The sequence below is a fragment of the Pseudoalteromonas fuliginea genome, from assembly GCF_000690055.1.
Taxonomy (GTDB): domain Bacteria; phylum Pseudomonadota; class Gammaproteobacteria; order Enterobacterales; family Alteromonadaceae; genus Pseudoalteromonas; species Pseudoalteromonas fuliginea.
This window is the reverse complement of the sequence record NZ_JJNZ01000029.1, coordinates 1-57,658: the sequence shown is the minus strand read 5'-3', so window position 1 is coordinate 57,658 and position 57,658 is coordinate 1. Positions and strand designations below refer to the sequence as shown.

At 38.5% G+C, this 57,658-nt stretch carries 48 protein-coding genes; 28 read left to right on the top strand and 20 right to left on the bottom strand.

Going from position 1 to position 57,658, the window contains the following annotated elements:
• Positions 1 to 63: 63 nt before the first annotated feature.
• Positions 64 to 1,380 carry a hypothetical protein gene (locus tag DC53_RS10435; protein ID WP_050484138.1) on the bottom strand — a complete coding sequence of 439 codons (1,317 nt, stop codon included), beginning with the start codon at positions 1,378 to 1,380 and terminating at the stop codon, positions 64 to 66.
• Positions 1,381 to 1,733: 353 nt separating this feature from the next.
• Between DC53_RS10435 and DC53_RS10440 the strand changes: the two genes are divergently transcribed.
• Positions 1,734 to 3,005, top strand: a complete 1,272-nt coding sequence (locus DC53_RS10440; protein ID WP_033029709.1) for an O-acetylhomoserine aminocarboxypropyltransferase/cysteine synthase family protein — start codon at positions 1,734 to 1,736, stop codon at positions 3,003 to 3,005.
• Between the two features lie 34 nt (positions 3,006 to 3,039).
• Here DC53_RS10440 and DC53_RS10445 read toward each other — a convergent pair whose 3' ends face one another.
• From DC53_RS10445 to hisG, 10 genes are all read right to left on the bottom strand, one after another.
• Entirely contained in the window at positions 3,040 to 3,231 is a 192-nt protein-coding gene (locus DC53_RS10445; RefSeq protein WP_033029706.1) for a DUF1289 domain-containing protein, read from the bottom strand.
• A gap of 2 nt (positions 3,232 to 3,233) precedes the next feature.
• Positions 3,234 to 3,764, bottom strand: a complete 531-nt coding sequence (locus tag DC53_RS10450; protein ID WP_033029704.1) for a hypothetical protein — start codon at positions 3,762 to 3,764, stop codon at positions 3,234 to 3,236.
• Between the two features lie 108 nt (positions 3,765 to 3,872).
• Entirely contained in the window at positions 3,873 to 4,487 is a 615-nt protein-coding gene (gene hisIE / locus DC53_RS10455) for a bifunctional phosphoribosyl-AMP cyclohydrolase/phosphoribosyl-ATP diphosphatase HisIE (protein WP_033029702.1), read from the bottom strand.
• Positions 4,478 to 5,257 carry an imidazole glycerol phosphate synthase subunit HisF gene (gene hisF, locus DC53_RS10460; RefSeq protein ID WP_007376298.1) on the bottom strand — a complete coding sequence of 260 codons (780 nt, stop codon included), beginning with the start codon at positions 5,255 to 5,257 and terminating at the stop codon, positions 4,478 to 4,480. The genes hisIE and hisF overlap by 10 nt, the downstream gene beginning before the upstream one ends.
• The gene (locus DC53_RS10465; RefSeq protein WP_033029700.1) at positions 5,239 to 5,973 is read right to left on the bottom strand and encodes a 1-(5-phosphoribosyl)-5-[(5-phosphoribosylamino)methylideneamino] imidazole-4-carboxamide isomerase; all 735 of its coding nucleotides are present in this window, start codon (positions 5,971 to 5,973) and stop codon (positions 5,239 to 5,241) included. Before DC53_RS10465 ends, hisF begins: the two co-directional genes overlap by 19 nt.
• A 33-nt stretch (positions 5,974 to 6,006) precedes the next feature.
• Positions 6,007 to 6,597 (bottom strand): imidazole glycerol phosphate synthase subunit HisH, encoded by a 591-nt coding sequence (gene hisH, locus DC53_RS10470; RefSeq protein ID WP_002960265.1) that lies wholly within the window; start codon positions 6,595 to 6,597, stop codon positions 6,007 to 6,009.
• Complete coding sequence (gene hisB, locus DC53_RS10475) at positions 6,594 to 7,655, bottom strand: bifunctional histidinol-phosphatase/imidazoleglycerol-phosphate dehydratase HisB (protein ID WP_008138596.1); 1,062 nt, start codon at positions 7,653 to 7,655, stop codon at positions 6,594 to 6,596. Before hisB ends, hisH begins: the two co-directional genes overlap by 4 nt.
• Entirely contained in the window at positions 7,652 to 8,761 is a 1,110-nt protein-coding gene (gene hisC, locus DC53_RS10480; protein ID WP_033029698.1) for a histidinol-phosphate transaminase, read from the bottom strand. Before hisC ends, hisB begins: the two co-directional genes overlap by 4 nt.
• Complete coding sequence (hisD, locus tag DC53_RS10485; protein ID WP_033029696.1) at positions 8,751 to 10,052, bottom strand: histidinol dehydrogenase; 1,302 nt, start codon at positions 10,050 to 10,052, stop codon at positions 8,751 to 8,753. The genes hisC and hisD overlap by 11 nt, the downstream gene beginning before the upstream one ends.
• A gap of 5 nt (positions 10,053 to 10,057) precedes the next feature.
• Positions 10,058 to 10,957: an ATP phosphoribosyltransferase gene (gene hisG, locus DC53_RS10490; RefSeq protein WP_007376294.1), complete on the bottom strand. Its 900-nt coding sequence runs from the start codon at positions 10,955 to 10,957 to the stop codon at positions 10,058 to 10,060.
• Positions 10,958 to 11,376: 419 nt separating this feature from the next.
• Here hisG and DC53_RS10495 point away from each other — a divergent pair, with 419 nt between their 5' ends.
• Entirely contained in the window at positions 11,377 to 11,613 is a 237-nt protein-coding gene (locus tag DC53_RS10495; protein WP_033029694.1) for a hypothetical protein, read from the top strand.
• Between the two features lie 100 nt (positions 11,614 to 11,713).
• On the opposite strand, the gene DC53_RS10500 is transcribed toward DC53_RS10495, so the two are convergent.
• Both DC53_RS10500 and DC53_RS10505 read right to left on the bottom strand, forming a co-directional pair.
• A complete protein-coding gene (locus DC53_RS10500; RefSeq protein WP_081824561.1) occupies positions 11,714 to 13,570 on the bottom strand; it encodes a cytochrome c/FTR1 family iron permease in 1,857 nt (618 codons plus the stop codon).
• 283 nt (positions 13,571 to 13,853) lie between these two features.
• Positions 13,854 to 15,137 (bottom strand): cation:proton antiporter, encoded by a 1,284-nt coding sequence (locus DC53_RS10505; protein ID WP_033029692.1) that lies wholly within the window; start codon positions 15,135 to 15,137, stop codon positions 13,854 to 13,856.
• Positions 15,138 to 15,657: 520 nt separating this feature from the next.
• Between DC53_RS10505 and DC53_RS10510 the strand changes: the two genes are divergently transcribed.
• The 5 genes from DC53_RS10510 to DC53_RS10530 all read left to right on the top strand — a co-directional run bounded on the left by DC53_RS10510 (position 15,658) and on the right by DC53_RS10530 (position 22,934).
• Positions 15,658 to 17,850 carry a M4 family metallopeptidase gene (locus tag DC53_RS10510; RefSeq protein ID WP_008138583.1) on the top strand — a complete coding sequence of 731 codons (2,193 nt, stop codon included), beginning with the start codon at positions 15,658 to 15,660 and terminating at the stop codon, positions 17,848 to 17,850.
• Between the two features lie 89 nt (positions 17,851 to 17,939).
• Positions 17,940 to 19,802, top strand: a complete 1,863-nt coding sequence (locus DC53_RS10515; RefSeq protein WP_007376289.1) for a M28 family metallopeptidase — start codon at positions 17,940 to 17,942, stop codon at positions 19,800 to 19,802.
• Between the two features lie 106 nt (positions 19,803 to 19,908).
• Complete coding sequence (gene yoaA, locus DC53_RS10520; RefSeq protein WP_033029690.1) at positions 19,909 to 21,825, top strand: DNA repair helicase YoaA; 1,917 nt, start codon at positions 19,909 to 19,911, stop codon at positions 21,823 to 21,825.
• Between the two features lie 9 nt (positions 21,826 to 21,834).
• Positions 21,835 to 22,536, top strand: coding sequence for a tRNA (adenosine(37)-N6)-threonylcarbamoyltransferase complex dimerization subunit type 1 TsaB (gene tsaB / locus DC53_RS10525; RefSeq protein WP_033029688.1), 702 nt, complete (start codon positions 21,835 to 21,837; stop codon positions 22,534 to 22,536).
• A 68-nt stretch (positions 22,537 to 22,604) separates the two neighbouring features.
• Positions 22,605 to 22,934, top strand: coding sequence for a hypothetical protein (locus tag DC53_RS10530; RefSeq protein WP_033029686.1), 330 nt, complete (start codon positions 22,605 to 22,607; stop codon positions 22,932 to 22,934).
• 98 nt (positions 22,935 to 23,032) lie between these two features.
• Here DC53_RS10530 and DC53_RS10535 read toward each other — a convergent pair whose 3' ends face one another.
• Complete coding sequence (locus DC53_RS10535; RefSeq protein WP_033029684.1) at positions 23,033 to 24,322, bottom strand: alkaline phosphatase; 1,290 nt, start codon at positions 24,320 to 24,322, stop codon at positions 23,033 to 23,035.
• A 391-nt stretch (positions 24,323 to 24,713) separates the two neighbouring features.
• Between DC53_RS10535 and DC53_RS10540 the strand changes: the two genes are divergently transcribed.
• The 3 genes from DC53_RS10540 (at position 24,714) to rnd (ending at position 28,515) form a co-directional block, all read left to right on the top strand.
• Positions 24,714 to 25,565, top strand: a complete 852-nt coding sequence (locus tag DC53_RS10540; protein WP_033029682.1) for an alpha/beta hydrolase — start codon at positions 24,714 to 24,716, stop codon at positions 25,563 to 25,565.
• Positions 25,566 to 25,680: 115 nt separating this feature from the next.
• Positions 25,681 to 27,333: a long-chain-fatty-acid--CoA ligase FadD gene (fadD, locus tag DC53_RS10545; protein ID WP_033029679.1), complete on the top strand. Its 1,653-nt coding sequence runs from the start codon at positions 25,681 to 25,683 to the stop codon at positions 27,331 to 27,333.
• A gap of 51 nt (positions 27,334 to 27,384) precedes the next feature.
• The gene (gene rnd / locus DC53_RS10550) at positions 27,385 to 28,515 is read left to right on the top strand and encodes a ribonuclease D (RefSeq protein WP_033029677.1); all 1,131 of its coding nucleotides are present in this window, start codon (positions 27,385 to 27,387) and stop codon (positions 28,513 to 28,515) included.
• 155 nt (positions 28,516 to 28,670) lie between these two features.
• On the opposite strand, the gene minE is transcribed toward rnd, so the two are convergent.
• Genes minE through minC form a run of 3 tightly spaced genes read right to left on the bottom strand, consistent with a single transcriptional unit; the run spans position 28,671 to position 30,455 of the window.
• Positions 28,671 to 28,934, bottom strand: coding sequence for a cell division topological specificity factor MinE (gene minE / locus DC53_RS10555; RefSeq protein ID WP_007377619.1), 264 nt, complete (start codon positions 28,932 to 28,934; stop codon positions 28,671 to 28,673).
• A gap of 1 nt (position 28,935) precedes the next feature.
• Complete coding sequence (gene minD / locus DC53_RS10560; protein WP_007377618.1) at positions 28,936 to 29,745, bottom strand: septum site-determining protein MinD; 810 nt, start codon at positions 29,743 to 29,745, stop codon at positions 28,936 to 28,938.
• A 5-nt stretch (positions 29,746 to 29,750) separates the two neighbouring features.
• A complete protein-coding gene (minC, locus tag DC53_RS10565; RefSeq protein WP_007377617.1) occupies positions 29,751 to 30,455 on the bottom strand; it encodes a septum site-determining protein MinC in 705 nt (234 codons plus the stop codon).
• 155 nt (positions 30,456 to 30,610) lie between these two features.
• On the opposite strand from minC, the gene DC53_RS10570 reads away from it, so the two are divergent.
• Both DC53_RS10570 and DC53_RS10575 read left to right on the top strand, forming a co-directional pair.
• Entirely contained in the window at positions 30,611 to 30,898 is a 288-nt protein-coding gene (locus tag DC53_RS10570; RefSeq protein WP_008134235.1) for a YcgL domain-containing protein, read from the top strand.
• Positions 30,891 to 31,907 (top strand): lytic murein transglycosylase, encoded by a 1,017-nt coding sequence (locus DC53_RS10575; RefSeq protein WP_033029675.1) that lies wholly within the window; start codon positions 30,891 to 30,893, stop codon positions 31,905 to 31,907. The genes DC53_RS10570 and DC53_RS10575 overlap by 8 nt, the downstream gene beginning before the upstream one ends.
• Before the next feature lie 40 nt (positions 31,908 to 31,947).
• Here the strand turns inward: DC53_RS10575 and DC53_RS10580 are convergent, their stop codons facing one another.
• Entirely contained in the window at positions 31,948 to 32,493 is a 546-nt protein-coding gene (locus DC53_RS10580) for a GbsR/MarR family transcriptional regulator (protein WP_033015088.1), read from the bottom strand.
• Positions 32,494 to 32,700: 207 nt separating this feature from the next.
• Between DC53_RS10580 and adhP the strand changes: the two genes are divergently transcribed.
• Positions 32,701 to 33,711 carry an alcohol dehydrogenase AdhP gene (adhP, locus tag DC53_RS10585; protein WP_033029673.1) on the top strand — a complete coding sequence of 337 codons (1,011 nt, stop codon included), beginning with the start codon at positions 32,701 to 32,703 and terminating at the stop codon, positions 33,709 to 33,711.
• Between the two features lie 131 nt (positions 33,712 to 33,842).
• Here adhP and DC53_RS10590 read toward each other — a convergent pair whose 3' ends face one another.
• Both DC53_RS10590 and DC53_RS10595 read right to left on the bottom strand, forming a co-directional pair.
• Complete coding sequence (locus DC53_RS10590; protein ID WP_033029671.1) at positions 33,843 to 36,263, bottom strand: TonB-dependent receptor; 2,421 nt, start codon at positions 36,261 to 36,263, stop codon at positions 33,843 to 33,845.
• A gap of 319 nt (positions 36,264 to 36,582) precedes the next feature.
• Positions 36,583 to 37,860, bottom strand: a complete 1,278-nt coding sequence (locus DC53_RS10595; RefSeq protein ID WP_033029670.1) for a Xaa-Pro dipeptidase — start codon at positions 37,858 to 37,860, stop codon at positions 36,583 to 36,585.
• A 154-nt stretch (positions 37,861 to 38,014) separates the two neighbouring features.
• Between DC53_RS10595 and DC53_RS10600 the strand changes: the two genes are divergently transcribed.
• From DC53_RS10600 to DC53_RS10670, 15 genes are all read left to right on the top strand, one after another.
• A complete protein-coding gene (locus tag DC53_RS10600) occupies positions 38,015 to 39,856 on the top strand; it encodes a DUF885 domain-containing protein (RefSeq protein WP_033029667.1) in 1,842 nt (613 codons plus the stop codon).
• Positions 39,857 to 39,953: 97 nt separating this feature from the next.
• Entirely contained in the window at positions 39,954 to 40,466 is a 513-nt protein-coding gene (locus tag DC53_RS10605) for a YcgN family cysteine cluster protein (protein WP_033029665.1), read from the top strand.
• Positions 40,466 to 40,978: an RNA methyltransferase gene (locus DC53_RS10610; RefSeq protein WP_033029664.1), complete on the top strand. Its 513-nt coding sequence runs from the start codon at positions 40,466 to 40,468 to the stop codon at positions 40,976 to 40,978. The genes DC53_RS10605 and DC53_RS10610 overlap by 1 nt, the downstream gene beginning before the upstream one ends.
• 363 nt (positions 40,979 to 41,341) lie before the next feature.
• Positions 41,342 to 42,235 (top strand): substrate-binding periplasmic protein, encoded by an 894-nt coding sequence (locus DC53_RS10615; RefSeq protein ID WP_007377606.1) that lies wholly within the window; start codon positions 41,342 to 41,344, stop codon positions 42,233 to 42,235.
• A gap of 291 nt (positions 42,236 to 42,526) precedes the next feature.
• Positions 42,527 to 43,780 (top strand): sugar MFS transporter, encoded by a 1,254-nt coding sequence (locus tag DC53_RS10620; RefSeq protein ID WP_033029662.1) that lies wholly within the window; start codon positions 42,527 to 42,529, stop codon positions 43,778 to 43,780.
• A 930-nt stretch (positions 43,781 to 44,710) separates the two neighbouring features.
• Complete coding sequence (locus DC53_RS10625; RefSeq protein ID WP_033029660.1) at positions 44,711 to 45,799, top strand: GGDEF domain-containing protein; 1,089 nt, start codon at positions 44,711 to 44,713, stop codon at positions 45,797 to 45,799.
• Between the two features lie 8 nt (positions 45,800 to 45,807).
• Entirely contained in the window at positions 45,808 to 46,422 is a 615-nt protein-coding gene (locus DC53_RS10630; RefSeq protein WP_033029658.1) for a DsbA family protein, read from the top strand.
• A 231-nt stretch (positions 46,423 to 46,653) separates the two neighbouring features.
• Entirely contained in the window at positions 46,654 to 47,406 is a 753-nt protein-coding gene (locus DC53_RS10635) for a DUF3450 domain-containing protein (RefSeq protein ID WP_007377602.1), read from the top strand.
• Between the two features lie 10 nt (positions 47,407 to 47,416).
• Positions 47,417 to 48,784 carry a MotA/TolQ/ExbB proton channel family protein gene (locus DC53_RS10640; protein ID WP_008139039.1) on the top strand — a complete coding sequence of 456 codons (1,368 nt, stop codon included), beginning with the start codon at positions 47,417 to 47,419 and terminating at the stop codon, positions 48,782 to 48,784.
• 3 nt (positions 48,785 to 48,787) lie between these two features.
• Positions 48,788 to 49,315, top strand: a complete 528-nt coding sequence (locus DC53_RS10645) for a MotA/TolQ/ExbB proton channel family protein (RefSeq protein WP_007377600.1) — start codon at positions 48,788 to 48,790, stop codon at positions 49,313 to 49,315.
• A 51-nt stretch (positions 49,316 to 49,366) separates the two neighbouring features.
• Positions 49,367 to 49,777 (top strand): ExbD/TolR family protein, encoded by a 411-nt coding sequence (locus DC53_RS10650; protein WP_007377599.1) that lies wholly within the window; start codon positions 49,367 to 49,369, stop codon positions 49,775 to 49,777.
• A 9-nt stretch (positions 49,778 to 49,786) separates the two neighbouring features.
• The gene (locus DC53_RS10655) at positions 49,787 to 50,392 is read left to right on the top strand and encodes an energy transducer TonB (RefSeq protein ID WP_007377598.1); all 606 of its coding nucleotides are present in this window, start codon (positions 49,787 to 49,789) and stop codon (positions 50,390 to 50,392) included.
• Positions 50,393 to 50,443: 51 nt separating this feature from the next.
• Positions 50,444 to 51,784: a tetratricopeptide repeat protein gene (locus tag DC53_RS10660; RefSeq protein ID WP_033029656.1), complete on the top strand. Its 1,341-nt coding sequence runs from the start codon at positions 50,444 to 50,446 to the stop codon at positions 51,782 to 51,784.
• A 306-nt stretch (positions 51,785 to 52,090) separates the two neighbouring features.
• A complete protein-coding gene (locus DC53_RS10665; protein WP_033029654.1) occupies positions 52,091 to 54,886 on the top strand; it encodes a beta-helix domain-containing protein in 2,796 nt (931 codons plus the stop codon).
• Between the two features lie 74 nt (positions 54,887 to 54,960).
• Positions 54,961 to 57,594 (top strand): TonB-dependent receptor domain-containing protein, encoded by a 2,634-nt coding sequence (locus DC53_RS10670; protein WP_007377595.1) that lies wholly within the window; start codon positions 54,961 to 54,963, stop codon positions 57,592 to 57,594.
• The last annotated feature ends 64 nt before the right edge of the window (positions 57,595 to 57,658 follow it).

Sequence of the window (57,658 nt, the reverse complement as noted above, 5' to 3'; positions counted from 1 at the left end):
CGCGTTTTAATTTCGTCATTTTTTCACCCAAATTTGTATGCTTATTAGCATAACATTTCTTTCTTAATGGGTGGCCAAAATCACTGTACCACTACAACCAGTGATATTATTTCGTGTTGTGACTAACGATTCTTTAACTGTTGAAATACCTGATTCTTGCTCAATTTTATCCGTATTTAAAAACCGCTCTACTACTTTTAGTTGCTCACTTGATTCTTTGGCTATTTCATGAATTTCATTTTGACCAAAAATTTCAATATTAGGCAATAAATCTAAGGGGGAAAAAGTAGAGATGGATCCGCTTTCATCTTTTACTATTGGGGATTCACCGAAGCGTCTTGATATCTTATATAACTTTCCATGCTTTACTGCTGACTTAACAGTCAACTCAGCAAACCCTGAACCAAGATTTTGCTTTATAACTTTAAGATGCTGTGCTTTTGTTTCTTTACTAATAGGTTCTATTTTTAACACATAACGAATTGACTCTATTAAAGTCGATTTACCTGTTCCTCTGCCACCTATTAAGGTATTTAAATGCTCGGAATAGTTGATATTGATTCCATCGAGAAATCCACCAACAAACCTAACAGACTCTATTCTTGAGTAATATTTTTCTTTAATATCAGAATTAAGGCGAACGCGGGATTCAGAATCTGAAAATGCTAGTTTAAATGAGGAAAAGCAAGGTTTTGACATCTTTACTAAGCAAGTCGCATTTTCTTTTCTCAATGTTTCAGGATCTTCTATATCTTTAGCATTTATAATCGCAATATTTTTTTCACGTTTATAATCAGGATTTTTATTTTGAAGGATCTGATGATTTGCTTGGTCGCCTTGTTCTTTAAGTGCTTCTAATGAAGTTGGGATTTGAGCGGCATATAAATTCTGGTTTTTCCAAATATTGTTTAGCTTTTGTTTTAAAACACCGCTGTCATCTGTGCAATGTGCAGCATATACAAAGCCACCTTTTTCAATAACTGTAGATAGAATAAAGTCTGCACTTTTAGTTGATGGCTTTGTACCGTTAGATGTGTCTATATCAAACTCATATAAATAATTATTTAAAGTCTGAATACTTGTATCTTCTGGATATAAACAAACTAAATGTATTTTCTCGCTAGTTGCAATTTCAAAACCTGGGAAGACGATGACTCCCTGTGCATTAAAAGTTTCTCTAATTTTTGCAACTGAATCAACATTGCCGTGATCCGCTATCCCTACAACTTTTATTGATTCCTCAAGACAAACCTCTAATAATTTCTTATTATAGTCATCTTCTGAACAATCCTGATTCTGTCCCCGATACGTTATATAACTTGCCGGATTTACTTGTAGCGCGCACTTCCAGAATTTTGCTTTAGTGTGTTCAACAGTCATATTAATATATTCAATCCTTAAATTTTAAACCGAGGCTAGCAGGGCTTAATACCAGCTTTCTTAATGGCCTCATTTCCTATTTTTTCGCGAAAAATGTTCTTATTTTATGGACTTCTATTAATAGCAAATTGTGTAAGTTATTACCAATTATAAATATTATGCCGAGGTGGGTTATTATATTGTTAGTTAAAGGACTGATTAGTTGTTAAATATCATTTGAATGCCCATTAACCGTCGCCTTTAACTTAAATCAAACAGCCTCAACACTACCTCAACATCCTTTAGTATATTTCATGTGCATTTTATAACCAAGAAGTGCTAGGTTAGTGGTAAATTAATTGAAGGAAATAATTATGAAATTAGAGTCATTAGCACTGCACCACGGTTACGAATCTGAGGCTACGACCAAATCGGCAGCCGTGCCTATTTATCACACTTCTTCTTATACATTTGACAATACGCAGCATGGTGCTGATTTATTCGATTTAAAAGTACCTGGAAATATTTACACCCGCATAATGAACCCAACCAATGCTGTACTTGAACAACGTATTGCCGCGATGGAAGGGGGTATTGGTGGGCTGGCTGTTGCCTCTGGGATGGCTGCTATTACGTATGCTATTCAATGTTTGTGTGAAGTCGGTACTAACATTGTAAGCACCAGCCAAGTATATGGTGGCACATATAACTTATTTGCTCATACACTACCTAGGCAAGGTATTGAAGCACGCATGATTAAAGCCGATGACTTTACCGCGTTCGATAATGCAATTGACGACAACACTCGCGCTGTTTTTTGTGAATCTATTGGTAACCCGGCAGGTAATATTGTTGATATTGAACGTTTAGCACGTATTGCACACAGCAAAGGTGTGCCGCTTATTGTTGATAATACCGTGGCTACGCCGTATTTATGCCGCCCATTTGAGCTGGGCGCCGACATAGTGGTTCACTCACTTACAAAGTATATAAACGGGCACGGTACTGCCATTGGCGGCATGATTGTCGACTCAGGTAAATTTGATTGGAAAGCGAATGCCACGCGCTTTACAATGATGAACGAGCCCGATCCGTCGTATCACAATGTGGTTTATACCGAAGCTTTTGCTGAAGCTGCATTTATTGGACGTTGTAGAGTAGTGCCACTTAGAAATACCGGCGCAGCGCTTGCCCCTAAAAACGCATCTGACATTTTAATCGGCCTTGAAACCTTAGGCTTAAGAATGGATCGCCACTGCGAAAATGCACAGCACCTGGCTGAGTATTTAGAAAATCATCCAAAAGTGCTTTGGGTTAATTACGCAGGGCTTAAATCAAGCCCGTATAACGAAATGAGTCAAAAAATTACCAGTGGTAAAGCATCGGGTATTTTAAGCTTTGGTATTACGGGTGGCCTAGAAGCGGGTACTCGTTTTATTGATGCGCTAAACATGATTTTACGCTTAGTTAATATTGGCGATGCCAAGTCGCTTGCGTGCCATCCTGCGTCAACTACACACCGCCAGCTAAATGATGAAGAGCTTGCTAATGCGGGTGTAAGTCGCGATTTAATCCGTTTGTCAGTCGGTATTGAAAACATTGCAGACATAATTGCCGATGTAAGCCAAGCGCTCGATAAAGCATAACGTTAATTTAAAGCCTTGAGGTATCGAGGCTTTATTATGTTTTTCTTATATCAACTCGTGGTGTTTCTAAAATCGCTTTTTTTTCATCTTCAGATAATATTATCCAATCAAATATTTCTTCGTTGGTACGCCCACAACCGGTGCAGTAACCGCTGCGCCTTTCGCATATTCCTAGGCAATCAGTTTTAAATTTAGACGGTTTTTTGTTTTGATTTAATTGGCGCATTGTTAAAGTCCTAATGGTGGTGCAATTTCAAAGCGAGAAGAAAACCCATTACCTTCTTGATTAGTAGCAAGTGTAATGACAGGGGTTTTAGTATCAAGTACAAAGGTGCTGTAAATTGAACTTGCTGTTTCTTTTTGGCTTTCAAACCAGCCTGCTTTGGTTAAGCATTGGCGTAATTGCTTAGCCAGTTTTTGATGTGACTTTATTGTTTGCGTTTGTGTTTTAACAGGTGTTTGGCATTGGTAGCTTGCTTGCCCTGACTTATTTAAAGTAACCGTACAGTTTGCTCCAATCATATGAGTATTAGTACGCCATTGATTAGTAAACTGGTTATTTACTTTATCTGTTTTGATTGAATTAAAACCAGACTCATAACCATTTAATAGGTTATTCATGGTGCTGCATTCACCGGGTGTTACTGTGGTTTTTACAGACTGATTCGTTGTAGTAGTGGTTGTTGTAGTCTGATTAGTTTTGCTGGTACAGCCCGCTAAAATAAACGCGATGATAAGAAGAATAATATAGTTTTTCATAGTTCACAGTAACCGATTAATTTAGCCACGCACTATATCACACGTGATTTACTGTAAAAATAAAAAGGCCCATATAAATATGAGCCTCTTTGTTAGTCACAACTAATGCTATTTATGGCGACCTTGCAAGCATTTAACTACATCTTCAAGGGCTAAGCCTTGGCGTTGTAGTAATACTGTCAGGTGATAAATTAAATCAGCAGATTCGTTTGTTAGCTCATCGTTATCGTGTTTCATAGCGGCAAGGGCAACTTCTACGCCTTCTTCACCTACTTTTTGACAACTACGGCTTAAGTCTTTTGCAAATAATGAGGCAGTGTAGCTTTTTGATGGGTCGTCATTTTTACGCTCAACAATCACATCTTCTAATTGTGCTAAAAAGCTTAAACTTGGTTTTGCTTCATCACCAAAACAGCTTTGTGTGCCTAAGTGGCACGTTGGGCCTTCTGGATTGGCAAGTACTAAAATTGAATCGTAGTCACAATCTGTATGCACAGATACTACGTTTAAGTAGTTTTCTGATGATTCACCTTTAGTCCATAAACGCGATTTTGAACGCGAGTAAAACGTTACCTTATTGGTATCAAGCGTAACAGCGAGTGCTTCGCTGTTCATAAAGCCTTGCATTAAAATAACACCCGAGCGGGCATCTTGAATAATAGCAGGGATCATGTCACTTTTAGCGAAATCGACTTGAGCTTGGTTTTGTTGTGTTACTTGCATAATCTTGCTGCCACTTGGTTATCTGTTAAAAATTGTTTTAGTTCGCCAATGTTAATCACATTTTTATGAAAAACGCTGGCGGCTAATGCACCATCTACTTTGCTTTGTTTAAATACATCAACAAAATCTTGCATACTACCCGCACCGCCAGAGGCGATTAAAGGAATATCACACAGCTCGCGAATTTTACTTAGTTGCTCGTTGTCGTAACCGTTACGAACGCCATCTTGGTTCATACAGTTTAATACAATTTCGCCTGCGCCTAGGTCTTGTACGCGTTTAACCCATTCTTGTGTTTTATAGCGCGTACGGCTTGATGCATTAGGATCGCCGGTTAATTGATACACTAAATACTCGCCAGTAATTTCATCAAAAAAGCTGTCAATGCCGACTACAACACATTGCTTACCAAACTCATCGTGTAATTCTTTAATAAGTTCAGGGCGCGCAATAGCAGGGCTGTTGATGCTTATTTTATCAGCACCGCGTTCTAAAACACGCGCTGCATCAGCCACTGATTTAATACCGCCCGCTACACAAAATGGAATATCGATATTTCGTGCAATACTTTCTACCCAATTTACATCAAGTAGGCGTTTTTCAACGCTTGCACTGATTTCGTAAAAAACCAGTTCATCGGCGCCAGCTTCGCTGTAGGCTTTAGCCATTGTTAAAATATCGCCAACAACTTCATGGCCTTTAAATTTAACGCCTTTAACTACTTGGCCGTCTTTAACGTCTAAACATGGGATTATGCGTTTTGATAACATGCCAACGCCTCCTCAACACTAAATGCGCCATCAAGCAATGATTTACCTAAAATAACGCCGCCAACACCTAGCTCTTTAAGCTTTTTAATGTCATCTAGTGAGCTTACGCCCCCTGAGGCTTGCACTTTAATTGTGCTGTTATGGCGAGTTAAATCTTCGTAAAGCTCAAACGATGGACCCGTCATGGTGCCATCTTTACTGATGTCCGTACATAAAAAGTCGATAACACCTAAGCCTACATAAAAATCTACCAGCTCAAGTAAACCAAACTCAGATTCACTTAACCAACCGTGTGTTGCTGGCGCCCAGCCCGTGGCTGTTTTATTTACATCAAGGGCAATTACAAAATGCTCTGCGCCAAATTGCTCAATCCAGGCTTTTACTTGTTCGCGTTTTTCTACTGCCATTGAACCAATAACAACTTGGTTTGCACCGGCTTTTAGCCAATCACTTACATCTTGCTCCGAGCGAATACCGCCGCCCACTTGGTACGGTACGTTAAGTGCTTTGGTTGCAGCTTGAATATGTTTCCACTGTTTTTTACTTGGATCGCGTGCACCTTCTAAATCTACAAGGTGTAGTTTATCTGCGCCACTGTCGGCGTATTCTTTTAAACGCGTGCCAAGTTCGAAAGGGTAAAACTGTGCTGTGTCGTATTTACCTTGGTACAAGCGCACAATTTGATTTTGTAATACGTCTAATGCTGGAATAATCACAAATAATCTCTTTTTTGTTAGTTAATGGGCAGCTTATAACTGCCAATCAACAAAATTTTGTAATAAACGTGCGCCAACTTTTGCGCTGCGCTCTGGGTGAAATTGCATGCCTGCATAATTGTCTTTAGCAACAATGGCTGAAAAGGTTTGACCATATTCGCCGCTCACGAGTGTGGCGTCGTTTACGGTGTGCGCAAAGCTGTGAACAAAATACACTTGCTCATCGAGCGTCAGCCCTTTAGTTAATGCATGCTCTTTGTTAACGCTTAAGTTATTCCAACCCATATGCGGCGACGTTAAATTGCCTACATCAAGCGCTTTTACTTGCCCTGGTATTTTACCCAAGCACTGTACGTTACCTTCTTCGGTACTTTCGCACAGTAACTGCATACCTAAACAAATGCCCATAAGCGGGCGCTGGTATTCATTTATAGCTTGTTGCCAGCCGTTATCTACTAGGCGTTTCATAGCAACCGACGCGTGACCTACACCTGGCAATATAGCGCGCTCAAAACCCGCTAATTGTTCTGGTGAAGTAATTACTGTTGGCGTTTGGCCTAAGCGTTCAAACGCAAAGCGTACTGAATTTATATTGGCACAACCGGTATTAATTATGGCAATCATAAACATCCCTTAGAGCTGGCTGTTTGTTGGGTCGTGTCTTGTGCTACTGCCATACGAAGAGCACGTGAAAACGCTTTAAATAAGCCTTCTACTTGGTGATGACAGTTACCGTCGCTTACCGATAAAATAAGGCTAATAGCGGCGTTATCACTTAAGCTTTTGAAAAAGTGCTCAACCATTTGCACGTCTAAGTCGCCTGCTTTTTCGCGGCTAAAGTTAGCGTTTAATACAAATGATGCACGACCTGATAAATCAATTTGTGCTTCGGCTTTACACTCGTCCATAGGAAGCGCAAAACCATAGCGTGCAATTTGCGATTTAGTGCCAAGCGCTTGTTTAAGTGCGACACCAAGAGCAATACCAATGTCTTCAACAAGGTGGTGCTCATCTATGTGTAAATCGCCTTTGGCTTTAATGTTTAAGCCAATGTTTGCGTGGGTGCGAATTTGATCAAGCATGTGATCAAAAAAGCCAAGTCCGGTGTCTATGCTGCCATTTTTAGTTTGATCTAAGTTTATGGCTACATCAATTTGGGTTTCTTTGGTGTTGCGTGTAACACGACCTTCGCGGTTTGCGGTGGTCAATTTTGTCACTATCGCACTCCAATCACCGTCGTATAAAATACCTTCACAACATAAGTTTTGAGCAAGGCCAATATCGGTCTGGCGATCGCCAATAACAAAAGAGCGCGCTAAGTCTACTTTGCCAGAGCGCATAAGCTCGGTAAGTAAGCCCGTTTTAGGTTTACGGCAATCACAGTTTTGCTCGTCAAAGTGTGGGCAAATTAATACCTCGTCAAAGCTAATGCCTTGGCTTTGCATTATGTCCATCATTTTGTCTTGTGCTATGTCAAAATCAGCAGTAGGAAAGCTATCTGTGCCTAAACCATCTTGGTTAGATACCATTACTAAACGGTAACCTGCCGCTTGTAATTGTAACAACGCAGGGATAACGCCAGGTAAAAATGCTAGCTTTTCAAGGCTATCTACCTGTTTGTCGGTAATTGGCTCTTCAATAATAGTGCCGTCGCGGTCTATAAATAAATAGGGGTTACTCATGATACTTCGTTTCCTGCTAAAGATGCTGCGGTAGCCGGCGTTTGTAAGCCATCTAACCAAATTTTTACTTGTTCAAGTTCTTGTTCACTGCCAATTGAAATTCGTAGCCAGTCGTCTTCACCGTATAGTGTAAAAGCGCGCATAACCAAACCTTGCTCAAGTGCAATTTTAAAATAGTTTTTATCGGCTAATTTTAAAGTAACAAAGTTACCTTCACCAGTGAGAATTTTTAATGCAGCAGGGGAGGCGTTTAGCCAATCTACCAACTTAGCTTTTAAGCTATTTAAAATAGTAACTTGGCGACGCATTGATGTAATTGCATCGGGTGCAATTGCTTGCGCTGCAATACTTGCTACAACGCCAGATACTGGATACGGCGCAATGACTTTACGAATTGGCGCTAGTACGCTCGCTTGTGCAAGCGTAAAGCCTGTTCTGAGCCCTGCTAGCGCAAAGGCTTTAGAAAGCGTACGCAAAACCACTACATTACTAAACTCATTAATAAGCTTAGTCGCGCTTTGCTCTGGGCAAAACTCTATATAGGCTTCATCAACAATAACTAATGCTTTACCTGCAAGTGCTGTTGCAATCGCTTTTACTTTATCAAGTGGTGTTAGGCTGCCCGTTGGATTATTTGGGTTACAAATAAATACTAGTTTTGAGCTGCCAACAGCTGCGACTATTTCGTCAGCACTGCCACTTAATAATAACTCTTGGGTAAGCGCGTTAATACTAACGTTGTGTGTATCGGCGGTAACTTTGTACATACCGTAGGTTGGTAAAAATAGCGCAATACTATCTTTAGCTGGCTCACAGTATGTGCGCACTAAAAGCTCAATGCCTTCATCTGCGCCGCGCGTCATTAATACATTTTCGCTTTCAAGCTCTGTATAAGCGGCGTAACGGTCAATAACCAGTTGCGGTTGTGGGTCGGGGTAGCGATTTAAATCCTCAATACTCAGTTCAAGATTTTTAGCATACGGGCTTTCGTTAGCATTTAGCCACGTAGTACCGGTTAGCTTTTCACTTTTTGCAGAGCTGTATGCAGCAAGGGCTGCAATATTCTTAGGTAATAAGCTAGACGCTTGTGCGCTCTCATTGCTCATTTTTAATTGCCTCTAAACGAATTGAAACCGCATTAGCGTGGGCATCAAGGCCTTCTGCATCTGCAAGTGGTAAAATTGCTTTTGAAAGCTGCGTTAAACCACTTTTAGTAATTGTTTGCACTGTGTATGTACGAAAAAAATCAAGCAAGTTTAAACTCGAGTATGTTGCACTGTAACCATATGTTGGTAACACGTGGTTAGTACCCGATGCGTAATCGCCTGCAGATTCTGGTGTGTAGTCACCTACAAATACTGAGCCTGCATTTTTAACTTTATCTAGGTAAGGTGTTGCATCGCCTAGTTGTAAAATTAAGTGCTCTGGGCCGTATTGCGCCGATACGTCAAATGCTTGCTCAACTGAATCAACCAAAATAAGTGAAGAATTAGCGAGCGCTTGCTCGGCTGTTTCTTTGCGGCTCAAACTAGCTAATTGGCGTGTAAGTGCCTGCTGAGTTTGTTCTACAATACTTTCGCTGTTACATAATAAAATAACTTGCGAGTCTGCGCCGTGCTCTGCTTGTGAGAGTAAATCGGCGGCTATAAATTCTGGGTTTGCACGTTCATCTGCAATAACTAATACTTCAGAAGGACCTGCTGGCATATCAATGGCCATACCTGGGATAGTTTGCGCAACGAGCTGTTTAGCCATTGTTACGAAGCTATTACCTGGGCCAAAAATTTTGTTTACTTTAGGAACCGATTCGGTGCCATAAGCCATTGCTGCAATTGCGCCTGCGCCACCACTTTCTATCAAAGTAGTAATGCCACATAACTTAGCTGCATATAAAATAGCAGGGTTAATTGCTTTATCACCTTGTACCGGCGTAGCTAGTACAACGGTTTTAGCGCCGCTTAACTGTGCTAATACACCTTGCATAATGACCGACGATGGCAGTGGAGCACTGCCACCGGGTACATAAATACCGACTGCTTCGATGGCTTGATATTTCAGTTCACATACAACGCCTGGTTGGGTTGATAATTTAATATCTTTTGGCAACTGCGCTTCGTGAAAACGTTTAACATTTGCATAAGCGGTGTCAATTGCGTATTTAAGCTCAGCACTTAGTGCTTGCTCAGATGCGTTAATTTCATCTAGCGGTACGCGCAAACGTGGGTTAGCTCTATTATCAAACTCTTTGGCCATGCTAAGTAAGGCCTCATCGCCTTGCTCTTTTACGTTAGCTAAAATAGTTTTGCATATTGCTTCAACCTTTGCGCTTACAGAAACTGCAGGGCGCATTAGCGCCGCTGCTTGTACTTGTGAAGATTCCTCATTCCAACGAAGCATGGTACTTACTCCATCATTTTTTCAATTGGCATAACTAAAATAGAGTTGGCGCCTAGGGCTTTTAACTGCTCCATTGTTTCCCAAAATAATGTTTCGCTGCTTACCATGTGCAGTGCTACGTATTCTTCATTACCCGCAAGGGCAAGTAGAGTCGGTTGACCAGAACCAGGTAAAATTTCACAAATTTCATCAAGTTTGTTTTTTGGTGCGTGTAGCATGATGTATTTGCTTTCTTTAGCTTGTCTAACACCACGTAGGCGCGGCATAAGCTTATTGATTAGTGCTAGTTTGTCAGCGTCTTGCAGATCTTTATTTTGAATTAAACATGCGTTTGATTCTAAAATTGTATCACCTTGAATTAAGCCGTTAGCTTCAAGTGTTGCGCCAGTTGATACTAAATCACAAATTGCATCAGATAAACCCGCACGTGGTGCTACTTCAACAGAGCCCGTAAGCATTACTGTACTTGCGTTAATGCCTTCGCGCTTTAACCATTGAGTTAAAATTTCTGGGTAGGTAGTTGCAATACGTTTGCCTTCAAACCAGCTTTTATCGCGAGCGCCTAGCTCTTGTGGCCATGCAAGTGCAAGACGACAGTAACCAAAATCTAGTTTTGAAAGTTTGTTTACTTCGCTGGGAACACCTTGACGTTCACGTTCTGCTTGAACTTCTACTAGTACGTTTTCGCCAACTATACCTAAGTCACATACACCGTCCATTACTAAACCCGGAATATCGTCATCGCGCACACGTAGTACGTCAATTGGCATATTAGTTGAGTGTGCAATTAAGCGTTGTTCACGAAGGTTAAGTTTAACACCTAACTGTTTTAACAGATCTTGACAATCTTTAGATAGGCGGCCGCCTTTTTGGATGGCGATACGTAGACGATTACTGTTGTTCATTATTCATTTTCCTTTAATTTAAAAACTAAAAACCCCGAGGGGAACCTCAGGGCGAAAATGAATCAATGTTATTTGAATCGCCAGAGGTTCCTTTTAGGAATAACCTCTCAGCGAAAGACCTGACAGGTTATTCCGGTGAATGGTGGTGATGATGTACTGTTGTCAGGTTTAAGCGCATTTTTTGTCCTATGTAACTGCCCGTAAGTTCGCAAACGTGCAGTTGTTATTTGTTTAAATAAATTTCGCATTCATAAAAACATAAACGGCCATATTATGGCAAGTTTTTTTTAGCTTAATTAAAGCATATGTTATAACTGTCGATAATATTAAGATAATAAGCGCAATTTTAGCGAATAATTGTTTGTTTATCATTCAAATTTAGCATTTTGATAATCAAACAGTTAAATAAGGAAGTACGTATGGATATCATGATCCCTTATTTAGGAAGAATCACCAGGCTAGAAGTTGAGTCAAAAGGCGCTTTCCATATTGCGGGTGTGCAAAGTGGATCGGCTACTGAAAAAGTTGAACTAGAGAATAAAAAAAGGCGTGAGTTACAAAAAAAGAAACAGCTCAATATGCTTGATGATCAAAATAGTAAAAAAAAGTCTAACGTAGACGATGACGAAAACCCCCATTTAGATACATGGGCTTGATAATACCAACTTTACTAAATACATAAGCAATTAACTCAAAAAGGCCCTTGCGGGCCTTTTTGCTTATGCCAATTAGCTTAAACTCTTAAGCAGATTAGCATTACTCTTGGTTTTTGCTTTTAAATATATAAAAGCTAAATATTGCAAACACACATACCTGAGCCACAATACCTTGCCATGTCGATTTTATACCAAGCCATGCTATATCAAAGCTTATTGGTAGCGACGCAATACCTATTATATCGGCCTCTTGTAATGCAATAACGGCTTTGCCCATAAGTACAAACGAGAGTGCAAATAGTAGGTAAGTGGTAATGTAAAAAAACTTAGCCACCGGTAATTTAATTGAGTATTTAATTAATACCCACGTAATAATAGCCAGTATTGCTATAGCTATCGCAAAACCCGATGCGATAGATGAATATTGAGCAGGCGAGCTTTGCGTTAATAATGACTGATAAAACAGCACGGTTTCGAATACTTCTCGGTATACGGCAATAAAAGAAAGCCCCGCTAATCCCCATAATGTACCCGACTCAAGGCGCTTATCTATATTGTCTTTTATATATTTTTGCCATTGTTGCGCACTTGTTTTACTGTGCATCCATACGCCAACATACAGTAAAATTACAGCGGCAAATAATGCGCCAACACCTTCCATTACTTCGCGGCTCGCACCACTTATTTCTATTAATGTTTGCGCAGCAGCCCACGTTAAACCACCAGCAATAAGTGCTGTTATCCAACCAATATGTACATATTTTAGCGCATCTTTGCGTTTAGTTTTAATAAGCACAGTCATAAGGGCAATAATAACTAAGAGTGCTTCTAAGCCTTCTCGCAGTAATATAACTAAACTTGCTGAAAGTAGCGCGCCGTCAGTTAGCTTAGTTTCGTTTAGCATGCTATCTGCTTTAGCGAGTTGAGTTAGTGCGGCACTTACTTTTTCGGCAACAACGGCCGTATCTTTTTCGTTTTTGAATGTTTGGCGCAGGTTCATCAGTCGTACTTCGATGTTTTTACGCAGTGTTTCATCGTAGGCATTTAAGTTGTTTTCAACAAGCTCAAAGCCATCTAAGTATGCGCTAATTGCTAAATCACTTGCTTGTGAGTAATTGCCTTTAGCATGTGCGGCTTGCGCTGCAAGTAACTGCGTGCGAGTAACTGTTATCGGATTTTTGTTAGCGCTAAATAATTGCTCTGGATTACCACGAAGCCATTTAACGTAATGTGCTTGTGCTTCACTTTGACCTGCCGATAATTGTGCGGGGTTTAGGTTTACAATCTGCGAAGCGGTAATGTTTTGTTCTACAGTTTGTGGTTTTTGAACATCTTTAAATGCCAAGCTACCTACATAAAAAGCTAAAGACCATCGTTGTTGTTCATTAAATTGGGTAAAAGCAACCATAGGTGTGTCGTCAATGCCGTTACTTACAGCGTCAAACAACCCCATTAAAGAGCGGTTTGTTGCGCGTTCTTCATCGGTAAAGTTGGTAGGCTCTGGCGATAAGTTTTTTGCAAGCGGGCCGTCGCCTTGACCATTTGGGCCGTGGCACATTGAGCAGTTAGTAGCAAAAAGCGCTTTAGTTTGCTCAACGGGAAGTAGTGATGTAGGTAACGATAGTTGCGGCATAAAGGTAAGTAGTGACTCACGAAGTGCTGAGCTTGCTGCACGTACATCTACAACACTCGCTTTATTAGCAATCGCTGTATGCAGTGCTTTAGCTTGTGCTTTTACTGTATCAAACTCATTGGTTTGGCCTGATAGCTGTCCAGCTTGCTCAATAATGACGTGCGAAAATTCAGTCATTTCTTGATATTCGTCAGGGTCAAGTATTTCACCATTTCCAACAGCTGCCACGTAATCTACACCTACATACTCTGCAAGCTGTGCAATTTGTTTTATTTTTGTTTGCTCATTAGGTGAGGCCGACACATTAAAGCTTGCCATAGCCATTATAAAAAGCACAAAAAAACAATGAAATTGATGTTTGCCCAGAGATACAAAATTAAAAAACACGTGAGAATTATTTTTGGACATTGAAAAGCCCTACAGAGGAAAAGCCAAAATTATAATTGTTTTCATTTGTATTTCAAGCGGATTAATTTAAACAAAGCAGATAAATAAAAAGGATAACAATTTATAGAACTTTAAAGTGTTTTTGTAACACGAAAGTAACAGTAACCAAGTGATTTATATAATAACTTGGTTACTGATTTGATTGCTCACAAAGCATTTATTACTTTGCTTGCTCAGCTGACTTAATGCTGCTTTGAATAAGCGGCGAGATAGTTAAACCTTGTACAATAATAGAAAATATAACCACAACGTAAGTAACAATAACAATAAGGTTGTGTAAGTCAGAGCCGCCTACAAAAACTTGCTCGCGAGGGATTGCTGCCGCCATTGCAAGTGCAAGTCCGCCACGTAAACCACCCCAAGTTAATATTTTAACACTGTGCTTGTCGTAAGTTCTAAAGCGTTTAAAGATAACAAAGGGTGCGCCTACGCTAATAAAGCGTGCTAGTAATACTGCAGGTACCATTAGTAAGCCTAAGCCAATTTCCCCGATTGTAATAGGCATAGTCACAATTAGCATACCAATTATTAAAAACAGTAGGGCATTTAAAAAGCTATCGGTTGCATGCCAAAAATCTTTTACGTAACGAGTATCTTCAGGCCCCGTGCGCTCGGTTGCTTTAGTACGAGTAATGTTACCCATTAATATGCCGCTCGTTACCATGGCAAGTGCGCCTGATATTTCCCAAATATTTGCAGCAGCAAAACCTGCAGTAGGAATAGTTAAGGTTATCAATAAACGAATATTTACATCGCGGCTGTTAATAATTAAAAAGTGGCCAACCAAAGCGATAACCAAACCAAACGCAATACCGCCTAGGGCGTCTACAAAAAAGAGTTCTGCTATATCGCCAAATTGTGCATCGGTGCCATAAAAAGCAACCGAAAAAATGGTCGTAAATATTACTAAACCAATACCGTCGTTAAATAGCGACTCACCTTCTACTTGAACTGAGATTCCTTCTGGCGCTCGCATTTGTTTAATAATAGCAAGTACAGCAATAGGGTCGGTTGGGCTAATAAGCGCACCAAATAATAAACAATAAATAAAAGGCACTGACCAGCCAAGAAAAGCAAATAAGTAAAAGCTTAAGTAGCCAACAATAAAAGTAGAAACAAGAGTGGAAAACAGTACCAACACCGTTATTTCCCAGCGTTGTTTTCTAAGTGCTAACAGGTTTATTTCCAGTGCACCTGCATAAAGCAAGAAACCTAACATACCTTTGAGGAGTAATTCGTTAAAGTTAATACTCGAGACGATTTTTGTCATTTCAAGTGCGTTTTGATCGCCTAATAATTTTACTGCAACAATCAAAAGTAAAGAAATAACAACCGAGCCTGTAGTTATTGCAATAGTAGTTTGCATTTTGAGGATGTACTGATTTGCAAATGCAATAAAAATTGCAAGTGCAGAGAGAAAACAAATGAGGTACCAAGCATTCATTTAATAACCTTAATTAACGAGAAAAACATATGGTTAAGCGGGATCTAAACATGCCTATGTTACTCCCGAGATATAGCTATGTCACAGTGTTTGTTAGACAATTTGTATTTTTATTTTTAATAAAAATAGTTTTAGTAAATAACAAATTAAAGATGTTAAAGCTTCAGCCACGCCTTTAAAAATAGGTTTGTTTTTTAGGCCTTTTGTTAAATTTAATAGTGTTTGTATTGTAAAAATCACTTTATTAAATTTATACACTTAATTGTATTATTTTTATTTCAATATGTTACTCAAAGTAAATAAATGTTTACATTGTGTTAATTAAATGTTTTTAATATTTGATGGTTTTTTATTAAGCTGTTGAATTAAATGTTTTTAATTTATTTTTTAATACTTTAATTGTAAATTTTTTGTTTCATTTTCAATTGTATGATTTGTAGCCTAGGATTGCTTTAATCGGGAACAAGATGTACCGATTAATAAAAGTATATTCAAACAAATAAACAAATGGAGCGTAAACGTGAATTTATCAAAAATCACAATAGCAACACTTGCTGCCTTTACTTTGGTACAAGCAACAAGCGCAGTAGCTGCAAATAAAAAATATTTAAATCAACAAGCAAATATAAATAATTCAGCACAAAATGGTGTGTCTTCTGTATTGATGGTTAGCCCTGATCAGTTAGTAGGTTTAGAGGCAGGAAATGAGCTGGTTGTATTAAAAGAAATAAAAAGTAATAACGGTGATACAACTCGTCGTTATCAACAAGTATATAATGGATTACCGGTAATTGGAGATACGGTGAGCTTGACGTTTAACAATAATGGGCAACTTAAACGTGCTCATGGTGCTGCTGTATATGATATATCAAGCGATATTGACACAGTTACTCCAAAGTTAAATCAAAAATTGGCAGTAGCTAAGGGATTGCAAAAATCATCTGCAGCGATAAAGTCTGTTGGCTTAGAAAAACATAATGAAAAATCACAATTAGCCATTTGGGTTGATGAGCAAGGTGAAGCGCATTTGGTTTATGAAGTGTCTTATGTTACTTACGGAAGTAACCCATCACGTCCATATCAAATCATAGATGCAAATTCTGGAGATGTACTTTTTAGCTTTGATAACCTTCAACATGCTGATGCGACAGGCCCAGGTGGTAATCTAAAAACCGGGAAATACATTTATGGCACTGATTTTGATAGCTTAAATGTAAGTCAGACAGGCAATAACTGTTCAATGAATACCACAAATGTAAAAACCATTAACCTAAATGGTGGTACTAGTGGCTCAAGTGCATATTCATTTACATGTCCTGAAAATACCTTTAAAGAAATTAATGGTGCCTATTCGCCACTTAATGATGCACATTATTTTGGTAACGTAATTTTTAATATGTATAACGATTGGATTGGTACGCCGCCGCTTTCATTCCAACTGCAAATGCGAGTTCACTATAGTAGTAACTATGAAAATGCATTTTGGGATGGCAGTGCGATGACCTTTGGTGATGGCCAAAATACGTTTTATCCACTTGTTAGCCTAGACGTATCAGCTCATGAAGTAAGCCACGGCTTTACTGAGCAAAACTCAGGTTTAGTTTACAGTGGAAAGTCAGGTGGTTTAAACGAAGCATTCTCTGATATGGCTGGTGAAGCGGCTGAATTTTACATGAAAGGCACAAACGATTGGTTAGTTGGTAAAGATATATTTAAAGGCAACGGTGCTCTTCGTTACATGAATAATCCAACACAAGATGGTAGATCAATTGATAATCAATCAAGCTACTCTTCAGGAATGGATGTTCATTATAGTTCTGGGGTGTTTAATAAAGCATTTTATAACTTAGCAACTACATCTGGTTGGGATACTGAAAAGGCATTTAAAGTGATGGCTCGTGCAAACCAATTATATTGGACTGCAAGCACTAACTGGGATCTTGCTGGTAACGGCGTTATGGATGCAGCTTGTGATTTAAATTACGATCCAAGTGCTGTTAAAGCAGCCCTAAGTGCTGTTGGCGTAAACTCTAATTTAAGTTCGGGTAGTTCATGTGGCACAACCACTCCGCCAGCGGAAGATGAAGCGTTATCTAATGGCGTTACTCGTACTGGTATAAGTGGCTCAGCTAAAGAGCAGTTGTTTTTTACACTTGATGTACCAGCGGGTGCTAGCAATTTAGTATTTAATACTAATGGCGGCTCTGGTGATGCAGATTTATACGTACGATTTGGAAGCAAACCCACACTTAGCACTTATGATTGCAACAGTACAACTTCTACAAGTACTGAAAGCTGCTCTATAGGTAGTGCTCAAGCGGGTACATACTACGTTATGGTAGAGGCATGGAATGCTATTTCAGGCGTTTCATTAACAGGTAGTTATGACGGGTCTACTGGCGGAGGTGTTTCGCCAATTAACCGTACAGAAAGCAATGTGAGTGTTGCTTCAGGTGGTTGGACACGCTTTACGCAAAATTTAGATGCAGGGTATTCTTCACTCGATATTTCAATGGCCGGTGGTTCTGGTGATGCTGATTTATATGTAAATTTTGGTTCAGCATCTAGTACTAGCTCTTATGAGTGCCGCCCATATAAAAATGGAAACGTTGAAACGTGTACGATAGAAAATCCTCAAGCAGGTACATGGTATATAGACTTACAAGGTTATAGCGCGGCAAGCGGTATAACATTAAGTATTTCAGCCAATTAAGTTAATTTCTAGGGAGCATTCGCTCCCTTTTTTATTTTTCAAAACTCCCTCGTCTCAAAGGCAATACTCGACTTAAAAGGTATCAATTAATGAAACACGCGATAAAAATTATGCTATTCAGTGCTAGTACTTTATTACTTACCCAACCCTCATACGCACAAGACACTGAAAGTGTTTGGGTAACGATAGATCCCGTTGCAGCCAAACATTATAAACAGGTTCAAAACTCGTTTAAACCAAATGATGAATTATTGAGTATACAAGATACAACATTACAAACAGTGAATTTGTTAAAAATAAGGCCTGCAAATATTGCTCATTTAAGTGAGTTTATGCATGATAATTATCATCGCTGTGGAGGGTTTGTTGCTCACGATTCGTTAATCGAGGCTAATGAATACACTCAGCAGTTAGCTGCCGTTCAAAATCAAAATCTAAGTGCGTTAGCTGCTACATATAGCATTGACAATCCGCAAACAACTCAGCAATTAATAAATAGTATTAGTCCAAATAATTTGACGAACACAGTTAATTCGATGAGTAGCTTTTATAATCGCTATTACACGGCTCAAACTGGGGTAGATGCCTCACAATGGCTAAAAGATTACTGGCAACAGTTAGCAGCTACACGTAATGATATAAATGTTGATTACTTTACTCATAGCTGGGCGCAGTCGTCGGTCATTGTTACTATTGCAGGAGATGAAGAGGCTGATGAAATTGTCATTATTGGTGGGCATTTAGACTCAATTAATCAATCAAATCCAAGCAACGGTCGCTCACCAGGGGCTGATGATAATGCATCGGGGATTGCTGTATTATCTGAAGTGTTAAGATCGATTGTTGAAAATGATTATAAACCGCAAAAAACAATTCATATAATGGCTTTTGCTGCAGAGGAAGTTGGTTTAAGAGGTTCAAAAGATATTGCTTCATCTTATAAATCACAAGGAAAAAATGTGATCGGCATGGTGCAATTTGATATGACTGGAAACAATGGCAGTAGCGAAGATATTGTAATGATGACTGATTACACTACAAATGCTCAAAACCAATTTTTAGGTCAGTTAATTGATACCTACTTACCTAACATTACCTATGGTTTTGACCAATGTGGGTATGGGTGTTCTGATCATGCATCATGGTATCAACAAGGCTTTGCAGCATCAATGCCATTTGAATCTAGGATGGCTGATATTAATCCGCTAATTCATACACAGAATGACGCTAATTTTGATGCTGACCACGCTAGTAAATTTGCAAAACTTGCTGTGAGTTATTTAGCTGAAATGGCAAAAAATGCTGGTGATATAGTGCCACCAGCTAATAATGAGTTACAAAATGGTGTTGCAGTTTCTGGCCTTGCAGGTGATGCTAAAGCGCAGCTTATCTATACGCTACAGGTACCTAATAATGCAAGTAACTTAAACTTTACTACCTCAGGTGGCAGCGGTGATGCAGACCTATATGTTAAATTTAATACAGCGCCTACATTAGAAAATTTTGATTGTAAAAGTACAACATCATCGAGCAATGAAAGTTGTGATATTGCGAGTGCCCAAAACGGTATTTATTACGTTATGGTAGAAGCATGGAACGCTATTGCTAATGTTTCTCTTATTGCCAGTTATAGTGAAACAACAGCGATTGAACCCATTAATCGAACAGAAACTGATATTAGTGTTGCTACGGGAGATTGGGGGCGGTTTACACAAGACTTAGAAGCAGGGTATTCCTCTTTAAATATAACTATGGCTGGTGGCTCAGGCGATGCCGATTTATATGTGAATTTTGCCAGTCAATCAACTGAATCTGTATATCAATGTAGACCGTATAAAAATGGTAATGCTGAAACGTGTAGTATTACCAGCCCGCAAGCGGGCAAGTGGTATATTGACTTAAAGGGGTACAGCGCAGCTAGTGGAATAACCTTAACTATAAATGCGCAATAATAACTAATGGGAGCTCTGCTCCCTTATTTATATACTCAAACCGATTACTTAATTACTTGCCCTTGATGTTTAGCTTACGTAAAATCCCGCTATTATTTATTGTAAAGTGATTGGTATTATCAAACAACTGTTTAGCGCAACCGGACCTTTGGCGTTGTCTTTAGATGGATACACTCCTCGCCAACCTCAAATAGATATGGCTGTCGCCGTTGCTGATGCATTAAAAAACAGTTCGCAATTGGTCGTTGAAGCCGGTACTGGTACGGGTAAAACGTTTGCATATTTAGCCCCAGCACTTAAATCAAAAGGCCGAACGATAATATCGACAGGCTCTAAAGCCCTACAAGAGCAGCTGTATCATCGCGATTTACCTCAATTAGTTAAAGCGCTCAGCGCCTCTAAAAAAACGGCCCTATTAAAAGGTCGTGCAAACTATCTATGTACATACAGGCTTAATCAGCATGTTGCACATGTACCTACGGACGACTCTGATGTTATGCATCAACTAGCCATGGTTGCTAAATTTGCCAGCGAAACGCAATCAGGCGATTTAGCTGATTGTATTGGTATAGAGGATGATGCCAAAGTACTGCCTTATGTAAATTCAACAACCGATAATTGTTTAGGTAAAGAATGCCCAGACTTTCAAAGTTGTTATATACGCAAAGCACGTTTAACTGCGGCCGATGCCGATGTTGTCGTGATTAACCATCATTTGTTTTTTGCCGATATGGCCGTAAAAGAAAGCGGCTTTGCCGAGCTTATGCCAAAAGCAGATGCTTACATATTTGATGAAGCCCATCAGTTAAGCGAAATTGCCAGCGATTACTTTGGTGAAAGTGTTAGCACTAAAAAGCTGGTGGACTTAATTAATGACTTACGTGCTATTTATAGAGCCGAAATTCCCGATATGCTGCAGCTCGGTAAAAGCTTAAATAAGCTTGAGACAAGCGTTGCTGATTTACGATTACAGTTTGGCGTTGATGGCAGCCGTGGCGATTGGCGTGAAAAGCTCAGTGATAAACAAATATGCGCAGCACTTCATCGTGTGATCAGTGATTTAGATTTTGTTTACCAAGTACTTAAGCTTTGCCTAGATAGAAGCGACAAAATTGAGCATCCATTTGAACGTGCACTTGCGTTTAAAGGGCAGTTAGAGCGGGTTTTTGATACAGCCCAAACCGGCTTTAGTTATTGGTATGAAACAACGCGCCGTTATTTAACAATTAATATAACGCCATTAAATGTATCAGCTAAGTTTGCTCAAATGATGCAAGACACGGGCGCAGGTTTTGTATTCACTTCAGCAACACTTTCGGTTGACAACAAACTAGCGCATTTTAATGCAAGCCTAGGTTTAAAACCAAAACAAAGCATGATGGTAGATAGCCCATTTGATTACCCTAATCAGGCGCTGCTGTGTTTACCTCGCTACTTACCCGAATCACACGCTGATAATATGCCCCATGCAATTGTAAAATTAACGCTTGAGCTTATAAAATCAGCACAAGGGCGTTGTTTTGTATTATTTACTAGCTATCGAATGATGCATTTGGTAGCCGAAGGGCTAACTACACAAATAGACTACCCAGTTTATATGCAAGGGCAAATGTCTAAGCGTATTATTTTAGAGAAATTTACCCGCCATGGTAATGCGGTATTACTCGGCACGGCTTCTTTTTGGGAAGGTGTTGATGTACGCGGCAGTACGTTAAGTTGTGTTATTATTGATAAATTGCCATTTGCAGCACCCGATGACCCATTATTACAAGCTAAAATGCAAGATTGCCAAATGCAGGGGAAAGACCCTTTTGCGCATATACAATTGCCACAAGCTGTTATTGCACTTAAACAAGGTGTTGGGCGTTTAATACGCGATAGCAAAGATAAAGGTGTACTTGTCATATGTGATAATCGCTTAGTTACACGACAATATGGCCAAGTATTTTTAAAAAGCTTACCGCCAATGCGCCGAACACGAAGTTTAGAAGATGCCAATAAATTTTTACAACAAATTAATTAGAGTAATAAAATGATAAAAAGTAACATTCTAGCCCTTGATGCTTCTACTGAGGCGCTTTCAATTGTTTTACATTTTCAGGGCCAAACATTTCATCATTTTGAAGAGTGTCCGCAGCAGCACAGCCAAAAAATACTTCCACTCGTGGATGAGCTGTTAACTAAAGCAAACTGCAAATTAAAAGATTTAGATGTAATCGGTTTTGGCCAAGGGCCAGGTAGTTTCACTGGTGTACGTATTAGTGTAGCAATAGCGCAGGGTTTAGCGTACTCAACTAACTTACCGCTAGTAGGTGTTTCGACACTGGCTATTATGGCGCAACAAGCGTTTGAACAAAACGGCAGTCTTAGTGTTTACCCAAGTATAGATGCGCGTATGGGTGAAATATACTTTGCACATTACCAAGCGCAAAATAATTTAATGCTTTTAGTTAACCAAGAATGCGTTATAAAACCTGATTTACTAAATAATGATTATATAGCAACCACTGAGCCATCTGTAGCGGTGGGCACGGGTTTTAAAACCTATCCTGATGCGCTTAATGACTTTGAAAATGTGGCAATTAATAGTGAAATTACATTACCCGATGCACGTTATATGCTAGCGCATGTTGAAGCCGCGTTTTTAGCGGGTGATGTTGTAAAAGCGAGCGACGCTCAGCCTAAATATGTGCGCGATACGGTGACTTGGAAAAAGCTACCAGGACGTGAGTAATCATATTATTTGCAAATTGGTTGTTTTTAAATCATAATTTTATGCATTATTAAGGTTGGAGACGCGTAATGACGCTGCCTATTGGTTCAGGTTTTTTTACCGGAGATATTCCGGGTAGGGTTAGCTCTACCAAAGTTGTTACTAATAAACCACAGAGCTTATTAGACCAACCGGCTGCTAAAAAAACGAATACCGATTATGTAAAAAGCAGTGTCGAGGGTGTTGAACTGGCTAATCAGCTGTTTAAAAGCAGTGCTAAAAGCAATGAATACAGGCAAACAATTTACGACCAACCGACAGCTCAAGTAAGCAAAGCGATTTCTACTTATACTGAATTTGCTAATTTAGAACGCAGAGCAGAAGTACAAAATTTAATAGGCGTTGATATATACGCTTAAAGTGCATTACCGCGCTTTACTTGAATATAGCTATAAGATTTAATAAAAAGCCCGAACATGTGTTCGGGCTTTTTGTCATTCAAAGTGAAATATAATTTTTATTTTTCAATAAAGCCGATTAGTTTATCAGCAATATCGGTATTGTTTTGCGATCCAATAAATTGTTCACTGCCTTTACCATAAGCAAATACCTGCACGTCTACAGCGGTGTGTCCGCCAGTTGTCCAGCCAGTAAAGCTTGCATTGCTAATAATGCTTTTAACAGCTAAATTAAGCGCTTTTTCACCCATTTTTTTAGCTTGCTCAAGTTTTATTTGGTTTTCAGTTGTAAATTCAATATTGGTGTTAGCAGTCCATACTGGTTTTAAATCATCAGAATCCAGTAAAAGTTGAGTTAGTTTACCAGCAGTTGCTTTAACACCTTTTACTACATCAGTTTCCCATTTGTATTGACCATGTGCGCCAAGGGTTAACCCGCCTGTTGAATGATCGGCCGTTATGACTAATATAGTGTCTTTGTTTTTATCAACATACGCTTTTGCTTGTTCTATTGATTTAGCAAAATCATCCATCTCAGCCATTGCACAGGCTATATCGTTTGCGTGACCACACCAATCAATTTGGCTGCCTTCAATCATTACAAAAAAACCATTCTTGTTTTGGTCATCTAGCAAATTGAGCGCTTTAGATGTGAGCTGAGTTAGGCGAGTTGGATTTTCATCAAGTGCGAAAGGCAGCCCTTTAGGTGCGTATAAGCCAATGGCTGGTATTTTTGTTATCTGGCCAAGGTTTTTAATATCGTCACCGTATTGATAACCAGCAGCTTTAAACTCATCAACTAAGTTACGTTCGTCTCTAATAAAGTATTGAGTACCACCACCGAGCATTAAATCGACAGGTAATTTACCTACAATTTTATTATCAATATAATCGTTGGCGATATCGTCGTAGTTATTACGCGATTCATTATGTGCAGCAAAGCTTGCTGGAGTGGCATGATTTATTTGTGATGTTGCTACAAGCGCTGTTGTCATACCGCGCTCTTTTGCTATTTCAAGCATGGTTTTAACTGATTTTTTGTCTGTATCTACTGCAATTGCGCCATTGTAACTTTTATGACCGCTACTCAGTGCTGTTGCACCTGCTGCGCTGTCGGTTACATAAGTATGATCGTCAGGGTAAGTATGTGCCATACCTTTTAAAATCGTATCGAAAACAGTACCTTCGATCTCTTTAGTGGCAGGGTCATCTTTAAAATAGCGATAAGCAGTGGTGTAAGCCGGACCCATGCCGTCACCAATCATATAAATTACATTTTTAGGTGCTGATTCTGCGTAAACACCCGATGTGGCGCATAAAAGTGCCAATAAGCTGATCTGTTTTTTCATGGTTGTACCTTATGAGTGTACCTTATTTAATAGCCGCTTTTATTGTATAGAGTTAGTATGATAAATAAATGAATATTTGTAATAAACCATTTCGGTAGGTGGATTATTTAAGCCGATAGGTTATAAATAGTAATTAAAGTTGTCATTCACAGTATTTATACTCGTTATTATTTATAAAAACATGCAATAGATTAAAACGCTGTTTAGTTTTTAGAAAATTGATCTTTTCTTAAATTTAGGGTTTATTTAACTTATTGAAAATTAATGGTTACTTTGTTTTTTATTTATTGAGTGAAAGTCTCATCAAGGCTGAACAAATAGGGAGATGTTAGTGGTCTGACAACTTGTATGCTATAAATGACAATGCATTAAAAACAACAAGAGGTTTGGTATGCAGCCATTTAATATTCAAACCAACAATTTAAATATTCATGGTCAAAAGAAAGGGTCGGGCGCTGATGTTGTAATTGCACTGCACGGTTGGCTCGATAATAGTAATAGCTTTGCTCCTATGCTTGATGGCGTTGAGCCTGAGCATACTTGGTACTGTATTGACTTTGCAGGCCACGGTTTGTCATCTTGGCGAAGTCAAGATGCTCACTATTATTTTGTTGATTATATTGATGATTTATACCAGTTTATAAATGCGCTTGGTGTAAAAAAAGTACATTTAGTTGGTCACTCGATGGGAGCCATGGTGGCAGGACTTTTTGCTAGCTGTTTTAACGATTATGTTAAGTCGGTTACCTTTATTGAAGGCATTGGCTGCGTTACAACCCCTAGCCAAGATGTATGCGAACAGTTAAAAAATGCGGTATTAAATAGAGCAAGATTAAAAAATAAGAAATCGAGAATTTATAAATCGAAAACGCTAATTTATGAAGCACGCTCACAAACTACCGATTTGAATAATGAACTAATTATGCTTTTAATGAATCGAAACATAAAAGCAATCGATGGAGGGTTTGAATTAACGACTGACCCAAAGCTTAAAAATCATTCAGGTTTTAGGTTTGATGAAGCGCAATGTATTGGTGCAATAAAAGATTTAATTGCACCATGTCAATTAATTATAGGTAATGAAGGTTATACGTTTGTAAAACAGAATTTAGCTAAGTATATTAGTTATTACAGTGACTTAAGTGTAATTAATGTTGGTGGTGGACATCATTGTCATATGCAAAGTAGTAACGAATGTTTTGAATATATTCAAGCATTTATGGTGCAAAGTGGTGCACGTTAATTGTATATTGTCGATAAATGTGGGATTATTCCCGCATTAGAGTATTTGCTCAATTGTTAAAGTGCCTTACTTAGATTAAGGTTAATAAAAATATAATTATAAACAGGGGCTAAGAGTGGAAAAAATCTGGCTTAAGCGCTACCCAGAGGGTATGCCTGAAACAATCGATCCTGAGCATTACAACTCGTTACTCGAAGTGTTCGAAAAAAGTTTTAGTGACTACAAAGATTTACCTGCATTTACTAATATGGGTAAAACATTGTCTTATGACGAAATTGATACAGCAACCAGAAAAGTTGCTTCTTACATTCAAAATAATTTAGGTCTCAAAAAAGGCGACAAAGTCGCTGTTATGATGCCCAATTTATTGCAAACGCCGATATCAATTTTAGGTATTTTACGTGCGGGTTGTGTGGTTGTTAACGTTAATCCACTTTATACCGTGCGTGAGTTAGAGCATCAATTAAAAGACTCTGATACCACCGCAATTTTTATTCTTGCAAACTTTGCAGATACGCTTGAAAAATCACTTGCACATACTGATGTTAAACATATCGTAGTTACGCAAGTAGGCGATTTGGTTGGTGGCCTTAAAAAACACATAGTAAACTTTGTTGTTAAGCACGTTAAAAAAATGGTGCCTACATACAATTTACCTAATACGATTAAGTTTTCTGACTTGTTAGAAGCAGATGCAGATGCATATAAACGCCCGGAAATGAACTTAAGCGATTTAGCTTTTTTACAATACACTGGTGGTACAACGGGTGTATCTAAAGGAGCAATGCTGAGCCACGGTAATATGGTGGGGAATCTTGAGCAAGTATCGGGCTGTTTAGATAAAGTATTGGAACGAGGTAAAGAAGTTGTTGTTACCGCATTGCCGCTTTATCATATTTTTGCATTAACGGCTAACTGCTTAACCTTTATGAAATATGGTGGTTTAAACTTATTAATTACTAATCCGCGCGATATGCCCGGGTTTGTTAAAGAATTAGGACAAACAAAATTTACTGCCATTACGGGTGTTAATACGTTATTTAATGGCTTGTTAAATACTCCAGGTTTTGCTGAACTTGATTTTAGCCATTTGAAAATGTCATTAGGCGGCGGTATGGCCGTTCAACGTCCAGTCGCTGAAAAATGGCAAAAAGTAACTGGCTCAAAATTAATGGAAGGCTACGGCCTTACTGAATGTGCTCCTTTAGTGACTATCAGTCCTTACGATTTGAAAGCGTACAACGGCTCTATTGGCTTACCAGCGCCAAATACTGATATAAAGTTAATTCTTGATAATGGTGAAGAGGCTGCACAAGGTGAGCCTGGTGAGCTATGCGTTAAGGGACCTCAGGTTATGGTGGGCTATTACAAGCGACCAGATGCAACCGCTGAATGTTTAAAAGATGGTTGGTTTGCAACAGGTGATATTGCAACCTATGATGAGGAAGGTTTCTTTTTTATCGTCGATCGTAAAAAAGACATGATTATTGTTTCTGGTTTCAATGTTTTCCCAAATGAAATTGAAGAAGTTATCGCTATGCACGAAGGTGTGCTTGAAGTAGCAGCTATTGGTATTCCACATGATGCAAGCGGTGAACAAGTTAAAGTTTTTGTTGTAAAAAAAGACCCTTCTTTGACTGAAAAAGATATAATAAATCACTGTCGTGATAATTTAACTAATTATAAGGTTCCCAAGCTCGTTGAGTTTAGGGATGAATTACCTAAAACTAATGTAGGTAAAATACTCAGAAGAGCCTTGAAAGATTAGCAACCTATAAAAAAGCCGGCAATAGCCGGCTTTTTTATTGTAGGAGACTAAGTGCAATATCAATTAATCGAAACACAAAATCAACTGAACACTTTTGTTGAACAAATAAAAAACAAGCCTATTTTAGCTATTGATACCGAGTTTATGCGTCGTCGCACTTTGTATCCAGAAGTTGCACTTATCCAAGTATTTGATGGCGAGCATTTAGCTTTGATTGATCCACTGGCTGAACTTTCTTTGTTTGATTTTTGGCAAATATTAAAAGACCCCACCGTACTAAAAGTATTACATTCACCTTCAGAGGATATTGAAGTATTTCAAAAATACGCAGGCTTTGTCCCTGCGCCGTTATTTGATACACAATTTGCACTGCAATTGCTAGGTGAAGGCAACTGTATGGGTTTTGCGCTTATGGTAAAAGAGCTGCTGGGTATTGAAATAGATAAAAGTGAATCGCGTACTAATTGGTTGCAACGTCCGTTAACGACTAAACAACTTGATTATGCAGCAGCTGACACATTTCATTTGCTGCCGTGTTTTAAATTAATTATTGAGCGTATTAAAGCAGCTGATTTATTTGATATTGTTATTAATGAAAGCGAATTAATTGCTAATAAACGTGCGTTTCAAACACCCGATGAACTTTTATATAAAGATATTAAAAATGCATGGCAACTTAAACCACATGAGCTGGCTGTATTAAAAGAGCTTGCTGTATGGCGACGAAATAAAGCAATTAGAAAAAATTTAGCGCTTAATTTTGTTTTAAAAGAACATAACATGACTGAAATTGCAAAACGTGGCCCTTCTAGTCTAAATGCTCTTCGTCAAATTCCTGGTGTTGAAGCTATAGAAGTTAATCGTTCTGGTGTTGAGGTACTAAAATGTATTGAAGCAGCTAAAGCAATACCTGAGAACGAGCACCCCGAAGTACTTAAGCGCTTAATTGATTTTCCTACTTACAAAAAAGTTGCTAAAGATATAAAGCAAAAAATCACCAAAGTAGCTAAAGAGCACAATATACCAGAAGACGTTATGGCTTCTAAAAAGCAAATTAATCAATTGATCAGTTGGAATTGGAAGCTTACTAATGAGCAAAAAAAGAGTCATATAAAGCCTGACTTACTTAGCTCTTGGCGTTATTCATATGTTCAAGATGCGCTAAAAGAGTGGGATACTTAAGATTAAATATACCCTTTAATTGTGTGACATTTATCTGTTGATTTGCATGGTGAAAAACTTTTAGTTCAGCGCAGAGGATCAAAGCATAGGTATTTAGAGCCGCTATTACAAAGCAGATATAAATAAAATGGGCGCTTTAAGCGCCCATTTTATATTTACTTCTTTTCTTCATCAGGTAACGTAACGTTTAGCTCAAGAACAGCTAGATCATCTTCGTTTTGATCGAATTGAACTTGTACCGCATCGCTACTTACGTTCACGTATTTACGGATCACATCTAAAATATCTTGTTTTAATTGTGGTAAGTAATCCGGCGTTCCTCGTTGAGAACGCTCGTGCGCGACAATGATCTGCAATCGCTCTTTTGCTAATGACGCACTGTTTTTCTTTTCTGAGCGGAAGTAGTCAAGTAAAGACACGTTAACCTCCAAAAATCCGTTTAAATAAGCCTTTTTTCTCTACATCTAAGAAGCGAAAATCGACGGTTTCACCGAGTAAGCGGTTAATAGCATCAGCATAAGCTTGCCCAGCGTCAGACTCACTGTCTAATATAACGGGCTGACCTGAGTTAGATGCACTTAGTACCGCTTGAGATTCTGGAATAACACCTAATAAATCAATAGCTAAAATGTCTTGTACGTCTTCGACTGATAACATTTCACCTTTAGCAACTCGATCAGGATTGTAGCGTGTTAATAGTAAGTGTTCTTTAATGTTTTCTAGGCCTTCTTCAGCACGTTTCGATTTGCTGTGTAAAATACCTAAAATACGATCCGAATCTCGAACTGACGACACTTCTGGATTAGTTGTCACAATTGCTTCGTCAGCAAAATACATTGCCATCATTGCACCGGCTTCAATACCAGCTGGCGAGTCACAAACAATGTAATCAAAGTCTTCTTTTAATTCGTTTAGTACGCGTTCAACACCTTCACGTGTTAATGCGTCTTTATCACGCGTTTGCGATGCAGGGAGTAAAAACAATTTATCAACACGCTTGTCTTTAATAAGCGCCTGATTAAGTTTTGCTTCACCGTTGATTACGTTTACAAAGTCATAAACCACACGGCGTTCACAACCCATAATTAAATCTAGGTTACGTAAACCAATATCAAAATCTATAATAACAGTTTTATAGCCTTTTAGTGCTAAGCCTGTGCCGATTGCAGCACTTGATGTTGTTTTTCCAACACCGCCTTTACCTGAGGTAACGACAATTACTTTTGCCATGAGATTTATCCTTTAACCAAAGCTGAAATTTCTAATGATTCATTTTTTTGTTGTATTTGCACGGCGTTTCCCCAATGCTCACCTTGGAGTGAATCACTGATCCAATAATTACCATTAATGGAAACAAGCTCTGCCTCTAATTTTTGGCAGAATATATGTGCATTTTTTAATCCTTTTGCACCGGCGATAGCCCGCCCGCGAAGAGTTCCGTATATATGCACATTACCATCGGCAATAACTTCGGCGCCATGACTTACAGCACCTAACACAATTAGGTCTCTGTCTTTTGCATAAACTTGCTGTCCCGAACGTACAGCACCATTGATAATTTGTGCTGGTAAAATTACATTTTTTTCAATGATAGACGTATTAGTTTCCTGTTTAACAGGTTCACTCTTAACGTCTTGTGAATAATTTAAAACAGAGAGCCCAGCAGCTTTCGCATCTATGTGTTGTTCATCAGAACCATTACACACACCAACAGCATTAAAACTCATCCGCTCGATTAATGATTTTAAGTGAACAAAATCGAGTGAACTATTTTTTATCTCAATTAAGTTAACAACAATAGGTGCACCCTCAAAAAACTTAGGTGCTTGGGCTATTTTTATATACAGTTGTTCTGCTAAAAGGTTTATATCAGTAGTATAGAGATGCAAAACTGATAACGTAAAAAGATTCCCTTTTAACTCAAAAATTTGGTCCGACATACACGCTCAATTGAATTGTCTGATCAGAAATTAATCTTAGATAAACATAGGCTGAATAAGGCCTTTAATGAAATTTCTAATCTAATTTTTCTAACTTATTATTACTCTCATGTTATAGTGTGCGGCATTGTTAAGCAAGAATTTATAGGGCCATAATGCTCACTGCAGTATATAAAAGTAAGAAAAAAGCGGATACGTTCTTATTTGTTGAAAAAAGAGATGATTTTAGTAAAGTTCCGGAACCTTTGATGACTATGTTTGGTCAACCTGTTTATGTGATGATCATCAATTTAGCAAAACGTGAGCATTTAGGTGGGGCAGATTTAGAAACTGTAAAAGCAGCGTTATCAAACCCTGATAAAGGCTACTACTTACAAATTCCACCACCTGAGCAAAATTTGCTAAGCCAATTACGAAAAGACAATGGAGTCGATAGTGATTAAAAAACTTATCGTTATATTATGTGGTGTATGTTTAAACTCACCTGTGATTGCAAAAACTCAGGCTGATTTTCAAGATTATTTAGCTAATTTAAAGCAAGAAGCTATTGCAAAAGGTTATGAGGCCAAACTTATTGACGATGCGTTTGCAACAGCAACGTATAAAGAAAAAGTGGTTTCGGCTGACAAAAACCAGCCAGAAGTAAAAGAAACCCTTGAAACGTATTTACCAAAACGTGTACCACAATGGAAAATTGACCGCGCACGTAAGCTTTACGCAGAAAACAAAGAGGTACTTGAAAAAGTAGCGAAAGAGTTTGGCGTACAAGCACGCTTTATAGTCGCGCTTTGGGGACTTGAAAGTAACTTTGGTACAATTCAAGGCGGTCATAACGTTATTTCATCATTAGTGACGCTTGCTTTTGATGGACGCCGAGAAGCGCTTTATAAGCGCCAACTTTGGGCTGCACTGGATATTTTAAAATCAGGTCATATAACGCTTGATAAATTTAAAGGCTCATGGGCAGGCGCAATGGGGCAAACACAATTTATGCCTACTTCATTTAATGCCTACGCGGTTGATTACAACAACGATGGCCGCAAAGATATTTGGACTACAAAGGAAGATGCATTTGCTTCAATTGCTAATTATTTAAAGCAAGAGGGTTGGAATGACTCACTTACTTGGGGTCGCCAAGTTCAGTTACCTGAAAATTTTGATAGTAAATATGTTTTAGTTCGTGGAACAAAAACACGCAAGCAGTGGTTAGAATATTGGAACGACTCAGAGCGCTCATTAGCTGATTGGCAAGCACTGGGTGTCCGTAAAGCTGATGGTTCTGATTTACCTAATGTAGACGTACGTGCTGCGCTGGTTATGCCTGATGACATAAATGGTCGTATGTATTTAGCGTACGATAACTACAAAGTGTTTATGCATTGGAATCGCTCGTATTACTTTGCTACTAGCGTAGGTTACTTGTCGGATAGAATTGGTTATCCAAAAATCTAATTTTTGAAATATAGCTATAAATAAAGCCGCAATTGCGGCTTTATTCTTTTTTGAATATCTTATCTTTTAGGTCAATAACTTTACCAATTCCAGAACCTAGCTTCATCAGCTTATTAAGTTGCTCTGGCGTTAAACGTTGCAGCTCTGATGACCATTTAGTGACGGTTTCAAGTAGGTTGTGAATTTCCCCCATTTGTTTTTGCGCGTAAAGTTCATCGTCATTACTGGCTTCATCTAGTAAGTTATCGCGTAGAAGCGTAAGCGTTGGCTCTATTTCTCGTTTTTTTCGTTCTTCGAAAACACGATTAGCCATATCCCAAATCTCACCTGCAGGGGCGTAGTATTCTTTTCGATCTCCAGGTATATGTTGCACCTTAATTAACTGCCACGATTGCAGCTCTTTAATACCCATACTTACATTACCGCGAGAAATACTAAGCGCATCTGCAATCTCATTGGCTGTCATTGGGTTTTTAGTAATAATCAGCAAACCACACATTTGTCCGATGGTACGATTGAATCCCCAGCGGCTGCCCATCTCACCACAATGCATTACAAAGGCAAAATTCTTTTCGGATAAACTCATAGCTTATTAACTTTCAATAATTTCAGAAAGTAAATGCTAGCACGCTGATTTTGGATAGCAAGATCTTACGCAGTGTAAAATTTGTTTTTCGCTACTAAAGTTTGATTTAGATTAACTTGTATCCGCCTATATTAGGTTATGTTATTTAAATAACCTGACGAAAATACTTTTTTTAACTTACGACTTCTTACATACGATGGAATGATTATGAAAGCTGCAATAAATAATGAATATAAAGGTAAATTAGAAATTACTGACCTGCCAATTCCTGAGGTTGGAACTAACGATGTACTAGTAAAAATAGCAGCCTGTGGAGTTTGCCATACTGATTTACATGCCTGTCATGGTGATTGGCCTGTAAAACCCAAAATGCCACTAGTACCAGGGCATGAAGGGGTTGGTGTTATTGAAAAGCTAGGCAGTAACATAAAACACCTTAAAGTTGGCGATAGAGTGGGTATTCCTTGGTTATATAGTGCATGTGGGCATTGTGAGTTTTGTTTAGATGGTAAAGAAACACTGTGTTTATCGCAGCACAATACTGGTTATTCTATTGATGGTAGTTATGCAGAGTATTGCTTGGCCCATGGCGATTACGTTGTAAAAATACCAGAGGGGTTAGGATTTTCTGAGGCGGCTCCATTATTTTGTGCAGGCGTTACAACCTATAAAGCATTAAAAGTATCCGGTGCTAAACCAGGGCAGTGGGTTGCTATTGTTGGCGTCGGTGGTCTTGGGCACCTAGCGGTTCAATACGCCAAAGCAATGGGTTTGAATGTAATAGCTGTTGATACAGGCAAAGAAAAACTCGCGCTTGCTAAAGAGCTTGGCGCAGATATAACACTCGATTTTAAAGACGTGGTTCCGAGTGAAGCTATTTTCGAACAAGTAGGTGGCGCGCATGGTGTTGTGTGTACTGCGGTCTCTAAAGCGGGGTTTGAACAAGCTTATAAAAGTGTACGCCGTGGCGGTAAATGTGTATTAGTGGGATTACCTCCAGAGGATATGCCACTTCCTATTTTTGATACAGTGCTCAATGGCGTGTCAGTAGTGGGCTCTATTGTTGGTACACGTAAAGATTTGCAAGAATGTTTAGAATTTGCTGCTCAAGGTAAAGTAAAAGCAATTATTGAAGAAAAGCGCTTAGAGGACATAAACGAAATTTTTGACGATATGCTCAAAGGTGAAATTAACGGTCGCATAGTGGTTACTATCTGACCTAAATTAAGCGCTCATCAAACAAAAAAGCACGGTTTCTAAAAAACCGTGCTTTTTAAGTATTTAACTGACCTGAGCGCTGAAAATAGCTGCTTGAGATAGATTTATTATCCAGAGTTCAGGTTAACTAGTTAAAGTGTGTAACTAAAACTTAGTTTTGCATTACGCTCTTCCCCTGGCATACCACCTAAAAACATCGCTTTTGAGTAATACTTTTTGTTGAACAAGTTATTTAAGTTTAACTGCATATGCCATTTATCAGTTGTATACGATACCGCTGTATCGTAAATCGTGTAGCTTGGTACATAACCATCAGGAATCGAGAACGAACTTGAATTAGTACTGCGGTTATCTACAAACGTAATACCACCACTTATATTTACAGCTTCAGGTAAGTTAAACATATCTGCGTAGTAGGTTACCCACGTACTTGCTGTTACGTAAGGCACACCTTTTTGGCGTGTGTCGTAACTGCTGCTGTTAGGATTACTTTTGTCACGTGCATCTTGATAAATACCGTTTACGTTTACTTTCCATTTATCGTTCAAGTAAGCGTTTAAATCAAGCTCAACACCTTTTGTTTGCTCTTTACCATCATAATAGCTTTCAGGTACATCTGAGCTTGATGTTAAAGCGTCATAAAGTGGATTTGCATATTCTAAATTTGTACGAGCGCTTTCAAATATAACAACAGATGCCAGTAGTTGGTCATCAAATGCTTTAAATCTAAATCCTAAGTCGTTACTTATAGACTCTGAATCTTCTCGGTCAGCTTCATTACCCGCCACAGAGCCTAATACACTATACGCTGTACGGCCTTTTGAATGATTTACAAATACAGATAAATCTTCAGATGGCTGATACGTCGCACCAAGATTATACGTTAAGCCAGAATCTGATGTACTCGCTTCGGGTGTCGGTTCTGCACGGCTTGCCCTATAGCGTGCATCTACACCAAAGTGCTCGTAAGTTTGCTCAATTCGGTTATATGCCACGCCAATACGCGTTGTAAGCTCTTCAGTTAGATAACCTACATGTTGAATACCTAAGCCCCATGCTTGTACTTTTTTATTATAGTTGCTTGTTTTAAGCGGATCGTAATCATCAAAGCTACCCGATGGCCAATTTGGTTCTCTGATGTCGTAAATATATGGCAATGAACCTTGGTACGTTACATCACCATCATTGTTTGTGAGTACGTAATCTTGATCCCATATTGAGAATTGTTTAAAACGAATATCTCTATCTTCGTAGTTTGCGTTAACAAGTAGCTCGTTATCTACGTCGCCTAGCATAAAGTCATAGCGTAAATCTAAAAAGTACTGCCATGATTTTTCATCGGCTTCTACTTGGCGGTATTCTTGGCGGCGTGCTGCATACGGGTAAAGTACGCCGTCTTCAACTAAAGGTGCACGAGGGTCATTATTAATAATGTTACTGCGCGTTGAATAAACGTAGTTATAAGCACCGGTTTGGCGTGCAAAACTTGATGTGTAGTTGCGGTACTGTAGCTGCTGGTTTAAAAACAAATCGTCAGTAATATAATAGTTATGCGTTAATTTAAAACGCAGTTCTTCACCTTCATTAGCATCTGCCATTGGCGAAATTATACCATTTGTGCCAAAGCTGTAAGGTGTTAAACCATCAGATGCCGATAGTGAATTAGCAAGTTGGTCGCGTTGTGCATCACTTAACTGTACGCCGCTTCCTGTCGGATCGTTTACTAAATCGTCACCAGTTACTTCACCCGCGCTTAAGCCGTTTGCAGTTTCTGCATTGTAAATACGAATAGGGTGACCAATAGAATCAACCGCTATTTCATCTTTTATATAGGCTGCAGAAAGTATGATGTTTTGTCTGTCATTAAGCACGTATTTAAGTGAGGTATAAATTTCGTCGCGATCTTCTTTTAAATCACGAAAGCCGTCACTTGATGCTGTTTTAGCCATTACACGATAAGCTAAATCATCTGTTATAGCGTTAGTGCTATCAAACGATAATGAATAGCTATCCCACTGGCCAAGCTCAGCCGCTACTTTGTGTTTTTCTTCAAACTCTGGTTTTTTTTCAATTAGGTTAATTACGCCACCTGCACTACCAATGCCATATAAACCTGTTGCAGGGCCTTTTAAAACCTCAACAGATTCAACATTTGTAAGTGAACGAGTTGGGTTAAATGTATTGCCTAAACCTGCGCCACCGTACATGCCATCGTAGGTGTAGTTTGCGTCTAAACCACGAATTACTAAATTATCACCAATACCATAGTTATTGCCAGCCTGCGTTAAGCCACTTACGTTCCTTACTAAATCTTGAAGGCTATCAACGCCCTGAGATTCAATTAATTCACGGTCAATAACTACAACCGGTGCGGGTGTTTGCATTAAAGACATGTCTGACTTAGTAGCAAGACCAGAGCTCATTACAACGCGGTTTTGTTTTTCGTATACGCTGATGCGTTCAATATCGTCTTCAACAGAGGTTGTCGCTGCGATTGTTGCGTGCGCGTTCAAGCAAGCTAAGGTAAGTAATGAGTATTTAAATTTTTTCATAAGGTGATAAGCATTCGTATTTAACTATTTGCGCGAATGATAATGGTTATTGTTTTTAAAGTGAATAAAAAATTCAATAATTTTTATTTAATAGAGTTGATTGCTTTATATTTGAGCTTTAAGTGATTTTTTATAAACATTAATGCAAATTCGTTAACATTTAGTTTGGGAGTAGTTTGGTAAAATAGAAAATGTATATGTTAGAAAATAATTAAGGCTGAGTTTTAATTATTCAGCCTTTTATTAGGTTTTGTGGCCTTTGGTAAGTAAGTTCAACACAGTTAGCGCTGAAAATAGCGGCTTTACCCAAAGCTCGGTATTATTTTTTAGCTCTATACACAACACCTGCTTTCATAACAAAAGGGATTTGCTCTAAAAGGGATATGTTTGTTAATGGATTGCCTTTTACGGCAATTATATCTGCGGCAAAGCCTGCTTTAATTTGTCCTAACTGATCATCCACTTTTAATAGTTTCGCGCTATTAATCGTTGACGCTTGGATTGCTTGCAGCTCTGTCATGCCAAACTTAACCATGCGGCTAAACTGTTTTGCATTATCTCCGTGCGGATAAATTGCTGCATCAGTACCGAACACCATTTTCACACCCGCTTTTACAGCACGGCTAAAGCTATCACGCTGCCTTTTAGATACTTGGCGTTCTTTATTTAGGTTTTCTTCGTCTACGCCGTTTTGCTCGCCATAAGTTAGCGTGTATTCGGTATTATAAATATCCATAGAAAGCCAAGTACCATGCTTTTTGGCAAGCGCTATGGCCTCGTCATCTAAAAAGCTGGCGTGTTCAACACTATCAACACCTGCTTTAATGGCTGTTTTAATCCCGCTTGTACCGTGTGCATGAGCTGCAACAGGTAAATCTCGCATATGGGCTTCATCAACAATGGCTTTCATTTCTTCAAAAGAGTACTGCTGTGCACCTACTTTAGTCCCTTTTGAAAATACTCCACCTGTGGCGCAAAACTTAATAGCGTTTGCCCCGTATTTAATGTTTTCGCGTACTTTTATACGTGCAGCCCATGGACCGTCTGCGACGCCACTTGAAGTATATTTAAGCTCAGGAGGTAGTCGGTTGTTATCACAGTGCCCGCCAGTAATGCCGAGTGATGGCCCCGCAGCCCAAATACGAGGGCCAACTATGTCACCCGCATTTATGCCGTCACGCACCGCTATAACGCTGTAACCTTCTGCGCCAACATTACGTACAGTTGTAAATCCGGCTTCTAAGGTTTTTTTGGCAAAATGAGCCGCTTTAATCGCCATTCTAGGAACTGACTGGCCTAAACGTTCGCTGCGCGGCACCGTAGGATCGCTCGTTAAATGCACATGCATATCCATTAAACCTGGCATAAGGGTTAAATCAGGTAGTTGAATATGTTTATCATCTTTAGTCAGCGTTGGTTTTTTATTTTGTTCAATATTAGTGATCACGCCATCATCAATAGTAATTAAGGGGGATTTAATGAGCTTGCCATCTTTAACATCAACCATGGCTTTAGCCGATAGGTATGTAACGGCATGGGTATTAAAAGTGGTTAAGCAAAGTAAGGCAATAGAGGTGCTGAGTAGTTGTTTTTTCATTTTATTTTTCTTTTAAATCATATTTGAATTAATAGAAATGTAACAAGTTCAGATAAAAGTGCAAATTTAATACGATGAATGCAATCTATCGTAATTTCTTTATTAAGCACGGTTTAATGCGCATAATTGAACAACGATATTAAAAAGGATTATCATGAAATCAATTAAATTAGCATTAGTTGCCAGCGGCGTTATGTTTGCTTTAAGTGGCTGTATGAATACTGAGCTTAGTACACACACTAATTCCAGTGCGCAGCCAAACACAGTTAACGCATCGGCAGGTATTGTTTCAGAGCTTTCGGCAAAGCAACAACTCGATGTACTTGTTGCACAGTATTACGATGAATCACTTACATATAGCCCCATCAGCGCAACGTACAATGGTCGTAACGAGTTTAACGATCAATTTACGCCTGTGATTTCAAAAGAAAATAGAGCTAAAAAAGCCGCTTTTTATAAAAAATATCAACAGCGCTTAAACTTTATTGATAAAGCACAGTTAACAGGGCAATCGCTTTTAAGTTTTGAAATATTAGAGCGTGACCTTGCACTTAAATTAGAAGGCATGCAGTTTCCTGATTATTTACTACCAATAAATCAAATGGCGGGTGCGCATAACACCTTTGCAGGTTTTGGTTCAGGCCAAAGTGCTCAGCCGTTCAATACCGTTGAAGATTACACCGCTTTTATCTCGCGTAGCGAAGGTTTTGTAAAGTGGCTTGCAAGTGTAGAGCGTTCAATGGCGCAAGGCATTAAACTAGGTATTACGTTACCAAAGCCACTTGCTGAAAAATTACAGCCACAATTTGCAGCTCATGTAGTTAAAAATGCCGAAGATTCACTATTTTGGGGTCCAATTAAAAAATTACCAGAATCGTTTAGCGCACAGCAAAAGCAAAAAATTACAGCGCAGTATCGTCAATTGATTATGCAGCACTTAGTACCGGCTTATAAAAGCATGAGTGATTTTTTAGCTAATCAGTATATTCCTAATAGTCGAGAAAGCGTAGGTTACAGTGATTTACCAAACGGTAAAGCGTGGTACGAATACCAAATTAAGAAAAACACAACGCTTAGCTTATCTGCAGACGAAATTCATGACATTGGTTTAAGTGAAGTGTCGCGCATTTTAAGCGAAATGAAAAAAGTAAAAGAAACCGTAGGCTTTAAAGGTGAACTATCTGAATTTTTTGATCATTTACGTGATTCAGATGAATTTTACTACGACACGCCTGAGGAGTTAATTGCGGCATATGAAAACGTTAAGAAAAAAATAGACGCGCGTTTGCCTCTGCTTTTTGACATCGCACCCAAAGCACCTTACGTTGTAAAAGCGGTTGAAGCATACAGAGCACAGTCTGCAGCTGGTGCATCATACGCATCACCGGCACCTGATGGCTCTCGCCCAGGTATTTTTTATATCAATGCTTATAACTTAAAAGCGCAGCCTAAATTTTTACTCGAAACTTTATCGATTCACGAAGCAGCCCCAGGTCATCACTTTCAAATAGCACTTCAGCAAGAAATAGAGGGCTTACCTGATTTTCGTAAATTTGGTGGTTATACCGTGTTTGCAGAAGGTTGGGCGCTTTACGCAGAAAGCTTAGGCAAAGAGCTAGGTTTATTTACCGACCCTTACATGTGGTACGGGCGTTTATCGGATGAGCAATTACGTGCAATGCGTTTAGTGCTTGATACCGGTTTTCATGCAAAAGGGTGGACGCGTCAGCAGGGAATAGATTACATGCTTACAAATTCGTCTATGGCAAAGAGCGATGTAATTGCAGAGGTTGAGCGATATATTGCATGGCCAGGACAAGCGCTTTCTTACAAGTTAGGGCAATTTAAAATTCAAGAGTTACGTGATTTTTCTAAAAAACAACTGGGTGATAAATTTGATATTAAAGCGTTTCACACGCAAATATTAATAGATGGCGCATTACCAATGCCAATATTAGAGGAAAAAATTAAGCGTTGGGTTAAATCTCAAAGCTAATTTGTAGCGCAAAGCCAGTACTTTGAAAGGGTATTGGCTTTGCGCCATTTACAGCAATACGGTAGAATGCGCGCTCTTTAGGGGGCACGAGTAAACTATGTTTGATCAACAATTAGCAAATACACAATTTTGGCTTAAAAAAAGCTTAAGCGACATGAGTCAAAACGAATGGGAAGCCATTTGTGATGGATGCGGAAAATGTTGTTTAAATACGTTTATTGATAGCGAAGATGAAGACGAATTTACCGCCACCGATCAGTTACGCGAAGGTGAGCAATTAATATTTACCAATATTGTATGTCAGTATCTCGATAACAACACCTGTGGTTGTAGCGAATACGAAAACCGCCAAACGCTTGTTCCTTCTTGTGTAAAACTCACAAAAGAAAACCTTAAAGACATCTTTTTTATGCCACAAAGCTGCAGTTACCGTCGTTTACACGAAGGTCGTGGTTTGGCTTCTTGGCACCCGTTATTAAATAATGGCGATAAAATGAGTATGCATGAGTTAGGTATTTCTGTAAAAGACAAAACAGTAAAAGATTGTGATGTAAAACTCGACGACTTTGATTTGTACATTGCAGAGTGGCCAACAAAGGACGTAAATTAATGAGTAAGCAACAAGCCGTAATTGGTTTAATCAATCCTAAAAGCCCGACTAATGTTGGCGGTGTATTGCGTGCAGCAGGTTGTTACGATGCTAAACAAGTTTTTTTTACCGGTAATCGCTACTTAAATGCTAAAAAATTTCATACAGATACAAAAAATGTGGTTGAACGTATCCCTTTAACTGAAACCGACAGTTTAGAGATGGTAAAACCAGAGGGCGCTACCGTTGTTGTTATTGAGCTTATTGAAGGTGCAACACCTTTACCTGAGTTTAAGCATCCTGAAAATGCATTTTATGTATTTGGCCCCGAAGATGGCTCTGTATCAAAAGACGTTCTAAAGTGGTGTGATGAAGTTGTGTATATTCCAACTATTGGCTGTATGAACCTAGCGGCTACTTGTAATGTGGTTTTGTACGACCGCTTGGCTAAATTAGGCGGCGTTGAGAGCAGCGATACAACAATTATAAGCTCACGTGATACCAACAATAAAATGAAATGGGTGAAATGTTAGCTCATCTTTTTTCTCACGTAACTCATTGTAAGTTGTTAATTTTATTGTAGGTTTAAGCTTTTCGCATCTAAATAGGTTGGTGTTGTTTTTGCCTATTTAAAAATGATAACCCTAATTCAGCATTCCGCAGTTAATATATTTGTACTTAAAAGATTCGGACATAGAGTAAACGAATTACACTTGCTTGATCTCACTTGCGTAGAAGTTGGCTTCGATGATTTAAGTAAGCTGGTAAGTATTAAGTAAAGTCATGTTTAACATTATTAACTCTTTAATTAGGCTAATTAAAGAGAATATAAACACACAAGGTTAAATTTTCTCCTACACTTATTGCTATTAATACTATTTTTTAATAGGTATGCCATGCGATTTTTGTTTATCCTCCTTTTGATCTTTACTGCGGAGACGGCTGCTGAAATACCGATTACTTATCAAAGTAGCGGTAATAATATTATGCTGCACGGTGAACCTTATAAATCAGGGACGCTCTATAAAGCAAATAACAGTAAACAAACGCTTCATATTGCGACATTAGATTGGCCCCCGTACATTGGTGATAAATTATGCAATAAAGGGTGGGTGTACCAATTTGCAGTTTCACTACTTAATAGTCAAGGTTATAGCGTCCATATTGAATTTTTACCTTGGGCACGAGCGGTAAGAAATGTTGAGTTAGGCAAAGCAGATATTTTAATGCCTGAATATTTTATTGAAGACACAGCACCTTCTGATTATGTATTAGGAAAAACTCGCAGCGACTTATTAGGTTTATCAAATTCATTTAAAGGTGGCGAAATTGCGTTTCTAAAAAGAAAGCATGAGGCTGACCGCTTTTCTGGCAATTTGAAATCACTCAAAGGTCAACGGATTGGTGTGGTCCGTGGCTATCAAAATACGCCAGAGTTTGATGCAATGATGGACAATAATGAATTTCAAATAATGCACTCAGTTGATGACTTACAGCTTGTTCAGCTATTAGTGGCGAAAAGAGTTGATTTAATTATTGGCGATCCGACAGTGTTAAAGTTTTCAGTTCAATACTCATCGCTAAGTCATTCACAAAAACAATTTTTATTAAATTCAATCGAAGAAGAAAGTATCCCACTACAAAATAACCCTCTGTATTTTGCAATAAGTAAATTGAGTCATAATTGGCTTGGTGTTTTGGAGGATATTAATAAGGGATTATATAAATTTAATAATAGCGGCGAAACTCAACGTTTAATTGATAGCCTTAATTCTGAGTGTGGATACTAGTTAACCTGAACTGTGAATAATAAATCTATCTCGAGCAGCTATTTTCAGCGCTGTCTGCATTCGGTTACTGCAATAGGTCAGCTATTGACGCGTAAATTCACCTTGTTTCCACTGAAAATCTCCGGTTAGAGAAAATAAATTTAATCATGATTCAATACATTAGTAAATCTCTTGACCAGAGTTTAGGTTAGTTACAATAAACGCTGTAGTGGAACGTTCCTAGTGGGTGGCGTATTATTTACAAATAAACATGTAAAATCGTTTTCAATTTGTTAATGGAGTGAAAACGACGTGAGTGAAATAAATACAAAACAATCATTTTCGGTCAACGAACAGCAAAAGAAAAATTATCTGTTTCCGCTGACTGCAATGACAACCCTATTTTTTTTATGGGGTTTTATAACGGTATTAAATGATGTACTAATACCCCGCTTAAAGAGCGTATTTGATTTAAGCTACTTTGAAGCAATGCTTGTGCAATTTTGCTTTTTTGGTGCTTATTTTATTGTATCGTTACCCGCTGGAATTTTAGTTAAACAACTAGGCTATAAAAAAGGTATTTTAACAGGCTTAGTTGTGGCATCGATTGGGTGCATGTTATTTTATCCTGCTGTGGTTGTGCATGAATATTGGCTTTTTTTAAGTGCGCTATTTGTCCTTGCTTCAGGTATTACAGTTTTACAGGTATCTGCAAACCCTTATGTGGCAGCTCTTGGTCCTGAAAAAACAGCATCGTCGCGCTTAAACTTAGCACAAGCACTTAATGCATTAGGTACCACCGTTGGTCCTTATGTTGGTGGGTTATTGTTTTTTGGCGCTGCAGGTAGCCTTGCTGTTTCAGCAGGTTCTGCAGAATCAGTGAAAATTCCTTATTTACTGCTAGCAGCAGCTCTGTTGTCAATTGCTATTATTTTTGCCTTTATTAAATTACCAGAAATAGAAGCGCATAAAGACAATAACGATCAACAAACTCAAACTCGCTCACTAACTCAAGCGCCTCATTTAACAATGGGTGTGTTAGCTATATTTTGTTATGTAGGAGGAGAGGTCGCTATAGGAAGCTTCTTAGTTAATTACTTTGGCGAGGCACATATTGCAGGTCTTGAAGAACACTCAGCAGCTAAACTCATTAGTTATTACTGGGGAGGTGCCATGGTCGGTCGCTTTATTGGTTCTGCACTTTTACAAAAAATTGCACCATCTAAAGCTATTGCTTTTAATGCATGCAGTGTCATTGTTTTATTATTGATAACAATATTTAGCGACGGCGACATTGCATTATATTCAGTATTAGCAGTTGGTTTATTTAATTCTATTATGTTTCCAACCATCTTTTCTGTTGCAATAGAACGATTAGGCTCATTAACGAGTAAAGGATCTGGTTGGTTATGCCTTGCAATTGTCGGTGGTGCGTTGATCCCTCTGATACAAGGGTACTTTGCTGACACGGTTAATATACAAGCTAGTTTCTTTGTCCCAATGTTGTGTTATGTATTTATTGCTTGGTACGGTTTGAACGTAGTTAAACTAGCGAAAAAATGGTGATTGAGCCGTTGTACTTAATCTTTTTAATTTTATAAGTTTAAGCTTTTATCATATTTGGTTTAAATAATACCAATCTGCTTAGATATGAGGTAATTTAATTTGTTAAGTTGTCCAAATACCTATGCAGATTGGTACAAGTAAACTAGCTCAGCTTGTTGCCTTTATTAAAGGCGATTGAAGATTTTGTTTGGGCTTACTAACTTTTACAATTCGAAAGTTGCTCTAACGAGTAAATTTAATTACCGCGCTGCGCATGTTTGACGTTTACACTGTATTCTCGGTTATTTACGGGAAATAACGACACCACATAGGTCTGCCTGAAAATAAGCCGACCATAGTAAATACTCCTCTGCAATGATTAAGCCTTATTTAGTTAGCGTACATTCATCCCTTAATGCACAATGTTTTTAGTGATTGAATACGTATTCAATTACTAATCAAGTCGTTACTTTGTAGAACGTTCCAATTTTATGTTTAACTCATCGCACAGAAAATCTACGTTCTGTCAGTTAGTCCTTTACTCTTATTTTTAATGAAATTGCAGCTTACAGGGGTTATTAAGTAAGAAAACTTTCTAAATTTTGCTAAAATTAACAGGCTAACGAATATAAGAATAATGCATTTATGTCCGCTAAGCCTGAACTTTATAGCAAGGTGACTATTGCAGCGTTATGCATTTAAGCTTTCGTATTTTAGCCGTATTCGATTAATTACATGTATGTGAATAAATTTAGTCAGTTATTTTTACTAAATGATGAAGCGGTTTTATTTTGATAGGCTATACGTATAAATAAGTTGAAGAAAAATTAAAAATGGCTTTCGCTTTACTTTATACCAGTATGATGACAGTGAAAACCCTCCTTGTCGACTATTCTTATTGAACTACAAGGCATTTAACAACTCTCATAAAGTATTTAAAGCAATAAAATAATGGTGAATAAAATTTCTAACAAACAAAGCTGGCTAAACTTAATTAACATTGACAGTGTTTATAGTTCTGACAAACAACGTCAAGCGTTTTCTTTATTCACTATGATTGCTATATCTATTGTTGTTATTAGCATTCTAATTTTTTTGAATTATGATGTTTACTCACCAATATTAACAAGTGCATTAATTGCAGTTAATGTAACCATTATTTGTAGTATGTTTTACTTTATAAAAACTGGGGAATTAGAAACTGTCGCATTAATTTGTATGAGTATTGTTTTTATATTGTGTATTGTCCTTACTTATACTGGAGGAAAAGAAAATACTGCATTGTATTGGCTCATGTTTTATCCTGTTGTTACCTTTTCTTCTCTAGGTGTAAGACTGGGCACATGGCTAGGTTTAACTTTATTACTGTGTTGTATCGCCATTTTATATGGTCCAAATTTCGGTCAAGTTGTTTATGGTGATATTGAAAAAACACGATTTATAGCATCGTTTACCTTAGTGTACATATTCTCATTTATTGGTGAGTTTTTTAGGTATCGAAGTCATATGGCAATTGCTGATATTACACTGGAACAAAAACAAGATGCTTATACCGATCAACTTACAGGGATTGCTAATAGACGCTTTATTACTTCTCATTTTTTAAAGCTTGTTGATAGTCGACCGAATGAATACCTTCCATTTTCATTATTATTACTGGATTTAGATCATTTTAAACGACTTAACGATACGTACGGCCATGATTTTGGTGATATTGTGTTAATTGAATTTACCAAAATACTCGAATCACAATTTCCTACATCAGCAGTAAAAGCACGGTACGGCGGTGAAGAATTTGTTGTTATTTTACCAAAAGAAACAAGTGCGAATGCTGTTGATATTGCTAACCGTTTTCGTGAACACGTAGCAGCACAAGTGTTATTAGCTGAAGATAACCTACAAATATCACTTACCTGTAGTATTGGTGTGGTACAAGTTGATAAAGTAGGCGATTATAATAGTGCGCTAAAACAAGCTGATGAGTATCTTTATAACGCCAAAGCGCTTGGTCGTAACAAGGTTGTTTCTACAAAAGATTAAGGATTAATATGAATCAATGTAAACTTATTTATATCCATGACCCAATGTGCAGCTGGTGTTGGGGCTACACACCAACCTGGCTTAAATTAAAAGCTGAGCTTGAAAATAAACTGACGGTTGAATATAAAGTAGGTGGTTTAGCCCCTGATAGCCAAACTGCAATGACGCAAAATATGAAAGAGCGGCTTGAAAGTACATGGCATAAAATAGAGAGCGAATTAGGTACACAATTTAATTTCGAATTTTGGCAGAAAAACCAACCAAGACGTTCAACATACCCAGCATGTAGAGCTGCATTAATTGCACGAAAAAAAAATAAAGAAAGTGAAATGATCGAAGCAATTCAACATGCTTATTATTTAAATGCACAAAACCCGTCAGATGATAGCGTTTTAATTTGTTTAGCTGAACAAATAGGTTTAAATAAAAATGAATTTACCGTCGCTTTTCTATCAGATGAAGTTAATAATGAACTCAAAGCTGAATTACAATATACACGGAGTTTACCTATTCATGGATTCCCATCTTTAGTATTTCTTCGTGAGGATAAGCTGTATTCAATTGAGATTAATTATAAAGACTGGCGCCACACGTATAATCAAATTATTAAACTGTTAGATTAATTTATCTCTTTATTGTGAGTGTTTGCTCAACAAATACTCACTCCTTCCTTTTAAGTCTTAATTGTTTCAGTTGTCATAAAATAGACTTTTTTGCGCAACATCCCTGTCATGTTTTATCTATAAACTTCTGCTCATTGGAAATCTCAAGCCATAAATTATTTGTCTAACAAAGTTTTTGGCCTTGAAAAATAAACTAGCAAATCTGCTAATTAACGAGTGAAGGTGTATGCGATGAAAGGCGTTAAACCATTAATCTTAGCTGGTATTGTGGCCGCAAGTGCAGCAGTACAGGCAAACGATTTAAATAAGGTTATTGATAAAAGCAGTGAAATTAATATATCCGCTGCGCAATCACAAACAAAAATAGACAAGATTGCAGATTCAATGCAGGGACGTTTACAGCAATTTAAAACCCTAAATAAAGAAATTGACGGCTTAGCAGTTTACAACTCTCAGCTAACTAAGCAATTAAATAATCAAATCGAAGAAATGGAATCATTGAATTTATCAATGGATCAGGTTTCGATTATTGAACGTCAAATAACACCTTTAATGATGCGCATGATCACTGGTCTTGAACAGTTCATATCTCTTGATGTGCCATTTTTACAAGATGAACGTGCAAAACGCTTAACGTCTTTAAAAACGATGATGGATCGTGCTGATATTACTTCAAGCGAAAAGTTTCGTCGTGTTCTCGAAGCGTACCAAGTAGAAGTTGATTACGGCCGTACAATCGAAGCGTACACCGCTTTGTTAGAAGTTAGTGGCAAAGAACGTGAAGTTGATTTCTTACGCATAGGCCGTTTAGAACTTATTTACTTAACACGTGATGGCAAACAAGCAGGTAGCTGGAATATAGAAACGAAATCGTTTGCAGCACTGCCTGATTCGACAATAAGTCAAATTAACAAAGGTTTGCGCATAGCGCGTAAACAACTTGCCCCAGATATGCTAACTCTGCCAGTACATGCAGCAGAATAAGAGGTTGAAAATGAAATTGTTTACTCAAATGACAAAAATGGCTTTATTCGTTGCAAGCCTTAGCTTTACCGGTTCGAGTTTAGCCGCTGAGCCAATGAACCTTGATTCATTACTTAAAACGTTAGAAGAGGGGAAATCAGCCCAAAGCGTACAAAACCAACAACGAGAGCAAGCGTTTGCAACGCGTCAAAATGAACAAGTGCAGATGTTAAAAAACACACAAGCAAAACGTAATCAAATGCTTGTAGAGTCAGAGCGACTGGAAACGCAGTTTGAAGAAAATGAAGTTAAATTAGCCAATTTAACGGATACCTTATCAAAGCGTATGGGCTCACTTAAAGAACTATTTGGTGTATTACAGCAGGTTGCTGGTGATTCGAGTAATAAATTTGCGACATCTGTCGTATCGGCGCAAATCCCTGGTCGCAGCGCATTTATGGATGAGTTAGCCCAAAAAATGGGGTCGACGTCTAAACTTGCATCAATCGAAGATATTGAAAAAGTATGGTACGAATTACAACGTGAAATGACTGAGCAGGGCAAAGTAAGTCGCTTTAATACCACCGTCATAGTCGAAGGTGGTAACAAGGCTGAGCAAGAAGTACTTCGTGTTGGTGCATTTAATTTAATCTCAAATGGTAAATACTTAGAGTACAATCCAGGTACAAACACGTTAAGTGAACTTACTCGTCAGCCTGTTTCACGTTTTACCGCAACAGCGAGTGATCTACAAAATGCTAAAAGTGGTGCAGTTCAGTTTGCACTTGACCCAACAGGCGGTTCAATTTTAGGTTTATTAGTACAAGCCCCAGATACTGCCGAGCAAGTACACCAAGGTGGTGCGGTTGGTTATGTTATTTTAGGTGTAGGTTTACTTGCACTGTTGATTGCGATAGAACGCTTTGTATCTTTATTACTTGTTGGTGGCAAAATTCGTCGTCAGCTAAAAGATAATGTAGCGCGAGATGACAATCCTCTGGGTCGTGTTATGAAAGTAAAAGACGACTATCCAAATGTGGCCTACGACACGCTTGAACTAAAATTAAGCGAAGCTATTCTACGTGAAATGCCAAAAATAACACGTAACCTTACTCTCATTAAAATCATCTCTGTTGTTGCACCGTTATTGGGTTTATTAGGTACGGTAACCGGTATGATAAATACTTTCCAAGCAATTACTTTATTTGGCACAGGCGACCCAAAACTCATGGCGGGTGGTATTTCACAAGCACTAGTAACAACGGTCCTAGGTTTAGTTGTCGCGATTCCTACTGTGTTCATATATACGCTGCTTAATACACGTTCAAAAGGGTTACTGCTTATTTTACAAGAGCAGAGCGCAGGTATTATCGCAGAGCGAAGCGAGAAGGGAGCATAAACCATGGTGCTATTGATTGATTCAATCAATGCTATCCGTGATTTTCTCGACACCGGTGGCCAAGTCCTGTTGGTCATCGGGGTGTTAATCTTCGCGATGTGGTTATTGATACTCGAGCGATTTATTTACTTTTTCAATGGTTTTCGCAGTTATAAAAAAGGTGTTAAAAGCACATGGACTATTCGTGATGAGCGTAATAGCTGGAATGCTGAACAAATACGTCAAGCTATGATCTCGCGAGCAAGTATGCGCCTTAATACCAATTTGCCTTTAATTAATGTGATGGTGGCGTTATGCCCGCTACTCGGTTTATTAGGGACGGTAACTGGAATGATAGAAGTATTTGATGTTATGGCAATTACAGGTACCGGTAGTGCTCGCTCAATGGCGTCAGGTGTATCTAAAGCAACTATTCCAACAATGGCAGGTATGGTAGGTGCGTTATCAGGAGTGTTTGCCTCAACGTACTTACAACGTAAAGCTAAGCGCGAAGTAGAGCTTCTTGAAGACAGCATGGTGTTAGACCATTAAATAAATTTTGATAAGCACCTTACAAGTTCGCTTATCCTAGGAGAATAAAAAATGAGAGCCCCTTTAGGTAATTTAATGCAAGAAGATGAAGCAGAAGAAATAAACATGACACCTATGTTAGATGTTGTTTTTATAATGCTTATTTTCTTTATTGTGACAGCATCGTTTGTTAAAGAAGCTGGTATTGATGTAAATCGTCCAGAAGCTGCAACAGCTGTAAAAAAGGAACGTGCAAACATACTAGTGGCTATTTCAGACAAAGGTGAGATTTGGATCAATAAACGTCAAATTGATATACGAGCTGTTCAAGCAAACATTGAGCGTTTAAAAGCTGAAAACCCTCAAGGCAGTGTTGTAATTCAGGCAGACAAAAAATCTACAACAGATACATTGATAAAGGTAATGGATGCAGCACGTGCCGCAGGTGTGTTTGATGTGTCGATTGCAGCTCAAGAAGCATAAGGGTTAGCAATGCGTTATTTAGTAGCATTAATTATAGCTGGTGTAGTGACTTTCATGCTTTTTTTAGGCATGCAAGCACTTATAACTGGTGGCGATGGAGCGATGAGTGAACCCGCTAAAGGGAACGTACTTGATTTTGTAAGGCTTAAAAAAGAAGAAAGCGTACAAAAAAAAGAACGTAAACCACAAAAGCCACCCACACCAAAAGAACCGCCTCCACCAATGGAGTCACCGCAAATGCAAAGTAGTGATGCTAATGCAAATGCTAACAACTTTGACTTTGGTGCCAATGTTGATGCGGACGTCAATTTATCAGGTGGCTTATCGCTGGACTCAAGTGATGGAGAATATTTACCGATAGTAAAAGTAGCTCCAGTTTACCCGCGCCGTGCATTGTCACGTGGTATTGAGGGTTACGTTATTGTTGAATTCACTGTAACTAAACAAGGTACTGTGCGTGAGCCCCACGTTTTAAAAGCAGAGCCTGAGTCACTATTTGATAAAGCTGCAATGGATGCAGCCCTTAAATTTAAATACAAACCGCGCGTAGTTAATGGTGAAGCTGTTGAAGTTGCGGGTGTTCAGAACAAAATTTCTTTCCAGATCAGTGGTTAATTTAGCGATTAATTAAATCTACGAGTAAATGGTTCGAAAAGCGAGGCGATTATGAAATCAATGACAACATTACGACCTGTGGCAAAACTTTTAAAATTAACACTGTTTTGTACCGTAGCGATAAGTACAAGTATTATTACTCCTAGTGCACTGAGCATTTTACCCAGTGTAGATGTAGCTACAGCCAATGCGGCGCAAGAGCAAAAAACTAAACGTGTGCCAGCTTTACGTGAAAAAGTATACAGCCAGCTGGCACGTGCACAAAAGCTCGCCGATGATGGCGATGTTAAGGCAGGACTTGAAGCACTTGATAGCATAAATGAGCGCTCATCGAGTATGAACTCGTACGAAATTGCGATGATGCATAATTTTTATGGTTTCATATATTACAATGAAAATGACTTACCAAAAGCTATTGCAGCGTTTGAAAAAGTAGTTGCTGAGGAAGGTATCCCAGAATCACTGCGTGTGAGCACGACGTTCAGTTTAGCTCAATTGGCAATGGCTAATAGTGACTATGAAAAAGTGATTGCATTTTTAGACCAATGGGATGCTATTAATACTAAACCAATTACTGATGGTTATTATGTATTGCGAGCACAAACCTATTATCAGTTAAAAGATTTTAAGCAAGGCCTTAATTATATTACCCAAGCAATTACTCTAAGCGATAGTGAAGGTAAAACACCTAAAGAAAATTGGCTAGTTTTACAGCGTGCAATGTATTACTCGCTTAACCAAACAGATAAAGTGGTTGATGTATTGGAACGTATGGTAAAGCTTTACAACAAACCTGAATACTGGGTTCAGTTATCGGGTATGTATGGTGAATTAGGGAAAGAAAGGCAACAGCTTAGTGTTATTGAAGCCGCGTATCAGCAAGGTTTTTTAACCTCTAAATCTGATTTACGCCAATTGGCTCAGGTGTATTTATATAATGGCTTAGCGTATAAAGCCGCCACTGTTATGAGTAAAGCTATAGATGCTGGAATTGCAGAGCAAACTGCAAAAAATTATGCTTTTGTTGCTGAGGCGATGATCCAGGCAAAAGAAGATGAAAAATCAATCACGTATTTTGCTAAGGCGGCTGATTTATCGCCAAGTGGTAAGTACGACCAACGTTTAGCCGAAGTGTATGTAAATACTGAGCAGTTTGAAAAAGCTGCCGATGCTGCGCGTAAAGCGCTTGATAAAGGTGACCTTGATTTTGAATCAAACGCTTTTGTTGCTTTGGGAATGGCGCAGTACAATTTACAAAATTTTGATGCATCAATTTTAGCGTTTGAACAAGCCCAAAAGCATAAAAAGTCACAGCGTTTAGCACAGCAATGGATCAAATATGTGAAGCGTGAAAAAGTACATGCAGAAACACTCAGAACAGCGTTACTTTAACTTTTAACTAGCGTGATTATTTGGTAACAGGTATACACGTCAAGCTATTTCATAATCGCACTATGCAAACCGCCTTAAATTTATTTTTGGCGGTTTTTTTTGTTTTTTTTAATTAACCATTTGAAATTTATGAGAATAACTTTGTCATCTTATGTTTATTAAAGTGTAACGGCTCTGTCATACAGCTCCCGTAAGGTAGTCGCAGCTAAGAACTCAAGTGACCTTAATGCATTAAAAAGTGCCTTAAGGTGACTTGAGTTTAATAAAGCGCTAACAAAATAATTAAATACTTTAACGGAGTGAACAATGAAATTATCTGACTTATTCAAGGTCAGCCTTGTGGCTACTGCAATTACATTAGCCGGCTGTGGCGGTGATATAAATCTAAATGTTGAAGAAACGGTTGAACAACCAACTTCACCTACAAATCCAACACCACCAACAGCTGAAGAGTTACCCGGTACATTTAGCCAAAGTTTATCAACTGAGGTATCTACTGCCTTAGGTCGTTCTGTTACTGTTCAGGTTCTTTCTGGTGTCATAACACAAGATACAACACTTTCAACTGATGCAATTTGGGCACTTGATGGCGCTGTTTTTGTTGGTAAAGATAAAGCAGAAAGTGCAACGCTTACTATTGAGCCAGGCGCTGTCGTCTTTGGTAATAATGGAGGCGATTACATTGTTGTTAGTCGCGACTCAAAAATTGAAGCGTCAGGAACTAAAAACGACCCAATTATCTTTACATCTAAGCAAGATGTTTTAGGTGAAACAACTGCTGCAGGTCAATGGGGCGGTATGGTGTTATTAGGCAATGGTATTTCAAATAAATGTCCTGCTGAAGGCGATTGTGCACTTCAAGTAGAAGGTGTTGAGTCTGGTGCTGTGTTTGGCGGTACTGATAACACTGATAGTTCAGGTACTCTTAAATACGTAGTCGTTAAAAATGCGGGTTTTGAACTTTCTGTTGGTAATGAGTTAAACGGCATTACATTTGGTGCGGTAGGCTCTGGTACAACAGTTGATTACTTACAAGTTCATAATAATGCGGATGATGGCGTTGAATTTTTTGGTGGCGCGGTTAATTTAAAACACGTTGTTTTAACAAGTATCGATGATGATAGCATTGACTGGGATAATGGCTTCCAAGGAAAAATGCAGTTTGTTTATGTCGAGCAAGATAAAAACTCTACTGATGCAAACCGAGGAATTGAAGCTGATAACGACGGTAAAATCCCTTCTAAAGATCCAAAATCGCTGCCTATGATTTCTAATCTAACCATTGTTGGTAATAACTTTAATGGTGAAGACGATGCTGAAGGTATTTACTTACGTGAAGGCACCGGTTTACACCTATACAACTCAGTGATCACAGGCTCTGATGAAATGGGTGAGTGTTTAGAGCTTGAAGGTATTGCATTGGCCGATGATGGCACGGCTTTATTTTCTGATAGCGAAACAGTAAATAATGCTAACGATGGCACTATATTAATGCAAAACACTTTTATGTCTTGTACTAATGGTGAAAACTTTAAAGACCCTAAAGGTGCAGATGGTTCAGTACTTTTAGCGTTAGAAGGGTGGTTTACGGCGCAATCTGGTAACGTTATTAATGACAAACCTATGCTAGGTGTTAATGGTCAGCCTATTGCCGGCTCTCCTTTGTTAGGTGCTGGTCAGGATGTTGCTAATACCGTTGACGCATTTTTCGACACAGTTGATTTTGCGGGTGCATTGAATGATTCTGATGATTGGCGTGAAGGCTGGGCATTTGGTTATGGTGGCGGAATTGTTACCGCACCTGAAGCCGTTGCAGGTTGCCCTACAGGAACAACTTCAATTTCACCAGGTGATGGCACAACGACAACGTGTGAAATATCGGGTCGTATTACAGCTGATTTAACACTAACCGCTGGTAACCTTTATGCACTTGACGGCGCTGTATTCGTTGGGGGTGATAAAACAGACTCTGCTACTTTGACAATTGAACCTGGTGTTACCGTTTATGGTAGAAACGGTAAAGATTATTTAGTTGTTGGTCGTGATTCTAAAATAGAAGCTAACGGCACAAAAGATAAGCCTATTTCGTTTACATCTAGTCAAGATGTAGCTGGCGAAGCAACAGCTGCAGGACAATGGGGCGGTTTAGTGCTTCTTGGTAATGCCCCGTCTAACAAATGCCCAGATACTGGTGATTGTGCTCTTCAAGTAGAGGGCGTAGAAAGTGGAGCGGTATTTGGTGGTACAGAGACGACTGATAACTCAGGTACTTTGCGTTATGTTCGTGTAATGAATGGTGGCTACTTACTTTCACCGGGTAATGAAATAAACGGTATTACTTTTGGTGGTGTTGGCTCTGGTACAACCGTTGAATACTTACAGGTTCACCAAAATGCAGATGATGGAATAGAGTTTTTTGGCGGTAACGTTCAAGCAAAATACGTTGTGCTTACAAGTATTCAAGATGACAGTATTGACTGGGATAATGGATTCCAAGGTAAATTACAACATGTACTTGTAAAGCAAGCTGCTGATAATTCGGATGCAAACCGTGGTATTGAATCAGATAACGATGGTAAATCACCGTCAAAATTACCTAAATCAAATCCGACTATTGCTAACTTAACTATCATAGGTAATACCTTTGATGGTGAAGATGATAGTGAAGGTATGTATTTCCGTGAAGGCACAGGCGCTCAAATCTATAACACTATTGTTACCGGTCCAGTAGGGATGGGTGAGTGTTTAGAAATTGAAGGTATTGCAAAAGATGACTCTGGAACCCCGTTATTTACTGAAAGCGAAACAGTGAATAATGCCAACGACGGAACTTTATTGATTAAGTCTTCAGTTATTGCTTGCTCAGAAAACTTTAAAGACCCAAGTGGCGTTACTTTTGATACGCAAAACTGGTGGACGACAACCTTAGGTAATCTAGTTGCAACAGGACAACCTGATGTTGTAAATGGTATTTTTACAATAGATACAACAGTTCCAACAGACGTAAAGGCAATCGATAGCTTCTTTGATACTACTGACCATATAGGTGCAGTTTCAAGTACTAATGATTGGACCGCTGGTTGGACTGTAGGTCTGGAATAACACAGTAAGAACAGGTGTTAAATTTGTTTAACACCTTTTTATAACTTTCTGTTTTATATCAGATAGAGGTAAACATGAAACAATTTTCCAAACATTTTAGTTTATCAGCTTTAAGTACCGCAATTTTATGTAGTCTAAGCATGTCAGTTAATGCTGCTGAAGTTGATGATGAAGCTGTACTCGAAGAAGTTGTGGTGAGTGCTAGTCGTTTAAAAGGCACTGCAACGGCTGTACTTGAAGAGCGTAAGCAACAAGCATTTGTTGCCGATATCATGGGAGCAGAGCAAATATCCCGTAGTGGTGACAGCGATGCTGCGGGCGCTTTGCGCCGTGTAACGGGTCTTACATTAGTTGACGGTAAGTTTATATATGTACGGGGTTTAGGCGAGCGCTATTCGAGTACGCAATTAAATAGTGCTGCTGTGCCAAGTCCTGATCCAACACGTTCAGTTATCCCTTTGGATTTATTTCCAGCAGGTATAATCGAGAGCTTATCAGTACAAAAATCTTATTCACCATCAATGCCTGCTTCATTTGGTGGTGGTAATGTAGATATAAGATTAAAAAGTATTCCGAATCAGTTTGTTTTTGATGTTACAGGTCAGTTAGGTTACAACAGCAACAATTTTGATGATGGCCTTGAATACAATGGCGGTTCTGATGATTGGTATGGTTTTGATGACGGCACACGTGAAATGCCCGATTCTATTAAAGCTATTTATAAATCAGGTCAATCAATTGATGATGTTACACCTGAGCAAAGTCGTGCATTAGCACTTGATTTAAATAGAGATTATGACCCAACTGAAACGAGTTTAGACCCAAATACTAAATTTACTGTAACACTGGGTAATAGCTTTGAGTCAGGTGATTGGCGTTATGGGTTTTTATCTGCTGTAAGTTACGATAATAAATATTTTGTAGGTGAAGAATACCAAGGGCAAGATTTCCGTCTAGGGGAGTCTACTGCTGCGCTTACGCGAGGTTATGACAAAGTGACCTCTAGTGAGCATAACGTAAAGCTTTCTGGGATGTTTAATTTTGGTATTGAGTACGATAAGTCTCATCGTATTGATATTAGTTCGCTGATACTTCGTGATACTGAAGACAAAGTTAGAGACCGGTTAGGTATTGATGAGAACAACAATCAATCGGATAACAAACGCATTCGTTCTTACGATATTAGCTACGAAGAGCGTGAGTTAATTGTAAATCAGATTAAAGGCACGCATACGTTTGATTGGTTAAACTTTGCAGGCTTTGATTGGAAATACTCTAATGGTCGTTCAAATCGTTATGCACCAGGTAACTTAACAACGCGATTTATTGTTACTGATGAAAACGAAGATGGTAATTATGATGTTCAAAATGAAATCGCTTTAACTAATGCAACAACGGCAGCACGCTATACGTATCAAGATTTAAATGATGAAGTAGAGAATTACGGGTTTAACTTCACGTTCCCTATTATGCTTGATGGCGTTGATATTGAATTAAAATCAGGTGCTGATTTTATATCAAAAGAACGCTCAGCGTCTAATCGTCGTTTTGACATTAATACGCGTGCCTTTAGCGGTGTAGATTTAAATGGCAATAAATTAAACAGCATTTTATCTGACGATGTGATTGCTAATGCTCAGCTTAATTTACCTATTTTAAATGATACGACTGTTTCCGGTGATGATTATAGGTCGGCTCAAAAAACGGATGCTTATTATTTTGAAGCAGATTTTTTCTTTAATAATAAATGGCGTATAAGTGGTGGTATTCGTTGGGAAGACTTTAGGCAAGTGTCTGTCCCTTTAGATCCATTTACAGGGGGTCTTGACTCATCAATTGAGTACGACGAGCTTGCAGATTTAGCTTTTCAAGAAGATGATGTTTATGGTGCGTTAGCATTTACATATGTTTATGATGATGAAACCCAATATCGTTTAAGCTATGGTGAAACAGTTGTACGCCCTGATTTACGTGAGATTTCAGAATCAACATATATCGATCCACTTACAGAATATCCAGTAGGGGGAACACCGGGCCTGCGTACAACACAAATCAAAAACTATGATTTCCGATGGGAAAATTACTACGATACAGGTGAAAACTTTTCAGTAGGTTTATTTTATAAAGATATGACTGACCCTATTGAATCAGTGCAATCACCTTCACAAGACGGTCCTCCATTAGTACGTATAGCGAATGCTGAGGAAGGTTATGTAGCAGGCATTGAATTTGATTACCTAAAAGATTTTACTTTTTTAGGTGGTATCGGCCAAGATATCTTTTTAAGTGGTAATGTTACATTAAGTGATTCTGAAATAAAGTTAGATCGACAAGCAATTGTGGATCAAACTGGGGTTTCAGCTGCTGTAACAAATACAAAGAGACGTTTAACCGGACACTCTAAATACGTGGTAAATATGCAGTTAGGCTACGATGCGCCAAGTGGAGAGCATGCTGCGACAATTATTTATAATGTATTTGGTGAACGTATCATTATACCGGGTATTGAAGGTCAAGAGGATTGGATGGAGCAGCCATTTCATTCTGTAGACTTAAACTATACTTACTTCCCTGATTTCAATTCGAGCATTAAGTTTAAAGTGTTGAATATTTTAGGCCAAGATCAAAAAATTGAAGCGGATGGAGTATTAACTCGTTCTAAGGAAAAAGGAACTGAGTTTTCGGTTGAGTATAAGTATCAATTTTAACGCATAGCTTTGCCCAAGGAAGGGAATTATAATAACCATAGTTTGTACTAGCTCAGACTTGATC

What these genes read in the sequence shown, in the direction of transcription:
- hisG (WP_007376294.1), bottom strand. Translation starts at nt 10,957, where the DNA reads ATGAACAACAGTAATCGTCTACGTATCGCCATCCAAAAAGGCGGCCGC.
- hisH (WP_002960265.1), bottom strand. Translation starts at nt 6,597, where the DNA reads ATGATTGCCATAATTAATACCGGTTGTGCCAATATAAATTCAGTACGC.
- hisC (WP_033029698.1), bottom strand. Translation starts at nt 8,761, where the DNA reads ATGAGCAATGAGAGCGCACAAGCGTCTAGCTTATTACCTAAGAATATT.
- DC53_RS10450 (WP_033029704.1), bottom strand. Translation starts at nt 3,764, where the DNA reads ATGAAAAACTATATTATTCTTCTTATCATCGCGTTTATTTTAGCGGGC.
- DC53_RS10605 (WP_033029665.1), top strand. Translation starts at nt 39,954, where the DNA reads ATGTTTGATCAACAATTAGCAAATACACAATTTTGGCTTAAAAAAAGC.
- tsaB (WP_033029688.1), top strand. Translation starts at nt 21,835, where the DNA reads ATGATAAAAAGTAACATTCTAGCCCTTGATGCTTCTACTGAGGCGCTT.
- DC53_RS10600 (WP_033029667.1), top strand. Translation starts at nt 38,015, where the DNA reads ATGAAATCAATTAAATTAGCATTAGTTGCCAGCGGCGTTATGTTTGCT.
- DC53_RS10530 (WP_033029686.1), top strand. Translation starts at nt 22,605, where the DNA reads ATGACGCTGCCTATTGGTTCAGGTTTTTTTACCGGAGATATTCCGGGT.
- minC (WP_007377617.1), bottom strand. Translation starts at nt 30,455, where the DNA reads ATGTCGGACCAAATTTTTGAGTTAAAAGGGAATCTTTTTACGTTATCA.
- DC53_RS10435 (WP_050484138.1), bottom strand. Translation starts at nt 1,380, where the DNA reads ATGACTGTTGAACACACTAAAGCAAAATTCTGGAAGTGCGCGCTACAA.
- DC53_RS10615 (WP_007377606.1), top strand. Translation starts at nt 41,342, where the DNA reads ATGCGATTTTTGTTTATCCTCCTTTTGATCTTTACTGCGGAGACGGCT.
- DC53_RS10580 (WP_033015088.1), bottom strand. Translation starts at nt 32,493, where the DNA reads ATGAGTTTATCCGAAAAGAATTTTGCCTTTGTAATGCATTGTGGTGAG.
- DC53_RS10595 (WP_033029670.1), bottom strand. Translation starts at nt 37,860, where the DNA reads ATGAAAAAACAACTACTCAGCACCTCTATTGCCTTACTTTGCTTAACC.
- DC53_RS10625 (WP_033029660.1), top strand. Translation starts at nt 44,711, where the DNA reads ATGGTGAATAAAATTTCTAACAAACAAAGCTGGCTAAACTTAATTAAC.
- DC53_RS10640 (WP_008139039.1), top strand. Translation starts at nt 47,417, where the DNA reads ATGAAATTGTTTACTCAAATGACAAAAATGGCTTTATTCGTTGCAAGC.
- DC53_RS10630 (WP_033029658.1), top strand. Translation starts at nt 45,808, where the DNA reads ATGAATCAATGTAAACTTATTTATATCCATGACCCAATGTGCAGCTGG.
- DC53_RS10540 (WP_033029682.1), top strand. Translation starts at nt 24,714, where the DNA reads ATGCAGCCATTTAATATTCAAACCAACAATTTAAATATTCATGGTCAA.
- DC53_RS10655 (WP_007377598.1), top strand. Translation starts at nt 49,787, where the DNA reads ATGCGTTATTTAGTAGCATTAATTATAGCTGGTGTAGTGACTTTCATG.
- DC53_RS10590 (WP_033029671.1), bottom strand. Translation starts at nt 36,263, where the DNA reads ATGAAAAAATTTAAATACTCATTACTTACCTTAGCTTGCTTGAACGCG.
- DC53_RS10650 (WP_007377599.1), top strand. Translation starts at nt 49,367, where the DNA reads ATGAGAGCCCCTTTAGGTAATTTAATGCAAGAAGATGAAGCAGAAGAA.
- DC53_RS10445 (WP_033029706.1), bottom strand. Translation starts at nt 3,231, where the DNA reads ATGCGCCAATTAAATCAAAACAAAAAACCGTCTAAATTTAAAACTGAT.
- minD (WP_007377618.1), bottom strand. Translation starts at nt 29,745, where the DNA reads ATGGCAAAAGTAATTGTCGTTACCTCAGGTAAAGGCGGTGTTGGAAAA.
- DC53_RS10535 (WP_033029684.1), bottom strand. Translation starts at nt 24,322, where the DNA reads ATGAAAAAACAGATCAGCTTATTGGCACTTTTATGCGCCACATCGGGT.
- DC53_RS10440 (WP_033029709.1), top strand. Translation starts at nt 1,734, where the DNA reads ATGAAATTAGAGTCATTAGCACTGCACCACGGTTACGAATCTGAGGCT.
- DC53_RS10515 (WP_007376289.1), top strand. Translation starts at nt 17,940, where the DNA reads ATGAAACACGCGATAAAAATTATGCTATTCAGTGCTAGTACTTTATTA.
- hisF (WP_007376298.1), bottom strand. Translation starts at nt 5,257, where the DNA reads ATGTTATCAAAACGCATAATCCCATGTTTAGACGTTAAAGACGGCCAA.
- DC53_RS10495 (WP_033029694.1), top strand. Translation starts at nt 11,377, where the DNA reads ATGGATATCATGATCCCTTATTTAGGAAGAATCACCAGGCTAGAAGTT.
- DC53_RS10665 (WP_033029654.1), top strand. Translation starts at nt 52,091, where the DNA reads ATGAAATTATCTGACTTATTCAAGGTCAGCCTTGTGGCTACTGCAATT.
- DC53_RS10660 (WP_033029656.1), top strand. Translation starts at nt 50,444, where the DNA reads ATGAAATCAATGACAACATTACGACCTGTGGCAAAACTTTTAAAATTA.
- hisB (WP_008138596.1), bottom strand. Translation starts at nt 7,655, where the DNA reads ATGAGTAACCCCTATTTATTTATAGACCGCGACGGCACTATTATTGAA.
- hisD (WP_033029696.1), bottom strand. Translation starts at nt 10,052, where the DNA reads ATGCTTCGTTGGAATGAGGAATCTTCACAAGTACAAGCAGCGGCGCTA.
- hisIE (WP_033029702.1), bottom strand. Translation starts at nt 4,487, where the DNA reads ATGCAAGTAACACAACAAAACCAAGCTCAAGTCGATTTCGCTAAAAGT.
- adhP (WP_033029673.1), top strand. Translation starts at nt 32,701, where the DNA reads ATGAAAGCTGCAATAAATAATGAATATAAAGGTAAATTAGAAATTACT.
- DC53_RS10610 (WP_033029664.1), top strand. Translation starts at nt 40,466, where the DNA reads ATGAGTAAGCAACAAGCCGTAATTGGTTTAATCAATCCTAAAAGCCCG.
- DC53_RS10645 (WP_007377600.1), top strand. Translation starts at nt 48,788, where the DNA reads ATGGTGCTATTGATTGATTCAATCAATGCTATCCGTGATTTTCTCGAC.
- DC53_RS10500 (WP_081824561.1), bottom strand. Translation starts at nt 13,570, where the DNA reads ATGGCTATGGCAAGCTTTAATGTGTCGGCCTCACCTAATGAGCAAACA.
- DC53_RS10570 (WP_008134235.1), top strand. Translation starts at nt 30,611, where the DNA reads ATGCTCACTGCAGTATATAAAAGTAAGAAAAAAGCGGATACGTTCTTA.
- DC53_RS10505 (WP_033029692.1), bottom strand. Translation starts at nt 15,137, where the DNA reads ATGAATGCTTGGTACCTCATTTGTTTTCTCTCTGCACTTGCAATTTTT.
- DC53_RS10635 (WP_007377602.1), top strand. Translation starts at nt 46,654, where the DNA reads ATGAAAGGCGTTAAACCATTAATCTTAGCTGGTATTGTGGCCGCAAGT.
- DC53_RS10670 (WP_007377595.1), top strand. Translation starts at nt 54,961, where the DNA reads ATGAAACAATTTTCCAAACATTTTAGTTTATCAGCTTTAAGTACCGCA.